Consider the following 56,226-nt stretch of genomic DNA (forward strand, 5'->3'; position numbering starts at 1 on the left):
CACTTGAGTTATTTCGATACGTCCCGTGAGATCTATCCGTTTGTCGCCCCTCACTGCGTCCAACATGCTCACCCCTCTTCACCCAAGAGGATTGAACATGAGCGACTCCATCCGCCAACGCGTACTAGCCCTTGGCCTGACGCTGCCAACTCCCAGCCAACCCGCAGCCAACTACATCAACCACGTCACCAGCCAGAACCAGCTGTTTATTTCCGGGCAAATTCCAATGCTCGACGGTAAACCTGCCTACATCGGCCGGCTGGGCGAATCCCTCAGCGATGAAGAAGGTGCCCAAGCGGCAGAGCTGGCGGCGTTGGGTTTGCTCAGTCAGTTAAGCGCTGCCGTCGGCGATGACCTGTCGCGTGTGGTGCGCATTCTCCGCTTGGGCGTGTTCATCGCCAGCAGCGGCGATTTCACGCGCCAAAGCGTAGTTGCCAATGGCGCATCCAATCTGCTGGTGAATGCCTTGGGCGACAAAGGCCGGCATGTGCGCACCGCCGTCGGCGTGTCGAGCCTGCCCGCCGGCGTCGCCGTGGAGGTGGACGCAATTTTCGAGCTGCAGCCGTGAGCCCGCTGCAAGTCCAGGACCTGCGCGACGCCACACCCGGCTGCCATTCGGGCATCGTGCACTTCAACCATGCCGGTGCCTCGCTGCCGAGCCAAGCCACCCTCGACGCGATCATCGACCAGTTGCAACGCGAAGCCCGCGATGGCCCGATGGAGGCCGGCGAGCATGGCGCGATTCTGGTGGAAAAAGCCCGGCGCGCAGCTGGGCAATTGCTCAATGCGCCCGCCGCCTCGATGGCCTTTGCCAGCAGCGGCTCAACCGCCTGGAGCATGGCGTTCCAGGCTTTGGGGCCGTGGCAGCCGGGCGACCGCATCCTGGTGGGCCGCCATGAATGGGGTGGCAACCTGGCGAGTATGCAGTTGGCCGTGCAAGCGGGTGCACATGTGAAGGTCATTCCCTGCGATGCGACCGGCGCAGTCTGCCCGCTGGCGCTGGAAGCGATGATTGATGCTAACGTCAAGCTGATCGACCTGACCTGGCTGCCGGCCAATGGCGGCCTGATCAACCCGGCCCAGGCCATCGGCGAAGTGGCCAGGCGCTACGCAATCCCCTACTTCATCGACGCCGGCCAGGCGGTCGGCCAGTTGCCGGTGGATGTGCAGGCGCTGCACTGCGATGTGCTCAAGTCCGCCGGGCGTAAACACCTGCGCGGGCCGCGTGGCACGGCGCTGTTGTATGTGCGGCCGGACTTTCTGCAACGCCTGAACCCCGCCCAGCGCGACGTGTTCTCGGCGCCCTGGACCGCTCAAGGGTTCGACCTGCGTAACGATGCCCGCCGCTTTGAAACCAGCGAAGTGTCCTGCGCCTTATTGGCGGGGTTGGGCAATGCGTTGCAGCAAATCAACCGACTGGGCGTGGAGCGGACATGGGAAAGGGTCCTGCAGCTCAGTGGACGAATCCGCGACGCGCTGCGGCAGATTCCGGGCGTTTCCCTGCACGATCTGGGCACGGCTCACTCCGGCCTGATCGCCTTCAACCTCGCCGGCTGGGAGGCGTTTGAACTCAAACGTCGGCTGGGACTGAAGCGCATCAACATCGGCGCCAACGGCGTGGCCTACACGCCGCTGGATATGCAGGCGCGGGGGCTTACAAGCATCGCGCGGGTGTCCGTCAGCCCGCTCAACACCGAACACGACATCGAGTTGCTGATCGCCGCGCTGCGCGAGTTGCGCGATTAAACCTCGACGTCCACCCACAAACCCTGGCGCGGCGCGTCTTCGATCAGCGGCGCCACCGGTACCGTGTTGTCGGCGTTGAGCTCATCGCCAGGGACCGCCAGATGCGCCTCGGGGTCTGCATCCGCTTCGCGCCGGCGTTTCTGTTGCTCCTGCTGACGGCGTTGTTCTTCGCGCAACAGCAGGGTCGACTGCTGGGCATCGCCCTTTTTCAGGTCGATGGTGCTTTCGTTCGAGCCGGCCTGCACGGGCACCACGGGCGGGATGTCCGGCTTCTGGCGCACCGGATCAAGTTGCGACGTGACCGGCACAACGCTCAAGGGCAGTATGGGTGGCAGCATGGTTTTTAGTCTCCTGTTGCGCAGACTGTCGGCTGCGGGAGGGACGACTTGAGTGCCAAGCCCCCAACTTGTGAACCAATCGTCATCTATCCGACGAACCTATCGCCCTTTTTCTTGCCGCTTGTAGCTTAAAGCATGAAGCTGCACCTATTCCTTTTGGTCTGGAAGCCGTGTTCCGTTAGAATAGTCGGCTTTTTCACGGCGGGAGTCAGGCAGCATGGCGCAGCAGTATCAACCGGGGCAACGCTGGATTAGTGACAGCGAAGCAGAGCTGGGGTTAGGCACCGTTCTGGCACAGGACGGGCGCTTGTTGACCGTGCTCTATCCGGCCACTGGCGACACTCGTCAGTATGCGCTACGGAATGCGCCCCTCACTCGTGTGAGGTTTTCGCCGGGTGACAGCATCACCCATTTCGAAGGCTGGAAAATGACCGTACAGGAAGTCGACGACGTCGATGGCCTGCTGGTCTACCACGGCCTTAACGGGCAGAACGAGCAAGTCACCCTGCCGGAAACCCAACTGTCGAACTTTATCCAGTTCCGCCTGGCCAGCGACCGTCTGTTCGCCGGGCAGATCGACCCGCTGGCCTGGTTTTCGCTGCGCTACCACACGCTGGAACACACCAGCCGTCAGTTGCAGTCCTCGCTGTGGGGCCTGGGCGGCGTGCGTGCGCAACCTATTGCTCACCAACTGCACATTGCCCGTGAAGTCGCTGACCGTATCGCGCCACGGGTATTGCTGGCCGACGAAGTGGGCCTGGGCAAGACCATCGAAGCGGGCCTGGTGATCCATCGCCAGCTGCTGTCGGGCCGCGCCAACCGCGTACTGATCCTGGTGCCGGAAAACCTCCAGCACCAGTGGCTGGTGGAAATGCGCCGTCGCTTCAACCTGCAGGTTGCGCTGTTCGACGAAGAACGTTTTATCGAAAGCGATGCCGCCAACCCGTTCGAAGACACCCAGCTGGCGCTGGTGGCTCTGGAATGGCTGGTGGACGACGAAAAGGCCCAGGACGCGCTGTTCGCCGCCGGCTGGGACCTGCTGGTGGTCGACGAAGCCCACCACCTGGTCTGGCATGAAGAAAAAGCCAGCCCGGAATACGCGCTGGTCGAGCAACTGGCCGAAGTGATCCCAGGCGTGCTGCTGCTGACCGCCACCCCGGAACAACTGGGCCAGGACAGCCACTTCGCGCGCCTGCGCCTGTTGGACCCGAACCGCTTCCACGACCTGCACGCCTTCCGCGCCGAAAGCGAGAACTATCGCCCGGTGGCCGAAGCGGTGCAGGAGCTGCTGGACAAGGGCCGCCTGTCGCCAAAAGCGCACAAGACCATCCAGGGTTTCCTCGGTGACGAAGGCGAAGCACTGCTCACCGCCGTCAACGATGGCGACACCGAAGCCAGCGCGCGCCTGGTGCGTGAGCTGCTCGACCGCCACGGCACCGGCCGCGTGCTGTTCCGTAATACCCGCGCCGCCGTGCAGGGTTTCCCGGAGCGCAAGCTGCACGCTTACCCGCTGCCGAACCCGGACGAATACCTCGAACTGCCGCTGGGCGAACACGCCGAGCTGTACCCGGAAGTCAGCTTCCAGTCGCAGCCGGATGTTGAAGAAGAAAACCGCTGGTGGCGTTTCGACCCGCGCGTAGAGTGGCTGATCGACCAGCTGAAAATGCTCAAGCGCACCAAAGTGCTGGTGATCTGCGCCCACGCCGAAACCGCCATGGACCTGGAAGACGCCCTGCGCGTGCGCTCCGGCATCCCGGCCACGGTGTTCCACGAGGGCATGAACATCCTCGAGCGTGACCGCGCCGCTGCCTACTTTGCAGACGAAGAGTTCGGCGCCCAGGTGCTGATCTGCTCGGAAATCGGCAGTGAAGGTCGCAACTTCCAGTTCTCCCACCACTTGGTGCTGTTCGACCTGCCGTCCCACCCGGACCTGCTGGAACAGCGGATAGGCCGTCTGGACCGGATCGGCCAGAAGCATGTGATCGAGCTGCACGTGCCGTACCTGGAAACCAGCCCGCAAGAACGGCTGTTCCAGTGGTACCACGAAGCGCTGAACGCGTTCCTCAACACCTGCCCGACCGGCAACGCCCTGCAGCATCAGTTCGGCCCGCGCCTGCTGCCGCTGCTGGAAAACGCCGACGACGGCGAGTGGCAAGCCCTGATCGACGAAGCCCGTGCCGAGCGCGAGCGTCTGGAACAGGAACTGCACACCGGTCGCGACCGCTTGCTGGAGCTCAACTCCGGCGGCGCGGGTGAAGGCGATGCGCTGGTGGAAGACATTCTTGAGCAAGACGACCAGTTCGCCCTGCCGATCTACATGGAAACCCTGTTCGACGCCTTCGGCATCGACAGCGAAGACCATTCGGAAAACGCCCTGATCTTGAAGCCCAGCGAAAAAATGCTCGACGCCAGCTTCCCCCTCGGCGACGACGAAGGTGTGACCATCACCTACGACCGTAACCAGGCGCTGTCGCGTGAAGACATGCAGTTCATCACCTGGGAACACCCGATGGTGCAAGGCGGCATGGACCTGGTGCTGTCCGGCTCGATGGGCAACACCGCCGTGGCGCTGATCAAGAACAAGGCGCTCAAGCCGGGCACCGTGTTGCTCGAACTGCTCTACGTCAGCGAAGTGGTGGCACCGCGCGCGCTGCAACTGGGTCGTTACTTGCCGCCGGCGGCGCTGCGCTGCCTGCTGGACACCAACGGCAATGACCTGTCTGGTCGTGTGTCGTTTGAAACCCTCAATGACCAGCTGGAAAGCGTGCCACGCGCCAGCGCCAACAAGTTCGTGCAGGCCCAGCGCGATCAACTCACGCCACGCATCAATGCCGGCGAAGAGAAGATCACCCCGCGCCACGCCGAGCGTGTGGCCGAGGCTAAACGCCGTCTGGCAGCCGACACCGACGAAGAACTGGCGCGCCTGACCGCGTTGCAAGCCGTCAACCCGACCGTGCGCGACAGCGAGCTGGTGGCGCTGCGCAACCAGCGCGAGCAAGGCCTGGCCATGCTCGACAAGGCGGCGCTGCGGTTGGAGGCCATTCGGGTGTTGGTAGCGGGTTGATAACCGCCCTGCCCTGCTAAAGAAGAAGGCCCGCGCAATGCGGGCCTTTGATCGTTCCCACGCTCTGCGTGGGAACGCCGCCCTGGACGCTCTGCGTCCGCTCCTAGAAGCATGACGCAGAGCGTCACAGGATGCATTCCCACGCGGAGCGTGGGAACGATCAAGCTACAGCGGCAGCAGCCGGCACCTCCACCGCCCCCAGCCCATCCTTCATCTTCTTGGCATCGCGTACAAAACTGCGTGAGGCCTGGAACAGAAACAACATGGTCAAGAACAGCGCCACCGGAATCAGGTACATGGCGTCGTGCAACCCCACCGCTTTATACGCCTCGGTCATCTGCGAGGCGCCATCGGCATACATTGCCGAATGGGCAAAATGATCAGACAGGCCGCCCACCACCACCGGCCCCATGCCACCGCCCAGCAAGTACAAGCCGGCAAAAAACAGCGCCATCGCCGTGGCGCGCAGGCGCGGCTCAACCACGTCCTGGATCGCCGTGTACACGCAGGTGTAGAAGTTATAGGCAAACAACCAGCCCACACTGAACAGCGCCACAAACACGCCAATCTCAATGCGCCCCGCGTGCAAGGCCCAGGCAGTGGTAATGGTCGAGATAATCAGGCTGCATGCAGCAAACAGCAGCCGGCCGTTGGCGACCCGCTGATGGATCTTGTCGGCAATCCAACCGCCCAGGGTCAGGCCCACCAGCCCGGTGATGCCGACAATTACGCCGGTGGCCACTGCGGCGTCCTGCAACGGCATCAGGAAATAGCGCTGCAACATCGGCACCAGGAACGAGTTGCACGCATAGGTGGCGAAGTTAAAGCACAACCCGGCCAGCACCAGCCACAGGAAGGTCGGTACCGCCAGAACGCGACGAATCGGGCGGTCGACGCGTTCCTGGGAGACTTGCACGGTTTCCGCCGCGCCGCGCTTGGGTTCCTTGATATAGAACATGAAGATCGCGAGGATCAGCCCCGGCACAGCAGCGATAAAGAACGGTGCGCGCCAGCTGTCGAACGCCTTGACCATCGCGCCAATGGTGAAGAACGCCAGCAGCAGGCCCAACGGCAAGCCCAGCATGAAAATGCCCATGGCCCGGGCGCGGCGGTGGGCGGGAAACAGGTCGCCGATCAGCGAATTGGCCGCCGGCGCATAGCTGGCTTCACCGATGCCGATGCCCATGCGCACCAGCAAAAAGGTCCAGAAGCTACCGACCATGCCGTTGACCGCCGTCAGCCCGCTCCAGGCAAACAAGCCCCAGCCCATCAGTTTGCTGCGTGAACCGGTATCGGCCAGGCGCCCGAGCGGCAGGCCGGCGATGGCGTAAACGATGGTGAAGGCGGTGCCGATGATACCGAGCTGGAAGTCGCTCAAATGCCATTCCATGCGGATGGGCTCGATGATGATGGCGGGAATGGTGCGGTCGAAGAAATTGAACAGGTTGGCGAGAAACAGCAGGAACAGAATGCGCCAGGCATTCGCCGCTTGGGTCGAGTTCTGCATGGGTCCGTCTCTTTTATTGTTATGAGAGCTGCGATGCCCGATGCATCCTGCCCGGTACCTGCAACATAATCAGGCCGGGGACGCTTGTCTGTAATGATTCGTAAAGCTGATAGGGCATGATTTCGCCCGTAACCGCGGGACTTTCCCTACGAAAATATAAGTTCGCGCCCCCCTTCCCAACCGCCATGGCACGGATAGAATGGCGAGCCTTCCGTAACACCCCAATCCTACTTTTCTTATCGATGACGCCCATGTCCGAAGCCAGTCCGTGTCTGAGTTGCGGTGCCTGCTGTTCACACTTTCGTGTGTCTTTCTTCTGGGGTGAATGCGCCTCATCGGGTGGCACAGTGCCCGATGACCTGGTGGTGCAGATCAACCCCACGCGCGTGGCGATGATCGGTACCGACCAGAAACCCGCCCGGTGTTGCAGCCTTGAGGGGGAAGTCGGCAAGGGCACCCGTTGCACCATCTATGAACAACGTTCGAGCCCCTGCCGCGAGTTCGATGCGTCATGGAGCCAGGGCGAACACAACGTCGATTGCGACACCGCCCGCGCCGCCTTTGGCCTGCCCCCGTTAGAGGCGCCTTTTGAACTGGACCTGCCGATCAGCGCTTAGCATCAAACGCTATGGCGGGCATGCCAAAATGGTTGAGAGCAAAGTGCCATTATCCCTGGCAAATCCCGCGAGGCTTCTATACTCGACTTCATAGGTCATCGCCGTAGGCTGTGACGTGACGCTATGACGGGGCTTGCTATGGAATGGCTGGGTCTGCATTTTTTTACCGACCTGCCAGAGAACGGGCATTTATTACTCAATTGCAGTCATAACCCGTTCCTGGTGCTACTGGCATATCTGGTTGCTTGCGCGGCCGGTTTCGGCACGCTGGACATGGCTGAACGTGTCGGCCATGTCGACGACCCTACCGCCCGCCGTCATTGGCGCTGGCTGGGAGCGGGTTGCCTGGCGGGTGGCATCTGGTCGACGCACTTCATCAGCATGCTGGCCTTCCAGGCACCTATCGCCATTCATTATGAATTGCTCATGACGTTCGCCTCGCTGGTGATCGCCTTGATCGCTTCGCTGTTCGCCATGCAAACCCTGAGTCACACCCGCCTGCGATTCCATCAATATTTGCTGGCGTCGATTTGGATGGGCCTGGGTATCGCGCTAATGCATTACGTCGGCATGTCGGCCATGCGCTCCCAGGCCGATGTGTACTTCGCAACCGACTTGTTCATGGCCTCCGTGGCCATTGCCATCGGCGCCAGCCTGGCCGCGCTGTTGCTGTCGAGCTACCTGCGCACCGGCGCCGGCGTGTTCCATCAACTGCTCAAATACGCCGCCAGCCTAGTGCTGGGCGCCGGCATCCTGAGCATGCACTTTACCGGCATGGCGGCCATGCAAATGCTGGTGCCGGCCGGCGCTGACCTGTCGTTGCCACTGGATAACAACCCGATTCAACTGGGCCTGTCAGTGGCCGTGATCACCCTGTTGGTGATCGGCAGCAGCGTCAGCGCCGCCCTCGCCGACAAAAAACTGCAACACAAGGAGCGTGACCTGCGCCGGGTCAACGCCCTGCTCAGTGAGCTGGACCAAGCCCGCGCTTCGCTGCAACAAGTGGCGCACTTCGATGCGTTGACCAGCCTGCTCAACCGTCGCGGCTTCAACCAGATCTTTGCCGAGAAGGTCGCGAAAAAAACCGCCGGTAACGGCATGATGGCGGTGATCTTCCTCGATATCGACCACTTCAAGCGCATCAATGACAGCCTCGGCCACGATGCTGGCGACCAACTGCTCACCGTACTGGCCGGGCATATCAAGGGCTCGGTACGCAGCCATGACGATGTGGTCGCGCGGTTTGGCGGCGACGAGTTCTGCATCCTGATCAACATTCACCATCGCGACGAAGCGCGGCACCTGGCCCAGCGCATCATGCTGAAGATGAAAGAACCGATCGAACTGGCCGGCCGGCGCATGGTGATGACCACCAGCATTGGCATCAGCCTGTTCCCCGATGACGGGCTGACCTGCGAAGAGTTGCTTAAAACCGCGGACCTGGCGCTTTACCAGTCCAAGGACGCCGGGCGCAACAGCCTGAACTTCTTCAGTTCCAACCTTAAAACCCGCGCCTTTCTTGAACTGCAACTGGAAGAGGAGCTGCGCGCCGCGCTGCGCGGCCGCAATGAATTGGTGCTGTTCTACCAACCGATCTTCGACATGAAACTGGGCAAGGTCACCCGCCTGGAAGCACTGGTGCGCTGGCAACATCCGCAACATGGGTTGCTGGCCCCGGACCGGTTTATCGGCATTGCCGAAAACAACGGATTAATTGCCGAGCTCGACCACTGGGTATTGCGTCAGGCCTGTCACGATTTGAGCCTGCTGTCTGACCGCGGTTACCCCGAGCTGACCATGACCGTGAATTGCTCGGCCTTGAACCTGGCCCGTGACGAGCTGGCCGATGAGATCGAAGCCGCCCTGCGTTTTGCCGGGATCGCCGCCAGCCGCCTGGAACTGGAAGTCACCGAAAACGCGCTGATGGGCAATATCAGCAGCACCCTGGCGCTGTTGCGCCAGATCCGCGCCCTGGGCGTTTCGCTGGCCATTGATGATTTCGGCACCGGGTATTCCTCCCTAGCCTACCTCAAGCGCCTGCCGCTCAATACCTTGAAAATCGACCGGTCATTTATCCAGGACATCCCCAAGTCCACCGCCGATGTCGAGATCGTCCAGGCAATCATCGGCATGGCCCACACCCTGCACTTGCAGGTGGTCACCGAAGGCGTGGAAACCCAGGCGCAATTTGAACTGCTGCTCAAGCACGGCTGTGACTTTATCCAGGGCTACCTGCTCAGCCCGGCGGTGCCCTTGAGCGATGTGGTAGGTGTGATCCAGGGCATCCAGATGCATAACCCGCTTTACCCGTTCAGCGTCGAGGGCAATAAGGACGCCCTCGCGCCGAAAGACCCCGGTGCAGGCCGCATCGGCCCGCCGTCCATTGTCAGGCCCATTCGCTGACGTCGTTTTTTTGGGAAAGTTAGGGTTAAACCCGAGCGTCCCGGACTCAGACGCACTGTAAAGTCGCGAGCTTTCATTGAGTAATGGCTCCTGGATTTTTGAGCTGTCCGTTTGATCGTTCCCACGCTCTGCGTGGGAATGATCTGCGGCTTTGCCACACCCGGAAACAATTCCCTCGATGTTTAGCCCGCTTTAAAACTGTTCCCGTGACGCTTACGTCACCGTCACCTGTGACCTTTCTCTACGGCAAGATGCCATCACGGCGCCAGCGGTTACTCCGCTACACACTTGAGCGGCGAAAAAACACGCACCTTTATAGTGCATTACTTTCTTGCGCTGCCCTTTCCTGGATCAGAATCCACGGCGAAACCACCACCGCCCACAGGCTCGGGTCACGCTCAACCAAGTCCAGCGCCCGCGTCGCAGACACCTCGCCAAGGCTGCCCGCAGCCAGCCAACCAGCGACTTTGTCGCGGTTATCCTCGGCCATTGCTTCGGCCGCTTCGATCAAATCCAGGCCGGCGTCGACCCACAATAGGGCACCCTTGGCAAAGAACGGTTCAAGCTCCTTCCAGGAAATTTCGGCGGTTTCACCGAGCAGCTTGGCATAGAGGGTGCTAGGTTCTTGCGTCATGGGAATTCACCTGAATAAAAAATCGGCGCAATCATAGCGTCAGGCGTCAGGCAGAAAAACCCAGTTGCAAATGAGGCACCGAACGAAAGTGTCAGGAAAGCCAAGGATTGCCTGAAACTCTGGCATCAGCCCGCCGCGATTCTGTCTTTTTCTTTCATTAAAGCGACACACCCAGGGTTTGCCCCCAGCAGCCAGCTTTTCAAGCGATCAACCGGCGCTCTACACTGTACCGGTACAGTTGCCAGGGCAATGCCGGGGGGATATCCGCGATATCTGATCCGGTTCTGCAGCTCACAAGGCCGCTAGAACTATAAAAAATACAACAGTAAGAGTGGAGCACTATGAATAAGGCTACTAAGCAGATTTCCAAACTGTTTGCCGCTATGGTCCTGGCTGGGGTTGCCGGCCATTCGTTCGCAGCCGACACCATCAAGATCGGTATCGCCGGGCCTAAGACCGGTCCAGTGACGCAATACGGCGACATGCAATTCATGGGTGCCAAGCAGGCAATCGCCGACATCAACGCCAAAGGCGGTGTCGACGGCAAAATGCTTGAAGCAAAAGAATACGACGATGCGTGCGATCCAAAACAAGCCGTTGCCGTAGCGAACAAAGTGGTCAACGACGGCGTCAAGTTCGTAGTCGGTCACCTCTGCTCCAGCTCCACTCAGCCAGCGTCCGACATCTACGAAGACGAAGGCGTGATCATGATCACCCCGGCTGCCACCAGCCCGGAAATCACTTCCCGTGGCTACAAGCTGGTGTTCCGCACCATCGGTCTGGACAGTGCTCAAGGCCCAGCGGCCGGCAACTACATCGCCGACCACGTGAAGCCTAAAGTCGTTGCTGTTATCCACGACAAACAGCAATACGGTGAAGGCATCGCCACCGCCGTTAAACAGACCCTCGAGAAAAAAGGCGTGAAAGTCGCCCTGTTCGAAGGCATCAACGCTGGCGACAAAGACTTCGGCTCGCTGATCCAGAAGCTCAAGCAAGCCAACGTCGACTTCGTCTACTACGGCGGCTACCACCCAGAGCTGGGTCTGATCCTGCGCCAGGCCAAGGAAAAAGGCGTGAACGCCAAGTTCATGGGCCCAGAGGGCGTCGGCAACGACTCCATCTCGCAAATCGCCCAGGGCGCTTCCGAAGGCCTGCTGGTAACCCTGCCGAAATCCTTCGACACCGACCCGGCCAACAAGGCCATCGTTGAAGAGTTCACCAAAAACAAGCAGGACCCAACCGGCCCGTTCGTGTTCCCGGCCTACTCGGCTGTTGAAGTGATCGCCGGCGGTATCGCTGCCGCGAAAAGCGAAGACACCGCCAAAGTGGCGGCTGCCATCCACGCCGGCACCTTCAAGACTCCAACCGGCGACCTGAGCTTCGACGCCAAGGGCGACCTGAAGGACTTCAAGTTCGTGGTCTACGAATGGCACTTCGGTAAACCAAAAACCGAAGTTTCCCCTCAGTAAGCCAGGCGTTACTGGTCCAACAAGCCCACTGTGAGAGCAGTGGGCTTTGTTTTACGAGGTTTATGGGCCTGTCACCCGCGATCCGGGCGCGGGCTCACCTGAAAATCTTAAAACCGTCACCAGCGGTTCGCTGGCAAACGCTTTGTGCAAATGTGCTCACAGAACACAGTGCAGGGCCGGAACATGACTCCACCAGTGAAATGCGTATCGGGTTTTTAGGAGCGCTGTAATGCCTGAGATCTATCATTTTTTCCAAACGCTGGTTAACGGCATGACCGTTGGCAGCACCTATGCCTTGATAGCCATTGGCTACACAATGGTTTACGGCATCATTGGAATGATCAACTTTGCCCATGGCGAGGTGTACATGATTGGTTCCTACGTGGCCTTCATCGCCCTTGCCGGGCTGGCCATGATGGGTATCCACTCCCTGCCGCTGTTGATGACCGCCGCGTTCCTGGCGTCGATCGTCGTGACCAGTGCCTATGGCTACAGTATCGAACGCGTCGCCTACCGCCCCTTGCGTGGCAGCAACCGTTTGATCCCGCTGATTTCCGCCATCGGCATGTCGATTTTCCTGCAGAACACCGTATTGCTGTCCCAGGACTCCAAGGACAAGTCCATTCCCAACCTGATCCCGGGGAGCTTCTCCTTCGGCCCAGGTGGCGCACAAGAAGTGCTGATTTCGTACATGCAGGTGCTGGTTTTCGTCGTTACCCTGGTGGCGATGCTCGGCCTGACCCTGTTCATTTCCCGCTCCCGTCTGGGGCGCGCCTGCCGGGCCTGCGCCGAAGATATCAAGATGGCCAACCTGTTGGGCATCAATACCAACAACATCATCGCCCTGACCTTCGTGATCGGTGCCGCACTCGCAGCCATTGCGGCGGTGCTGCTGAGCATGCAGTACGGCGTGATCAACCCCAACGCCGGTTTCCTGGTAGGCCTCAAGGCCTTTACAGCAGCGGTCTTGGGCGGCATCGGCAGTATTCCGGGCGCGATGCTCGGCGGGCTGGTGCTGGGTGTGGCTGAAGCCTTTGGCGCCGATGTGTTCGGCGACCAGTACAAGGACGTCGTGGCGTTCGGCCTGTTGGTTCTGGTGCTGTTGTTCCGTCCGACCGGCATCCTGGGCCGTCCGGAGGTTGAGAAAGTATGAGCAGATATCTTAAATCGGCGTTTTTCAGCGCCTTGCTGGTATGGGCCGTGGCCTTTCCGGTACTCGGCCTCAAGCTGAGCATTGTCGGCATCAACCTGGAAGTGCATGGCACCGGTCCCGTGACCTTGACCATCATCGCCCTGTGTTCGGTGCTGATGTTCCTGCGCGTGTTGTTCACCCAGCAGGTCGGAGCGTTTTTCAAGGGCAACCGTGGCCCGTTGGTGTCGCCCAAGGTCAGCCAGTTCCTGACGCTGCCGCGTACTCAGCGCTACATCATCATCGGTCTGATCGTGGCTGCGTTGATCTGGCCGTTCTTCGGCTCGCGCGGCGCCGTCGACATCGCCACCCTGATCCTGATCTACGTGTTGCTGGGCCTTGGCCTGAACATCGTGGTGGGCCTTGCCGGTCTGCTCGACCTCGGTTATGTGGGTTTTTATGCCGTGGGTGCCTACACCTACGCGCTGCTCTCACACTACCTGGGCTGGGGCTTCTGGATCTGCTTGCCACTGGCGGGCATGGCCGCCGCTACATTCGGCTTCCTGCTGGGCTTCCCGGTGCTGCGCCTGCGCGGTGACTATCTGGCGATCGTGACCTTGGGTTTCGGTGAAATCATCCGTCTGTTCCTGCGTAACCTTACCGATATCACCGGTGGCCCCAACGGCATCAGCAGCATTCCCAAGCCAACGTTCTTCGGGCTGACGTTCGACCGCACCGCTGCAGAGGGCATGCAGACCTTCCACGAATACTTCGGGATCGACTACAACCCGGTGAGCAAAGTGGTGTTCCTGTACCTGGTGGCGTTGTTGCTGGCATTGGCGGCTCTGTTCGTAATCAACCGCCTGCTGCGCATGCCGATCGGCCGCGCGTGGGAAGCATTGCGCGAAGATGAAATCGCCTGCCGTGCGCTGGGCATGAACCCGACCGTCATCAAACTCTCGGCCTTCACCCTCGGGGCAACCTTCGCCGGTTTCGCCGGCAGCTTCTTCGCCGCGCGCCAAGGCCTTGTGACCCCGGAGTCGTTCACCTTTATCGAGTCGGCGATCATTCTCGCCATCGTGGTATTGGGTGGCATGGGCTCGCAACTGGGCGTGATTCTCGCAGCGATCGTGATGATCCTGCTGCCGGAAATGATGCGTGAGTTCAGCGAATACCGCATGTTGATGTTCGGCGCCATGATGGTGCTGATGATGATCTGGCGTCCTCAAGGTCTGCTGCCGATGCAACGCCCACACATGGAGCTGCGCAAATGAGCCGCGAGATCCTGAAAGTCGACAATTTGAGCATGCGCTTCGGCGGTTTGCTCGCGGTCAACGGCGTGGCCCTGACCGTCAAAGAGAAACAGGTTGTGGCGTTGATCGGCCCGAACGGCGCCGGCAAGACCACGGTGTTCAACTGCCTCACCGGCTTCTACAAGCCGAGCGGTGGCAGCATCCTGCTGGATGGCCAACCCATCCAGGGCCTGGCCGGTCACGAGATCGCCCGCAAGGGCGTGGTGCGTACCTTCCAGAACGTGCGCTTGTTCAAGGACATGACGGCGGTCGAAAACCTGCTGATCGCCCAGCACCGTCACCTGAACACCAACTTCTTTGCCGGTCTGTTCAAGACCCCGGCGTTCCGCAAAAGCGAACGCGAGGCGATGGAATACGCCGAGTACTGGCTGGACAAGGTCAACCTCACCGAGTTTGCCAACCGCCCGGCCGGCACCCTGGCCTATGGTCAGCAACGCCGACTGGAAATCGCGCGTTGCATGATGACCCGTCCGCGGATCCTCATGCTCGACGAACCGGCCGCCGGCCTGAACCCCAAGGAAACCGAAGACCTCAAGGCACTCATCACAGTGCTGCGCGAGGAAAACAACGCCACGGTGCTGTTGATCGAACACGACATGAAACTGGTCATGAGCATTTCCGACCACATCGTGGTGATCAATCAGGGCACACCATTGGCCGACGGTACGCCGGAGCAGATCCGCGACAACCCGGAAGTGATCAAAGCCTATTTGGGGGAAGCGTAAAATGCTGCAATTCGAAAACGTTTCCACTTTCTACGGCAAGATCCAGGCGCTGCACAGCGTCAACGTGGAAGTGCGCCAAGGTGAAATCGTCACGCTGATCGGCGCCAACGGTGCCGGCAAGTCGACGTTGCTGATGACCCTGTGCGGTTCCCCCCAGGCCCACAGCGGCAGCATCCGCTACATGGGTGAAGAACTGGTGGGCCAGGCCTCTTCAGAGATCATGCGCAAGAGCATTGCCGTGGTGCCCGAAGGCCGCCGTGTGTTCTCGCGCCTGACGGTAGAAGAGAACCTGGCCATGGGCGGGTTCTTCACCGACAAGGGCGACTACCAGGAGCAGATGGACAAGGTGCTGCACCTGTTCCCACGGCTCAAGGAACGCTTCAGCCAGCGCGGCGGCACCATGTCCGGCGGCGAGCAGCAAATGCTCGCCATCGGCCGGGCGCTGATGAGCAAGCCCAAGCTGTTGCTGCTCGACGAGCCTTCGCTGGGCCTGGCACCGATCATCATCCAGCAGATCTTCGATATCATCGAACAACTGCGCAAGGACGGTGTGACGGTGTTCCTGGTGGAGCAGAACGCCAACCAGGCGCTGAAAATCGCCGACCGCGCCTACGTGCTGGAAAACGGCCGGGTGGTGATGCAGGGCACCGGGGAGCAGTTGCTGACGGATCCTAAGGTGCGTGAAGCCTATCTCGGTGGCTGAGCCATTGAGGTAAACAAAAACGGCCCTCGGGCCGTTTTTTTTATCGCCGCTTAATGCGTCGCACCCCATTGCCCCTTGCTCGCGCGCTGGCCTGCCAGCATCAATGCCCCGCCCAATAGCAACAGGCCCGCCGCCAGGAAGATATACGCGCCGTACACGTCCAGCGGCGCGTCTAAATAGCTGATGACGCGCTCTGCCCTATTCAATGTCTGAGAACACACCAGCGTACCGGTCAACGAGGCGATGGCCAGTACCGGCGTGACCGTTGCGGACACACGCCCCATGTAGCCTTCAGGCACGGCTTCCTGGAGCATCGGCCCTTGCACAATCGCAAACACCGAGAAGAACAACCCACAGCTGAACATCAGCGCCCACGCCAGGTAAAACGGCGGATGCAGCGAATACGCCAGGTAACTGAACCCCATGCACAGCAGCGCAAAGGTAAAGGCCTGACGCGTACTCAGTGACTTCAACAGCGGCCGGACCAGCACGGCAGCAATCAACCCGCCGACAGGGAACGCTGCGAGAATCAGCCCGTATTCATAAGGGCTCAAGCCCAAGGTTTTGAAGGCGTACAAGGACAATGCGACGTTATTGACCCCCAGGGAAAACCCGTACAACGCGACACCGATCAGCAACGTCCTGATCGAGGCGTGCCCCCAGGAAAACCGCAGCCCTGCGAGCACTCCATGCCAAAAGCGCAGCCGTTGTGGCTCGGCCAGCAAGGTCCGGCGCAGGCCCTGGGTAGACGCGATGCACAGGGCCGAACAGGCAAAGGCCAGCACATTGATCAGCAGTGCCAGGGCGGGGCCCACCCAGACAAATAAGGCCGGCCCAAGGGACGCCGACAACACTGAAATGCCCGTCAGGGAAAACATTGCCTTGGCCGATGCTTCAACGCGTCGTGCCGAAGGGATGACCACTTGCATGATCGCCTGGCGTGACGGGTTGAAAAACTGTGCGGCCGTGCTGTTAACCAACAACAACAGCAGCACACCGACGAGCACTTGCATCGGGTCCAGGCCGGCCAGCGAATAGATCACAAAAAAGATCAGGAAGTTGAGCACCCGAATCCCGTCCGCCGCAATCATCACGTACAGCGGCGTCATCCTGTCCACCCAAGCCCCGGCCAGTGGCGCTACCAGTACACGCGGTATAGCCGAAGCCGCCACTGCCAGGCCTACGGCCGTCGGCAAGAACACACTGTCGTGAAACAAGTCAGTCACCAGCCACACAATGACGGTGCTCTCGAAAACGAACTCGCCAAACGATGAGAGGGCTTGCCCCAGCCACAGGAATGAGAAATTTCTGCTGATGAAAAAATCTGCAAAGCGGTTCTTCACAGCCACATTACCTTATTGGTCGTAACTACATTCAAAGGACTCAAGCAACCCCTGGGCACAGGACTTGATGGATTCGGACATACCGAATCTGGCAGCGATTTCGAGGGCCGTCACCGCATTCCTGTTACCTTTGACCGCTTCTCCGATAGCGGTCAGATCCCGCCAGTGCTCCCAGGATGGATCAAAGGGAATAAGCGGCGGATGTCTGTCCCGCCAGTAGAACCCCCAGGTCCGCCACCCTTCGTAGAACGTTTGCCAATCCTGCATCAACAGCGGCTTGGCAAAGTTACTGAGTGCCAACGGTTCAGCCAGCGGCTGGAATCGCGCTTCGATACTGCAACGCCAACCTTCGCCGGTATTGGTCGCACCGCCATGCGGGGTAAACGTATTGAACAGCAACACATCACCCGGACCTAATGCGAAGACGTTTTTTGCGCCCAGCACGTCGGGGCAGACTTGCCATCCTGAGGGGTTGAGTGCCAGTTCGAGCGGCAACAGGGTTTCACCTGGTTTTTTGGTGTAAACCGGCAGCGATCCCGACCGCTCATCGACATTAAAAAGGGGCGCCCACAAGGTGATCTGCTGGCCACTGCCCTGCAATTCCGGAAAGTCCTGGTGAACGCCCGGTGAGGAGTGCATGGAGGAATCCAAGGGTGCCAAACCGCGCACCCATTTGATCGGATGAACGAACACCTCATCGGTGTCGAGGAGCAGCTTCATCACCTCAATCACCTCGGGCGCTTGAAAGAGTGCCTCGGTCAACTCGCTGCGCATCACGTCGACAAACTTCAGAAAGTCCGGGTCGGGCTGCTCTGGCGCCTTGAAGCGCGGCTGGCCAATCTCGGTAAAACCATCGGTTATTCGATGCTTGCGCAATTGCTCGATGACTTTTTCAGCGAGCAGTGCCATTGTCCGGCTATCGAGCAACTCGCGAACAACGACATAACCCTCTCGCGCGTAGGCGTCCTTCAGCGGCGAAAGTCTGTTCATTTTTGCAACTCCTTGCGACGCACTCAGCCTGGAAACACCAGTCGGATGGCATAAAGAACATCCCGTTCTTCCGTCAGGCGCAGCATATTCGACGCTGTTTCTTCGTGTACAGCCGGCGTCATTCTGGCCGCCAGCCCTTGATGCTGCCCCTCCAACAACAAGGCATGCCCTACACGCCCCACATCCAGCAACGCTTTGGCGTAGGCAATATCGGGATCGCCGAATGCTGCAACAGCAAATTGCCAATTGATCCCAAGCAACACCGTGATGCCTTTGCCCCCGGCCCATCCTTGGCCCTGAATGATCCTGGCGACCACCTCACTGTCACTGGCGCGGTCCGTACGCTTTAGCGCTCTGGGCGTATGGTCGAGTAGCCAAGCTGCATCCGCCCAGCCCTGTACGCCCTGGGTAACGATCCCGGCAAACAGATGTGTTTCCTGAGCCAATGCCTGATAGAGGCACCTGAGCAGCGACTCCAGCACCGAAGAAGGAACGTCGCGCTCGGCAACAGACGTAAAGCTGCGTCTTGAAATAGCGCGCTTGACGTCATAGCCGGTCACCAGTTTATCCAGCAGATAACGATGGCTTTGCAGGGCCTGCGGCCGGGCGGCCTCATCAGCCTGCAATTGCTTGAGGAACACATAAGGGCGCTCCCAGTTATGGGTCTCCCACGTATCGGGTATCGACACTTCACTGCCGTGTTGGCTGACATATCTCATTAGTTCCACCCTTCCAGCAAACCGATGGAAAACGCAGGTAGGCCGTCGTCCAAAGACTCGTCGGTGAAGTTTTTTGCGTATTCGAAGTCCACGACAAAGCGTGACGTGTAATGCCAGTTGCAATAACTGGCCAACGCCGACAATTGCGCCTCTGCGTGACCGGCATCGACGAGCAAGGCGCGAAAACTTCGGGGGTCACGGTAGCGGAACATTGAGCGTCTTACAGCTGCACACAGTACCAGCCTCACCACCCAGTCGGCATCCGAACTTAAAATGCGCTCGGCCTCGATTGAATCGGGCAACTGCGGAGTGATTAATTTAAGTGAACCATGGGTCGGGGAGAAATAATAAACACCCGGCTCAACTATCGAAGAACGATGTATCTCGACAAAACATTCAGTGGGGTGCCGGGCGCCGCCGGAAGGAATGGACTTCTTGAGCAATTCAACCTGATGATAATCACGCTCGCCGTCGTAATACGCCGGTTGGTGCAAACGCACGCCAAAGGTGCCGGACATAATCATACTGAACTGATAGAAAACAGAGTTTCTTAACTCATCGATGTCCAGATTAATGGCGTCAATGAGTGCAACCTCATTGCCTGACTCAATATTCAACTCTACAGCCGGATACGCATGTTGCTTGACGTAGGCTGCCATGATCCGAGCATCTGCCTCCAACGCCGAAAGGCCTTGGGACATGTCCAGGAAAGGGTGGTTCTGGGTCGCGTGATGATAGCCGGACTTGGGCTGCGCCGGCGCGGGCAGGCAAACGTGGGCCAGCAACGTATCAATGCCAGCCTCACTGAGGGTGTTATCACGTGCAATGGCTTGCTTTACCAGATCGGCATTGACCGCCTGGCCGCAGTGCTCGGCAATGACCTTGCCCAAGCCCTTGGAAATCTTGACGCCGTTATGGCCTGACGAGTAGTCAACCCAACATTCTTCTTTACCGTCGTCAAACACTAATGCTGCGGGGTTTATATGATACATGACCTGCTCCTTGAAAGACCTGGAGAGCGAACTCTCCAGGCCCGCTGCTTCTTACTTAGCCACTTTCACTGGCTTAGGCTGGGAAGGCAGTTTTACGTGCATCAGGTTGCAGGTGGCACTTTGCAGGAGAGCGACTTTTACTGCTTTCATCGTTAAATTCCTTCTTTTAGTTTAACTGGACATTATCCAGTAGAGGGGTTCCTGAATTGCGCATTTCATTTGTTGCCGGCCAAAACAAATTAAATAGCCCACCAATAAAAGTCAAACCGAAAAAACTTTAAATTTATAACTCGCTGTTCCGCCTACACAAAATTATTGTAAACCCCCAATAACGGGGACAAGGCGATTTGCACAGAAGAAAAACCGGATTAAACACATCACATAAACGCACAGCCTCCGCCCCGCCTATTCAAAACGCGCCCACAATGAAAACACCCCGACGAAAACCGGTACTTATATTTAAAAAATAGGATGTATTAAATTACGCCATCTGTACTAAAACCAGACCAGATAAAAGTGAACACTTATTCCGCGAACAGCGTTGACCGAACTTCGTCCCTACGCTGTACGTTTAGCCGCGTGAATGGCCAGGCAAGGGAATATCTCAAGACCCGAGCCCGAGCATTCAGGTGCGCGTGCTCAAGGCGACTGGCGAACTGAAATTTTTTTATCAGCCGCTGTAACGCATGGGAGTGCCCCAACTCTAGAGGGGTAAGCAAGCAAAAACGCTTCCTTACCCACCCTCACTGCTGGAGTTACACCATGACCACTAAATCCCGTTCGCTGTCCGCCGCTACCCTCGTTCTGGCCCTGGGTTCGGCCCTGAGCCTGTCCGCCCTGACCAGCACCGCGCACGCCGCCGATGACATGCAGAAATGCTTTGGTGTCGCCGAAGCCGGCAAGAACGATTGCGCTGCAGGCGCCGGCACTTCCTGCGCGGGCACCTCGAAAGTCAAAGACCAGGCCAACGCCTGGAAACTGGTCCCGGCCGGCACTTGCGCCAAGACCCCAAGCTCCACCTCACCGACCGGTTTCGGCCAGGAAGCAGCCTTCACCGCCAAGTCCTGAAACCCTGCAAACCCTGAGTACTGATGATGACGCTTTTACCCCAGCACACGGTCTCACCGGCTCAGGTGCCCGGCCTCCCTTATCGGGCCGGGCTGGGGCTGAAGAACGAGCACTTTATTGAAGTGCTCGAGACCTCGCCCGATATCGGTTTTTTTGAAGTGCACGCCGAAAACTACATGGTCGCCGGCGGCCCGTTTCATCACTACCTGGGCTTGATACGCGAGCAGTACCCACTGTCATTGCATGGCGTGGGTCTGTCCATCGGCGGCGAAGGCCCGCTCAACCGTGAGCACCTGGCACGATTGGCCACGCTGATCGAACGCTATCAACCCCACTCTTTTTCCGAACACCTGGCCTGGTCCAGCCACGGCCCGATGTTCCTCAATGACTTGCTGCCGCTGGCCTACGACGCCGCAACCCTGCACCGGGTATGCGAACACATCGACCAGGTACAAAACACCCTCAAGCGGCCAATGCTGCTGGAAAACCCTTCGACGTACCTGCAGTTCCAGCGCTCGACCCTGGACGAGACGGACTTCATCAGCGAGATCATCCGGCGCACCGGTTGCGGGCTGTTGCTGGACGTCAACAACGTCTATGTGTCATGCATTAATCATCAGCGCGACCCACTGGCCTACCTCCATGCGCTGCCGTTGAAGGCCGTGGGTGAGATTCATCTGGCCGGTTTTGCCGAAGACACCGACAGCCTGGGTGACCGCCTGCTGATCGATGACCATGGCGCGCCCATCGATAACGCGGTGTGGCAGCTCTACGAACAGGTACTCAAACACACCGGCCCCGTCGCCACGCTGATCGAGCGGGATAACCAGGTACCCGCCTTGAGCGTGTTGCACGCCGAAGCCCAACACGCCGACTGGCATCTGTCACAGGCGAAGGTATTGAAGCTATGAGCGATCAAGCTGCATTTGCCGACGCCTTGCTCGACGCCGGGCAGGCTTGCCCCGAGGGTGTGTTCAGCAGCAACGGCGCCGACCCGGCCAGCCGTTTTGCGGTGTATCGAAACAATGTCCACAGCTCGCTGATCAACGCGCTCGCCGCCGCTTACCCGGTGACATTGCAATTGGTCGGTGATGAGTTTTTCCGCGCAATGGCCGGCCTTTACGTGCAAGCCAGCCCGCCCGACAGCCCGTTGATCAGCGAGTACGGCAGCACCTTTGCCGCGTTCATCCAGGCGTTCGAACCGGCGGCGAGCGTGCCTTACCTGGCGGACGTCGCCCGCCTGGAACGCCTGCGGGTGCGTGCTTATCACGCCGCCGACAGCCGGCCACTGAATCAGCAGGCCATCCTTGAACAACTGCAAGGGCCGACCGACCTGGGGCAACTACGCCTGCGCCTGCATCCGTCCCTGGCCACCATGCATTCACCCTACGCCGTGGTTGCGGTATGGGCCGCGCACCAGACCGAAGGCGCTATCGCCACCTTGAACCCCTGGTACGCCCAAAGTGCACTGGTGTTGCGCCAGGGCCTGGCGGTCAAGGTCTTCGCCATCGACAAAGGTTCGGTGGCGTTTATCAACAGCCTTAACCAGGGATCAGGCCTGGAAATGGCGGTGGAGCACGCGCTTGAAGCATCGGCCGAATTCGACCTCAACCACTGCCTGACGCTACTGATCAGTCACAACGCCATCACTCATTTGCACACAGAACAAAAGGAATCGCTATGAACACTCACCCTACTTGCCTGGTAAAACGGGCCATCGCTCTGTTCGAAAAAATTCCCTACAGCCTGATCGCCTTTCTCGCACGGTTTTCCATTGCGGCGGTGTTCTGGAAGTCCGGCCAGACCAAGGTTGAAGGTTTTGCCATTGATATCATCAACGGCACCTTTCAATTGGGCGAACCCAAGCTTGCCGCCTCGACCCTGCCGCTGTTTCGCAGCGAGTACCACGTGCCGTTACTGTCGCCGGAAGTGGCCGCGCACATGGCGGCATTTGCCGAGCACTTTTTCCCGGTCCTGATCCTGGTGGGTTTTGCCACGCGCTTCTCGGCCCTGGCGTTGATTGGCATGACCTTGACCATTCAACTGTTCGTCTACCCGCAAGCGTATCCAACCCACGGCACCTGGATCGCGTTGCTGCTGCTGTTGGTGGCCAAAGGCCCAGGCCGCCTGTCGATCGACCACCTGATCGCGCGCCGCTACCGCTGAAGACGATCCAGGGCTTCGCCGCTGCGTCTGAACCAGTCCACCAAGTAGTCGGCCAACACTTGTGTTCGGCGCGGCAGGCCACCTTGATAAGGATGCACCAGGTACATCGGCATGCTGCGCGTTTGATAATCACGCAGCAGCCAGCGCAAACGCCCGTCAGCCAGTTCCGCCGGCAACACGTAAGACGGCAGACGGGCGATGCCGGCGCCCACCAGGGCGGCTTTTTTCAACAGGTTGTAATGGTTGGACGCGAAGGTACCGCTGACCCGAACCCGCAACAGTTCATGTTGCTGGTGATACAGCCATTCTTCACGCCCGCTGTAGTGGCTGTTGAGCAGGCAGGTGTGCGCGGCCAGATCCGCAGGCGTCAGCGGTTCGCCATGCTGCTCCAGGTAGGCCGGGCTGGCGCAGGTCATCTCATGCCAGGCCAGCAGTGGCTTGGCCACCAGCCGCTCGTTGTCCATCGCCCCCATGCGCACGCCCAAATCAAAGCCATCGCGCGCCAGGTCGCGGTAGCTGTTGTTCAGTTCCAGCTCGATCTGCACCTGCGGGTATTGCTGGGTGAATTCCAGCAACAAGCCATCAAAGAAGGTTTCTCCCAACGACACCGGCACCGTCATACGCACTGGCCCGGCCAGATCGTCCTTGAGCCGCGCCAACGCCTGACGGGCGCGTTCCACCTGGGCCACCAGCGCCTGGGCCTGGGGCAGCAACGCCGCACCGGCGGCGGTCAGGCTGAGTTTGCGCGTGGTACGGTGCAATAACACCACCGAAAACTGCGCTTCCAATTGGCTGATGCGCTTGGACAATTGGCCCTTGCTACAGCCCAATTGCTCTGCCGCCAGGGTAAAACTGCCCGCCTCGATCAGCACGGCAAAGGCCGCCAAGTCATCCATTTCGCTCATGGATTGTTTCCAATTGAAAACCAAATGTTGCCTATTAGCGCGTTTATCCACTTAAAAAGCCATCCTAGACTGAACCCTCACTTAATCCCCGGAGGAACAGCACGATGAAAATCCTATTGATCGGTGCCAGCGGCACGGTCGGCTCAGCGGTCAAGGCGGAACTGGCGCAGCGTCACGAGGTGATCAGCATCGGCCGCAGCGGCGGCGACTTCCAGGTGGATATCAGCGACAGCGCGTCGATCCGCACACTGTTCGAACAGACCGGCAAGTTCGACGCGTTGGTCTGCGCGGCAGGCAGCGTGAATTTCGTGGCATTGGGTGAGATGAGCGAAGCCGACTTTGAACTGGGCCTGCGTGACAAGCTGATGGGGCAGGTCAACCTGCTGCTGATCGGCCGCGACTACGCCAACGACGGTGCTTCGTTCACCTTTACCAGCGGCATTCTCAACCGCGACCCGATCCGCACCGGCGCCTCTGCCGCCTTGGTCAACGGCGCATTGGATGCCTTCGTCAAGGCGGCGGCAATCGAACTGCCACGCGGCTTGCGCATTAACTCGGTGAGCCCGACCGTCCTGCTCGAAGCCATGGGCAGCTATGCGCCGTATTTCCGTGGCTACAAACCGGCTTCGGGTGCCGATGTAGCACTGGCCTACGCGAAAAGTGTCGAGGGCTTGCAGACCGGTCAGACCTTTATCGTTGGCTGAAATCTGATTTCTGTCAGAATCGCCTGAACCTGGCGAACGGGCTTGTGGTGCGGCGCCACCCTGAGTAACGTGGCGGCACTTGTTTGGAGACCCGATAATGCGCGCCGCCCGTACCCTTGCTCTGTTTGCCCTGCTGCCCCTGTTCACCGCTTGCCAGATGTTCGAGAACGAGCCGGCCAAACCGTCTACCGTCGGGCTGACCCGTATGCAGGGTGAACTGACGGCAGTGGGCGGCAAACTGTTGTTCCAGCCGTGTGGCGACAAACGCAATTACGTGGTCAACGACACCGGCGGCACCAGCGTGCTGCAGGAAGCCGCGTCCCTGGCCGGCCAGCAAGGCGTGCTGTTTGCCGATTTGCGCGGCAAGTTTTCCGGCGTGGCCAGCGGCACCCAGGGTTCGGTCGACCTGCAACAACTGTATCGCGTAGAGCGCTCGACCTCGGCCTGCGACGACCCGGACTTCAAACGCATGATTCTGCGGGCCAACGGCCATAAACCGGCTTGGGCGATGAACGTCACCGGCAAAGGCATGGTGCTGGAGCGCGAAGGCCAGCCGCCACTGGCGGTGCCGTTTGTCGAAGAGCAACTGGGTGACGGCCGTTTCAACCTGATGACCGAAGCCAATAACCAGCACATCGAACTGTGGGTAGCCCCACAGCGCTGCATCGATGCTGTGAGCGGTAGCTTGCAGCACATGACCGCCGAGTTGCGGGTCAATGGCCAGGTCCAGCGTGGTTGTGCGTCATTCGGCGGCTCGCGGGACGACTGATTCGGCCTCGGGCTGTTTTAACATGACGGGAATCAGCCTTTGGGGCTTATAATCGCCGGTTTGCAAAACCGCCGGCATCGAAGCCCGCCGCCCACCGGATCCTGTCATGTTACGAATCACCGAACTCAAGCTGCCCATCGACCATCCCGAAGAAGACCTGCGGCCTGCCATCGTGCAGCGCCTGGGCATCGCCAGTGATGACCTGCTCGACTTCACCCTGTTCAAACGCAGCTATGACGCGCGCAAGAAATCGTCGGAGCTGTGCTTCATCTACACCATCGATCTGAACGTAAAGGGCGAAGCCGCCCTGCTGCTCAAGTTCGCCGATGACCGCAACATCAACCCGGCACCGGACGTCAGCTACAAGGTGGTGGGCCAGGCGCCGCAAGGCCTGGTTGAACGGCCGATCGTGGTGGGTTTTGGCCCCTGCGGCATTTTCGCCGGGCTGTTGCTTGCGCAGATGGGCTTCAAGCCGATCATCCTCGAGCGCGGCAAGGAAGTGCGTCAACGCACCAAAGACACCTGGGGCCTGTGGCGCAAAAACGTGCTCAACCCCGAGTCCAACGTGCAATTTGGTGAAGGCGGTGCCGGGACCTTTTCCGACGGCAAACTCTACAGCCAGATCAAGGACCCGAAGTTCCACGGCCGCAAAGTGCTGCACGAGTTCGTCAAGGCCGGCGCGCCGGAAGAAATCCTCTACGTCAGCAAGCCGCACATCGGCACCTTCCGCCTGACCGGCGTGGTGGAAAACATGCGCGAGCAGATCATCGCCCTCGGCGGTGAGGTGCGTTTTGAGCAGCGCGTCACGGATGTGCTGATCGAAGACGGCCAGTTGAACGGCGTGGTCGTCGACGGCGGCGAGCAGATCCTCTCCAGGCACGTGATCCTGGCCCTGGGCCACAGTGCCCGCGACACCTTCCGCATGCTGCACGGCCGCGGTGTGTACATGGAAGCCAAGCCATTCTCGGTGGGGTTCCGTATCGAACACCCGCAGTCGCTGATCGACGCGGCGCGCCTGGGCAAATACGCCGGGCACCCGAAACTGGGCGCCGCCGACTACAAACTGGTGCACCACGCCAAGAATGGCCGTTCGGTCTACAGCTTCTGCATGTGCCCGGGCGGCACCGTGGTGGCGGCGACTTCCGAGCCGAACCGCGTGGTTACCAACGGCATGAGCCAATACTCGCGCAACGAGCGCAACGCCAACTCAGGCATCGTGGTCGGCATCACGCCTGAGGTGGATTACCCGGGTGGCCCGCTGGCCGGTATCGAACTGCAGGAGCGGCTGGAGTCCCACGCCTACATCCTCGGCGGCAGCAACTACGAGGCGCCGGCGCAGTTGGTGGGCGACTTTATCGCCGGCAAGCCGTCCACCGCCATCGGCAGTGTGGAACCGTCCTACAAACCGGGGGTGGCCCTGGGCGACCTGGCCCTGGCTCTGCCGGATTTCGCCATCGAGGCGATCCGTGAAGCGCTGCCGGCGTTCGAAAAGCAGATCAAAGGCTACTCGCTGCACGATGCGGTACTGACCGGTATCGAGACCCGTACTTCATCGCCGCTGCGCATTACCCGTAACGAATCGATGCAAAGCCTGAACGTGAAAGGCCTGTTCCCGGCCGGTGAAGGTGCCGGTTACGCCGGTGGCATCCTGTCGGCGGGCGTTGACGGAATTCGGATTGCCGAGGCGCTGGCGCGGGATATGCTGGGTATCGAGGCTTAAGCACCTCTATTACAGCCGACCCGGATCAAATGTGGGAGCTGGCTTGCCTGCTCCCACATCAGTTTATGAGGTGTGTCAGATATTGGCGCGCAGGACGCTGGCCGGCAACGGCTCGCCCTTCTCTACACTGGCCGCCACGGCTGCAATCAAGCCGCCCAGCTCATACCCCTGCTGCGCCAACCACGCCTGATCGTAATAAGTACTCGCATACCGCTCGCCCCCATCACACAAGATCGCCACGATCGACCCCGACTCCCCCGCCGCTTTCATCTGCAGCGCCGCGACCAAAGCCCCCACCAGGTTCGTCCCGCTGGAGCCCCCCACCCGCCGTCCCAAACGCTCGGCCAGGTAATGCATGGCCGCCAATGACAGTGCATCCGGCACCTTGACCATCGCATCGATCACCTTGGGCAAAAACGACGCCTCGACCCGTGGCCGCCCAATCCCTTCGATGCGCGAGCCGCAGTCCAGTCGCAAGCTGGCGTCGCCCGTCTGGTAATAGTCAAAAAACACCGAACGCTCGGCATCGGCACACAGCACACGGGTGCAATGCTGGCGATAACGCACATAGCGGCCCAGGGTCGCCGTGGTGCCGCCGGTGCCCGGGCTGGAAATCAACCAGCTCGGCTCCGGGTAATGCTCAAAGCGCATCTGCTGGAAGATCGACTCGGCGATGTTGTTGTTCGCCCGCCAGTCCGTCGCACGCTCGGCGTAGGTGAACTGGTCCAGGAAGTGACCGCCACTTTCCTTCGCCAAGCGTTCGGACTCGGCGTATATCTGCGTCGGATCCTTTACCAGATGGCTCTTGCCACCATAGAAGGCAATCTGCTCGATCTTCGCCTGGGAGGTGCTGGCCGGCATCACTGAAATAAACGGCAGGCCAAGCAAGCGCGCAAAGTACGCCTCCGAGACCGCCGTAGACCCGCTGGACGCCTCGATCACCGGCGCGCCGGGCTTGAGCCAACCATTGCACAGCGCATACAGAAACAGCGAACGCGCCAACCGATGCTTGAGGCTGCCGGTGGGGTGGCTGGACTCATCCTTGAAATACAACTCGATACCCGGCAGCCCCGGCAACGGCAGAGGGATCAGGTGCGTGTCGGCGCTGCGCTGGAAGTCCGCTTCGATGATGCGGATGGCTTCGCGAGCCCAGGTACGGTGGTCGTTCATAAGGTGGGTCTCTAAGGGTTTCAGTCCCGATTTTAGGGGCTTTCCTACAGCGCACACAGATACAGTGACGACGCAAATAGACACACAATTGCTAGGCTTCGAAGCAAGCCCCATCCTGACCGTCGCTTATAACAAATAAGAATATAACTTTTGTTTTAACAACTAACAGTACGGGTTAGGGTACCCACCTATTGAACCTTATTGGAGAGCATCCCTTGCCTCTGCGTAGCACTTTCACTCGTTTCTTCCAGCTGGAAGCCGCCAGCGGTTTGTTATTGATCGCCGCTGCCGCTTTGGCGCTGATCATCAATAACTCACCGTTGTCGCATCTTTACGGCGCCTTCCTTGATACGCCGGTCGTGGCGCAGGTTGGCGCGCTGCAAATCGCCAAGCCGGCTCTGCTGTGGATCAACGATGGCCTGATGGCGCTGTTCTTCCTCTTGATCGGCCTGGAGGTCAAGCGCGAGTTGCTCGACGGCCACCTGTCCAAGCCATCGCAAGTGGTATTGCCGGGGGCGGCCGCGATTGGCGGCATGGTGGTGCCCGCGCTGATCTACTGGGCACTGAACAAGGACACCCCCGCCGCACTCGCCGGCTGGGCAATCCCGATGGCCACCGATATCGCTTTTGCACTCGGCGTCCTGGCCCTGCTGGGCAAGCGGGTGCCGGTGTCACTCAAGTTATTCCTGATGACCCTGGCGATTATTGATGACCTGGGCGCCATCATCGTCATTGCGGTGTTCTACTCCGCCGAGTTGTCGAATGCGGCCCTGGCGGGCGCGGCCACGTGCCTGGTCGCCTTGATCGCGATGAACCGCCTGGGCGTGGTCAAACTCGGCCCGTACATGATCATCGGCTTGATCCTGTGGGTCTGCGTGCTCAAGAGTGGCGTGCACGCCACCCTGGCCGGGGTGACCTTGGCGTTCTGCATTCCACTGCGCACCAAAAATGCCGAACCCTCGCCACTGCTGACCCTGGAGCACGCCCTGCACCCGTGGGTGGCCTACGCCATCCTGCCGTTGTTCGCCTTCGCCAACGCTGGCGTGTCGCTGACCGGGGTCACCCTGGACAGCTTCACTCACCACGTGCCCATGGGCATCGCCGCCGGCCTGCTGATCGGCAAGACCATCGGCGTATTCGGCCTGACCTGGCTGGCGATCAAGACCGGTATCGCCGCCCTGCCCAGCGGCGCCAACTGGGGCCAGGTGCTGGGGGTGGCGATCCTGTGCGGTATCGGTTTCACCATGAGCCTGTTTGTCGGCTCCCTGGCGTTTGTGCCGGGCGCCAGTGAGTTCGCGGGTGAGGATCGGATGGGGATCCTGACCGGGTCGATCCTGGCAGCCTGTATTGGTTATGCGGTCACAGCCCTGGCCAGCCGCAAGAAAGCCTGAGCGCTCTGAAAGCCCCACAAAAAACCCCAACCGGTTACCCGGTTGGGGTTTTTCTTTTGGCGAAGATGACACTTTTGCGCAACGCCTAAAGACTTTGCCCTGGCCGCCGACTAAGGATTGTGGCGATCCGCCTGCCCCGCCAGGGGCATCCGCCCGACACAGCTCTTCAACGCGTTCCCTGCCCGAGCGATAACCCATGTTCCTGAGAAATATAAGAATTGCAGCCAGAGCTTTCATCGGCTTCGCTGCCATTGCGTCGCTGAGTGTGTTTCTCGGCCTGTTCGCGCTCAAGCAGATCGGCGAAGTGCAGTCCCAGGCTGCCGACATCCAAAACAACTGGATGCAGCGCGTGAGGATCCTGGCCCTGGCCAATGCCTCGCTGGATCGTTTTCGCTTGGGGGAAATGGCGCACATCCTGTCCGCAAGCGACGCCGACATGCAGACCTACGAGGACAAATCCGCCGGGCGCCTGAAAAGCGTCAAGGAGCAACTGGCTCAATATGCCGCGCTGTTGCGCACGCCGGAGGAGAAATCGCGTCTGGAGGTGTTCAACCAAAGCCTGGAAGGGTACGCCAAGAACCACACCGAGATGCTCAAACGCTCGCGTTCGGGCGACAAGGCGGGCGCCCGTGACTTTCTCAACAGCATTCGAGAAAGCTATGAGCAGATGACCAAGAACTTCGATCAGTTGATCGACCTCGCCAATAAGGGCGCAGAACTTGCCGGCCAGACTTCCGTGGCCGCGTACCAGCATGCCGTGGGCGGTATCGCCATCGTCATCGTGCTGGTGAGTGGCGGCACGGTGCTGGTGGCCTGGCTGCTGACCCGCAGCATTACCGGCCCCATCATTGAAGCGGTCCGGGTGGCTGAAACCATCGCCAAGGGCGATCTCACCCAGCCCATCAACCCGACCGGCAACGACGAAGCCACACGCCTGTTGCGGGCACAAGAGACCATGCGCAACAACCTGGTGCAAACACTGCGGCAAATAACCGGCTCATCAAGCCAACTGGCGGCGGCGGCCGAGGAGCTGAACGCGGTCACCGCCGAGGGCAGCCGCGACCTGCAGCAGCAACATGGCGAAATCGAGCAGGCCGCCACCGCCGTGACCGAGATGACCACGGCCATTGAAGAGGTCGCCCGGAATGCCGCCACCACCTCCGACCTCTCCCAGGAATCGCGCAGCATCGCCTTGAAAGGCCAGCAACGCATGCTTGAGGCGCTTACCTCCATCCAGGCCCTGACCCGTGGCGTGCAAGTCAGCTCCGACCAGGTAGGCGGCTTGGCCGAGCAGGCCAAAGGGATCGGCAAGGTGCTCGACGTTATCCGCACCATTGCCGAGCAAACCAATTTGCTGGCACTGAACGCGGCCATCGAAGCGGCTCGCGCCGGTGATGCCGGCCGTGGTTTTGCCGTAGTCGCCGACGAAGTACGCGCCCTCGCCCATCGCACCGCGCAGTCGACCCAGGAAATCGAGCAGATGATTGGCAGCATCCAGACCAACACCGCCAGCACCGTCAATACCATGCTCGACAGCAGCACCATGACTCAGCAAACCATTGGCCTGGCCGAACTGGCGCAGCAAGCGCTGGCGGATATTCTTGCCGCCAATGACGAGATCAACAACCGCAACCTGGTGATTACCACGGCGGCGGCAGAGCAAGCTGACGTTGCCCGGGCGGTGGACCGCAACTTGCTGAACATTCAACAGCTGTCGATTCAGTCCGCTGAAGGCTCGACTCAGACCACCGCCGCTTCGCAATCGCTTGCCAGCCTGGCGCATGAGTTGAATACGATGGTGAAGCACTTTCAGGTGTGAAGTGATTGCGTGAAAACCAAAAGGCCGCCTCGGTTTAAGCCGAGGCGGCCCCACTTCTCAGACCTTACAGGTCATCGAAGCTGTCCCGCAGAAATACCCATACGTGATAAACACGCACGGCATTCACTACGAGGTTCCACGTACGTCGTGCAAACTTGGACATACTCGGCCCTCCCTTAAGTTGGGCCTTACCTCCAGCTCACTTACCGGAACACGTGGGCCTTTGGATACAGGTCATTGTTTCCTGTGAGGCGGCCGGGTAATAGTCCAGCCGCGCTAATCCGGCACGGGTTGCAAGCCCGTGGCAGCCGGTCCAAATTCGCCCGCCTACCCAGCCTGCTCACAACACAACGAACGCAAAACGAGGGCGATACTAACTCAGTGGTCGGGGCGAAGGTGTTTCCAGCGGAACCTGAACGCTCGGCCAAATGACCTATATTCTGTTGCCATATTTTGCAAATAAACGGTCACAGAAACTCCATAACTTTTGATCGTCATTTTTCGCATTGCCTTGCTTCATCCTTGAAGCGACATTAGTATCTCCGTCAGGTCATTGTTTCCTGTGAGAATGCAACTCCGGCCGCAAACCGGGTTTGCTCTAAAAAACCGCCCTGCAAGGGCGGTTTTTTATTGCCTGCGATTTTCAGGAAGCCGCAGGCAATAAAAAACCCCAACCGGTCACCCGGTTGGGGTTTTGCGTTTCTACAGCCAACGCTTAGCGCGTTACACGGCTGGTGCCATTGACCGTCATGATGCGCACGCGGTCGCCAATACGGAAGATTTCATTTTCCTCCACGGCCTGAACGTAGGCGCGCATGCTGCCATCGTCTTCGCGAACGGTGATTTCCACGCCCTGGGTGCGAGTCAGGCCTTCTTCGGTGGCCGAGCCCAGCAAGCCGCCAGCTACCGCGCCGATCACCGCGGTGACGATACTGCCACGGCCGCCGCCGATGGCGCTGCCACCGACACCGCCGATAACCGCACCGGCAGCACCGCCGATTGGGGTCTTGGTGCCTTCGATTTTCACCGGACGCAGGGATTCAATGGTGCCCATGCGCACGGTCTGTACACGACGCGCTTCGTCACGGGAGTACGAGTCGCCGGTCAGACTCGAGGCGCAGCCACCCAACAGCAACGACAGGGTGGTAAAGCAGGCAACTAGTAAAACAGACTTACGCATAGCATCAACTCCAAAGGACAGGTATTCATTAGACGCCGCTGCTTGGCGCCTGTCACGGCAAGCACGCCAGAAAATTGCTTTCATTCAGCCTGAGTACAGACTGCCAGCACCAGAAAACTCGACGAACGGTAGCTCCCGCCCTGATCCGAAAATCACCTGGAAGCGCTCTTCATTGTAGTCACACAAGCAAAAACGCCGAAGCCTCTGTGTAGAGACTTCGGCGTGATGACCAACATTTAGCTGGAATGACGAAAGGTGAAGCTCAGGGCGCCAAGCGCTCGCGCGTCCACTCGCCCGCTTGCAGGCGATAGTTCAGGCGGTCATGCAGGCGACTGGCGCGGCCTTGCCAGAATTCGATGCGCTCGGGCAACAAACGATAGCCACCCCAGTGCTCCGGGCAGTCGGGCTGGGTATCGCTGAAGCGCTGTTCGGTGGCCTTGAGCAAATCCTGCAACTCCTGGCGGTCCCGAATAACCTGGCTTTGCGGCGAAGCCCAGGCCCCAAGACGGCTACCCAGCGGCCGGACCTGATAATAAGCATCCGACTCCTCAGGCGTGACCTTGACCACCCGCCCTTCGATGCGCACCTGGCGCTCCAGGGTCGGCCAGAAGAAGGTCATGGCCGCGAAAGGCCGTGCCGCAAGGTGTTCACCCTTGGCACTCTGATAGTTGGTGAAGAAGGTAAAACCCTGTGCATCCAGGCCCTTGAGCAGCAGGATGCGACAGTGCGGGCGACCATCCTGGTCGACCGTCGCCAAGGTCATGGCATTGGCCTCCACCGGCGGCTGCTCGGTTTTCACCGCATCGCCAAACCACTGGTGGAACAACGCAAACGGTTCGTCCGGGGCCTGGGCCTCGCTCAAACCGTCCCGTGTGTAGTCACGGCGCATATCGGCCAGTGCCTGGGTCATGCGGTTTTATCCTTTTTGTTTCAACGGATCAGTTTTTCGCCTGGTCGTTTGCTGCGGGCGCGTCGGCCTTGGGTGCCGCTTTCTTCGCGGCCGGCTTGGCAGCGGCTTTTTTCGCAGCGGGCTTGGCGGCGGCTTTCTTGGCCGGAGCCTTTTTCGCCGGGGCGGCTTTTTTCGCGGCCGGGGCCGGTACTGGGGCCGGCGCAGTTTGCACCGCGACCATGTCGGCGACCGGTGGTTTGCCCGAGTTGTACTTGCTCAGCAGCGCCAACATAGTTGTACGCTGAGTGAACATGATTTCCATGCGACGGTTCAGCGCACGCCCCTGATTACTGTCATTGGCGGCACGCGGCATAAGGTCGCCCATGCCGCGCAGCATCAAGCGATCCTGCTTCAAGCCGCTGAGGCTGAAGATAGACGCGATGGATTGCGCACGCTCTTTGGTCAACGCCTGGCTGGCCGGGGCGGTACCTGTGGCATCGACGTGACCCAGGACCAGAACCGCGGTCTTGGGGTCAGCTTCAACAGCCTTGGCAACACGTGTGAACGGGCCGAGTGTGACCGGCAGCAGCATTGCAGGGCGTTTCGGGTTGTAAGAGCCGTCAACCGGGGCAATCACCACCAATACGTTGTCACGACGTTCCAGTTGCAGATTGCTGTCCTTGATGGCGGCGCGCAGGCGCGGCTCATAGTCGTCCAGCCAGGCTTGGGTGATTTTCGGATCGGGCATCTGCACGTTGGTCACATCGACCTTGGCCAGTGGCTTTGGCTTGCTTTCGAACGGCCACCACCATTTGGTTTCGGTGTCGGTCTTGGCGACGGCCGGCGCTGCATCCGGCGCGGAAGCCGGGGTTGCGGCCTTGAGGTCGGCTTTCAGGTCGGCCTTGGCATCCGCCGCCTTTTCGTCGGCGCGCTTGGATGCGAATGGCCACCAGTTGAAGCCGGTGTCAGCCTTGGCTACCGGTGCAGACGCTGGAGCAGGAGCTGGAGCAGTAGCGGCTACAGGCTCGACAGGCTTGGCGCCGGCGGCAGGTTTGGCATCCGGCTTGGTGTCGGTTTGGGTCACTGCGTCCTTGGTAGCAGCCTTGTCAGATCCAAATGACCACCAGTGCCCACCTTCGGCATCACTTTGTGGAGTTTGTGCGCAGCCAGTAATAGTGAGGCACAGCGCCAGTGCCAAGGACTTGTTCGATAACATGAGGTATCCACAAAATGAGAAAAAAACGGGGGGCCTGGTTGACCCGTTAAACAGACGCTTAGAGAACAGTAAAGTTACACAATTTCGTTCAGCGCCTTCTTATACTTGCCTTTGTAACAAAAAAACGTGAAACAGCAAGCTCTTTACAGACAACCGGCCAATATTCCGACCAACTTCTGCGCACGCGGGTCCATAAGTACATAAGGGCCCAGTGTATTAGTCACGAAACCAAATGCTACATCGCGCTCAGGGTCGGCAAACCCCACCGAACCACCGGCGCCAGGGTGACCAAACGCACGCGGGCCAAGGCCAAAGGTCGCATTGGGCAGTTGCGGTTGATCCAACATGCACCCCAAACCGAATCGGGTTTGAGTCAATAATGTTTTGTCTGGCCCGATACTGTGTTCGCGGGTCAATTGTTCGAGCATGTCGCTCTCAAGCAAACTACCGTCCAACAATCCGCTATAAAAACCCGCCAGGCTGCGCGCATTACCGTGACCATTTGCCGCCGGCTGCTGCATCCGCCGCCATTCGGGCTTATTAGTGCTGGTCAGAATAGACGGTGGGTTGGCAAATGCGCGGGTGGTCATGGCATTTGGTTCGCGCATCATTACTTGAAGTAACCGCTGCGCCGCTTCATCGCCCATATTGCCTTTGCTGCGCGCTATATGTGCCACCCGATAAAACTCTTCGTCCGCCAAACCGACATGGAAGTCCAGGCCCAATGGCCGCGCAACCCGCGCCACAATCGATTCGCCCGGCCCGCGCCCATCGGCGCGGCGCAGCAACTCACCGACCAGCCAACCGTAGGTGATGGCCTCGTAGCCGTGCCCTTCGCCCGGTGTCCACCACGGGGCTTCGGCCGCCAGGGTGTCGACCATCAATGGCCAGTCATACAGGGCTTCGGTCGGCAACATCTGGCGAATCGCCGGCAGCCCGGCCTGGTGGCAAAGCAACTGGCGCAGCGTGATGGTTTCTTTACCCGCCGCTGCAAACTCGGGCCAGTAGTCGGCAACCGGCGCATCCAGTTTCAGCTTGCCTTCGGCAACCAGCTGCAGGGCCGTGACGGCGGTGAAGGTCTTGGTGCAGGAAAACAGGTTGACGATGGTGTCGCTGTGCCAGGCCTCGGCACCGTCCTTATCGGCGGTACCGGCCCACAGGTCGACGACGGTTTCGCCGCCGATCTGGATACACAGCCCGGCACCACGCTCCTGCGGGTCATCGAACAACGCGGCAAACGCTTCACGTACCGCTTCGAACTGGAGCTCGTAATGACCCTGAATCTGCACCTAAGCCGCCTTGGAAAACACCGTAAGAAGTGGCCGACATTGTTCCAGTCATTACAGGTTTTGTGAACCCGTCAATGATCATTCAATGACCATTTCCAGAGTGCCCACCCGCATGTCCGGCGCCCTGCCCTGCGCCCTTGCCTTCATGCCCGGACTTGCCGCCTTCATTCTCTCGAACCGTGCTGGCCGCCTTGGCTTTTTCGGCCTCCTTGCCCAGTTGGTCGACCGCCGCCAGGTTGCTTTTACGCACACTGTCGACAAAGCCCTGGAACGGCACATCGGTGATGCCCACCAGCCCGAAGTGACCGTTCTCGCCATCCAGCAAGCGCCCGGTAACCGGCTGGTCCAGGTACTGGAACCAATGCACGCCGACAATCGACGGCTCGGCCATGGCCTGCTTGAGGAAGTTGCTGTACGCCACGCCACGGTCTTCTTCACGGGCCAACTGCGTCACGCCGCCCCAGAACGGGCCACGGTCGGCAGAGCCGAAGTTGAACTCGGTGATCAGTACCGGCTTGTCCAGCGCGCGCAGAGCGGCAAAGTCATAACCATCCTGTGGCTTCAAGGTGTACATGTTGAAACTCAGCACGTCGCAATACTGGGCGCAGGACGCCACGGCCTCCGGCGTGCTGACGGCATACCGACCGCCCAGCAGCAGTTGGTTGGGCGCGTGCCATTTCAACGAATCGGAGATGGTCTTGAAGTAGGCATCGGCGAAGGTCTTCTGGAAATATTTGAAGTCGGCTTCGATTTCCGGGTGCTCAGGGCTCGGCATCGGCGGCTCAAAGCCTGGGTCCTCCATCAACTCCCAACCCGCCAGGTGGATGCCCCAGGCTTTCGACAGGCCTTCTTCGTTACGGTACTTGTCGCGCAATTGCTTGAGGAACGCGCGCTTGGCCGGTACATCGGTGGTCATGCGCAAGGTGCCGTAAGCCAAGGCGTAACGGGATTTTGGATCATCGCCGGGGCCGGCCCAGGCCAGCTCGTTGTCGGCAAAGTAGCCGATCAGCCACGGATCATCACGGTGGTCGCGAGCGGCAATGGCCACGGCGCGTTCGGTGGCCATGGCAAAGCGTGGGTCGAACGGGTCGGGCATGCCGCCCCACCAGTCGGTGCCGGTGCTGATGCTGGCGTAGTCACCAACAATCGACAGCGGCAAGGTGTACGGCACGCGGTCGGCGCGGGCCAGGGCCTCATCGCTCCAGTTGCCCACGGTGTTGAAGCCCCAGGCTTGCAGGCGATCAAGGGTGTGGCTGACCCAGCGTTTCTGGTCGAAACCTTCGCCGCCGTAGGTACGTTGCAAGTTGGCGCCGTAAAAATCGTACCAACGCCCTACGCTGAAGCCCCGGCCCTGATCGGCACCGTTGCCGCCCCGGTTATCGCCACTGCCGTAATACTTGTCGAACGGTTCACCGGCCTTGGGCAACGCGGCGAACATCCACTCACGACCGGCCACGTAGGTCTGGTTGTTGTCCGGCGCCACGGTGTTAACACCCAGCGAATAGAACGGATGGCCTTGCGGCGTCACCAGGTACCAGCGACCGTCACGCTTCTCGGTGCGGAAAAAACCACTGGCGTCGAACGCCGGGCCTTTGTTCCAGCCGCCGTATGGGTCCAGAGCGGATTTGTCGCGCTCGGCCAGCCAGCCCTTGAGCTGCTGCTGCTCCTTGGCCGCGGCGGCTTTGAGTTGCTCGTCACTGCTGATTTTTTCCGGCCAGCGCGCACGGGTGGATTGGCCATATGCGTCCACCAGTTCGCTGTAGGCTGCCTTCAGTACCGGCTCGCTGTCCTGCACGCCAAAACGCTCAAGCAAAATGCTTTGGGCGGCGTTGGGCTTGAGCATCGACAGGGTGACCGAGGCCACCTGGCTGCGGTCGATCTCACCGGCACTGGCGGCCAGCAATACACGCTGACCGTCCACGGTGATCGGCATCGGCGGGCCGGCCTTCATGCCCTGGCTCAGCGGCGAGTTGGCCTGCAACGGAATCAACAGGGTCTGGGCCGGGCCGGCCGGCAGGTCGATGCGGCTGACCAGGGTCTTGCCGTCAGTGCTCTGTACTTTGACATACAAGGTCAACGCCCAATCCATGGCGCTTTGGATACGCAGGCTCATGGCGCCGGACTGCGACCAGTCCCACACGCCAGTCTGCGGGCTGAGCACCAGGCTCGGCTCGGCCGCCGGGTTGAAGGTGATGCGGCGCAGCACCTCGCCTTCGGGGGTTTGTTCGGCGTTGTATTGCGGCAGGCTGGCGTCCTGAGTCGCCACCTTGACCACATCGGCAGGCCGGACGAAGTTGAACAGCGTTTGTTGCCCGGCAGGCGCGGCCATCAAGGGCGCAGCAAACAACAAGGCAAAAAGAGCGGGCAGCGTGCGAATCATACGAACAAGGTTCTCCCAATCGGCCGATGACTGGCCTGATGACATAAAGCGTTGGCAGTGAGATAGACCACGAAGTGGGCGACTTCGCCCACAGCGGCTTAAGAAATTTCGCGCCTGAAGGGCGGCAAGGCATTAAGGATAGCTTTGCCATAGCGCTGCGTGACCAAACGGCGGTCGAGCAAGGTGATGGTGCCGCGGTCTTCCTCGGTACGCAGCAAGCGACCGCAGGCCTGGACCAGCTTCAAGGACGCATCCGGCACCGAGATTTCCATGAACGGGTTACCGCCCCGCGCCTCGATCCACTCGGCCAAGGCTGCCTCGACCGGGTCATCCGGTACCGAGAACGGAATCTTGGCAATCACCACGTGCTCGCAATAGGCGCCGGGCAAGTCCACGCCTTCGGCAAAACTGGCGAGGCCGAACAGCACACTGGAATCGCCGCCATCAACCCGCGCCTTGTGTTTGTTGAGGGTTTCCTGCTTGGACAGATTGCCCTGGATAAACACTTGTTTGCGCCAGTCGCGGTCGAGGCCGTCGAACACGTCCTGCATCTGTTTACGCGACGAAAACAGCACCAGCGTGCCGCGTGAACCTTCGACCAGCGCCGGCAAGTCGCGAATAATCGCCGCCGTGTGCGCGGCCGCATCCCGGGGGTCGGCCTTGAGGTCCGGCACGCGCAGCACGCCGGCATCGGCGTGATGGAACGGGCTCGGCACCACGGCCGTCACCGCTTTTTTCGGCAGCCCGGCGCGCATGCGGAAGCGGTCGAAAGTGCCCAAAGCCGTCAGCGTGGCCGAGGTCACCAGGCAGCCATAGGCCACGTTCCACAGGTTGCGGCGCAGCATTTCGGCAGCGAGGATGGGGCTGGCGTTGACCTCGATATCAAACAGCGCACCGCTTTCCGACAGGGTCAGCCACCGCGCCATCGGCGGGTTGTCTTCCGGGTCTTCGACGGTGAAGGCGGTCCACAACTCCCAGTTGCCCTGGGAGCGCGACAACAGGCTGCCGAACAGTGGGTACCATTCCTCGGCCTGGTTGCTGGCGATGCCGATATTGACCTCGCCGTCCATGCCTTCCTTGAGCAAGTCGGTGAGGCGTGTGAACAGGTCGGTGAGGCGTGAAAAGCCCTTCTTCAGCTCAATGCCCATTTCGCGCATATGCTCGGGGATCAACCCGCCGACAAAGCGGTGGCGTGGCCGCTCACGGCCCTCCACGTCTTCACCGGGCTTGAAGTCGGCGACTTGCTCGCAGGCGCTGAACATGAATTGCTGCTGAGTCTTGATCTCCCGCGCCAGCTCCGGCACTTGCTCGATCAATTTGCCCAAATCGCCGGGCAGCGGGTGCTGGGCCAGCAGTTTGGTGAGGTTCTTGGCGGTGGTTTCCAGCCAGTCGGCCGTGGAACGCAGCCGCGTGTAGTGGGCGAAGTGGCCGATGGCCTTGTCCGGCAGGTGGTGGCCTTCGTCGAATACGTAGAGGGTATCGCGTGGGTCGGGCAATACCGCGCCGCCGCCCAGGGCCAGGTCGGCCAGTACCATGTCGTGGTTGGTGACGATCACGTCGACCTTGCCCATGCCTTCGCGGGCCTTGTAAAAGGCGCACTGGCCGAAGTTGGGGCAATGGCGATTGGTGCACTGGCTGTGGTCGGTGGTCAGGCGTGCCCAGTCCGCATCTTCCAGGGCAGTGGGCCAGCTGTCGCGGTCGCCGTCCCACTTATTGCCGGCCAGCTTCTCGATCATGCTGGTAAACAGCTTCTGGCTGACTTCATCCACTTCGATCTTGAAGCCTTCTTCTTCGAACAAGGAGGCAGTGGCGGTTTGTGCGTGGCCTTCCTGCAACAATACGTCGAGCTTGGACAGGCACATGTAGCGCCCACGCCCCTTGGCCAGGGCGAAGGTGAAGTTCAGGCCGCTGTTGCGCATCAGGTCGGGCAGGTCTTTGTAGACAATCTGTTCCTGCAGGGCGACGGTGGCGGTGGCGATCACCAGGCGCTTGCCGGCGGCCTTGGCGGTCGGGATCGCGGCCAGGCTGTAGGCCACGGTCTTGCCGGTGCCGGTGCCGGCCTCGACGGCCACAATCGCAGGGTCGCCACTGCGCCGCCCTTCGTCGTCGGTGTCGATATCTCCGAGGACCTTGGCCACTTCGGCGATCATCAGGCGTTGGCCGTAGCGCGGTTTCAAGCGCTTGGCTTCGAGAAAACGCGAATAGGCGCCCTGGATCGTGGTTTTGAGTTCAGTGCTGATCATGGATAGTCGGGCGCAAAAAACGCTGGATAAATTTTCAGTGGTTCGGATCGGCCGCTATCATACCCCGCTAATTAATCCCGCGCAGAACGGAGTACCACAATGACCGCGTTTAGCCTCGCTTACACCCTGCATGTACTGGCCGCCCTGGTTTGGGTCGGCGGTATGTTTTTCGCCTGGATGATCCTGCGCCCCGCCGCCATGGCGGCACTTGAGGGCCCCGCCCGGCTCAAGCTGTGGGCAAATGTGTTTCAACGTTTTTTTGTGTGGGTCTGGGTCGCGGTGCTGATTTTGCCGATCAGCGGCATCGGCCTGTTGCAACTGCGGTTCAGTGGTTTTGAGACCGCGCCGCGCTATGTACAGGTGATGATGGGTTTGTACCTGGTGATGACGGCGCTGTTTATCCGCATCCAGGCACTGAAGTTCCCGGAACTGCGCGCAGCGGTGGCGGCTGAGGATTGGCCGACGGGTGCGGCCGCGCTGGGGCAGATCCGCAAACTGGTGGGGATCAATTTGATTGTGGGGTTGGTGGTGGTGGCGATTGCTTCGGCGCGGCCGATGTTCTGACCCCCGCGCCTGTGACGAGCGGGCTTACTGTGGCGAGCGGGCTTGCCCCGCGTTGGGCTGCGCAGCAGCCCCAATAATGTCACTGCGTTTTTTCCGACAAATTGTGGCGTCTGGTTTTGGGGCTGCTGCGCAGCCCAACGCAGGGCAAGCCTGCTCGCCACAAAAGCCAGGATTAGAGCCGCTGAATAGTCACAGCACCCGCAGGCCCAGCCGGCCCCGGCTGGCCTTCCAACCCTGGCCGGCCTTTATCGCCGCCATCGGCGCGGTACACCAGGCAACCCTTGGACTGCCCGCCTTTGCCCGGCTTGCCCGCCGTACCGGCCAAGCCACCCGGCCCGCCGTCGACCCAGACCTTGATCTGCTCAGCCGGGAAGCTCTGCGGCAGCTCGACCCGCACAGTCGCCCCCGACGCGCCCGGCAGGCCGTCGCCGCCATTATCGCCATTGGCACCACGCCCGGCGGAACCCCAGGTGCAACCCGGGTCGACGCCGTTGGCGCCATCCAGGCCGGCATAACCTTGGGCACCGGCGCCGCCACGGGCGTCCACCGAGAGTTCATCGGCGGTCAGCGCGTTAATGCGCAGCACCAGGTCACGCCCGGCCTTGGCCGGCCTTTCGTGGGTACCGGGAGCCCCGCGCGACGTGATCTGGCTGCCATGCTCCAGCTGCGCATTACGCACCTGCAATTGCAGCGCGGTATTGCCGGGGGCGATGGTGATGCGCGCCTCACGGCCCAGGTGCAGCTCATCCACGGTCACTTGGCTGATGGTCGCCGGCACCAGCAATGTGCCGTAGTCCGCCACATCCAGGCGCTCCAGTTGCAACACGCTGGTGCTGCTGGGCAGACGCATCAGCGAGTTGGTTTCGACACTGACGCTCTGCGCCAGAGCAATGGGGCTGACCAACAGGGCCAACAGAAAAACCTTATGCATGATTGGCCTCCTTGTTCGTTTCATTAACCGTTGCAGGCGCCGACAGGCCCCGCACATGGAACATCCCCACCAGCAGAATCTGCAAGCGGTCACGCCAAGGGTGGGCACGGTGTTTCAAGCTGCTGTTGAACAACAGCAATTCAAGCAGGTGGGTAAGCAACAACAGACTGCCGGCCAGGCTGACCAACAGGTGAAACGGATTGGTCAGCGGCCGGAACAGGTTGACCAGCACCACCACCCAGAACAGCAACGTCAGAAACTTCCCCAGCCCCCAAAACACCTTCATCCCGCATGCCCCTGCCTATTATTCTTTGGGCGCACAGTACCGACTTCTGCAGGCGATATGCCAGTGAAGGATGAAAAAACTTGCCAGGGCTCGCCGGCAATGCCCCTGCGGCGCCCGCAGGGGCAATGGCTGTCAGCGGTTGATCTGGATTTCCACGCGACGGTTCAACGCACGCCCTTCAGCGTTTTTGTTGTCGGCCACCGGGTGGCTTTCGCCGGCACCGGTCACCGAAACAAAGTTGCTGCGAGGCACACCGGAGCTGACCAGGTAATCCGTCACCGAGTGGGCGCGTTTTTCCGAGAGCTTCTGGTTGTAGGCATCCTTACCGACGCTATCGGTATGGCCACTGACCCGCAGCTGCGCGCCTGGGGCTTCTTTTTTCAGGCGAGTAGCAATGATGTCGAGCTTGGTTTTGTCCGCGGCCGTCAACTTGGCCGAATCGAACTGGAAGTGCACATCCCGAATCACGATGGTTTCTTCCTTGACCACCACCACTTCCTCAACCACTGCGGCCGGCGGTGCGGGTGGGCAACCATTGGCATCGACCTGCACGCCTTTTGGCGTGCCAGGGCACTTGTCGCGGCTGTCCGGCACACCGTCACCATCTTCGTCGCCATCACCATGCACCCAGCAATAGGCGCCGGCCATGCCGCCGATCAGCAAAGCGCCTGCGCCTGCGTAGGCTGAACTTTCAGTCGCGCCAATGGCAGCGCCCGTCACACCACCGACTGCAGCACAGGTGGGCCAATCGGTTTTTTGCAACCCTGCGCAACCTGTCAATACTCCGGTTAGCAGAACCAAGGGTAGAGCTGTCCGCATGATGCTCATGTGATTTCTCCTGAGGGTATCGGCGGGGGCCGACAGGTGGAGTAAAGACCGCTCTTTTCATCTGCGCCAGTACGCCACACCCCCGGTTTCATTGAGGATCGCCGCACTTGCAGGACTTTTCACCGCCGCCCGCTCTAGGCCCGCACGCTCAGCCGCGCTAGTCTCTAGGGTTCTGATGTGAGGATCTGTGATGACCGCTGGTATTTCTTCCCGTACACCCCAGCAAGCCCTGGCGGCTTTGCTCGATTTGCACCGGCCCAAACGCCTGTTGCTGTTGGGCGCCAGCCAGTTCCCGGCGCTGGAGGCGTTTCAAGCCGAGCATCCTGACACCGTGGTCGCCGTCGCCCCGCCCGGGCCGTTGCCGCCGGAACTGGCGGCGCAGCGTTTTGACCTGGCGCTGGTGGTCGACTGCCTGGAGCACCTGTCAAAACCGCAAGGCCTGACCTTGCTCGGCGGTATTCGCAACCTTAATAGCAGCCGCATTGCGGTGCTGGCGGACCTGAACGCCTGCGACTGGAAGGACACCGACTTCTTCTCCCTCGCGCTGCAAGCCGGCGAGCGTTTCCAGCGTGATGAGCAGGTGCTGACGCTGTTTACCTATGATCTGCTTGACTATAAACAGGTGCCCGACTGGCTCAACGCCCGTTTCTGGGCCAACCCGGAAAATTTTGGAAAGTATTGGTGGTAACCCGATGAGTACATCCATTTGCCCCTGCGGCAGCGGCAACCTGCTGGATGCCTGCTGCGGCCACTATCACGCCGGCCACCCCGCGCCCTGCGCCACCGCGCTGATGCGCTCGCGCTACAGCGCCTATGTGCTGGGCCTGGTGGACTACCTGGTGGCCACCACCTTGCCGGCGCAGCAAGCCGGCCTGGACCGCAACGCGATCAGCGCCTGGAGCGCGCAGAGCACCTGGCTGGGCCTGGAGGTGGAAAGTTCGGAAGTGTTCGGCGGCCAGCCGGAACATGCATTCGTGACCTTTACCGCACGCTGGCATGACAGCACCGGCGAACACAGCCACCGTGAGCAGTCTTCTTTCGTACAGAATGACGGGCGCTGGTACTTCATCGACCCGACGGTTGAGGTGAAGGCCGGGCGCAATGATGTATGTTTGTGCGGCAGCGGCCAAAAATTCAAGAAGTGCTGTTCCAGCTACCTCTAATTACCTCACAGGGAAAACGCCATGCTTCGGATGTACAGCTTGATGCTGGCGTTAACCCTGAGTCTCAGCGGTTGCGCGTCGTGGTTCGAAGACGATACGCCTACGCCCCACGTCGCCCTGGTGAAAGTCGAGGTGGTGCGGGCCAAGCTGCTGGAGCAGAAATTCAAACTGTGGTTTCGCGTGGATAACCGCGACGACGCCGACCTCACGGTGCGCGGCCTGATCTATAAGGTCAGGCTGGGCGGTTTTGTGCTCACCGAAGGCGAGTCCAATGAATGGCTGACCATACCGCCGCACGGCCATGGTTTTTTTCGGGTGAAGGTGCGCACCAACCTCTGGCCGCAGATACGCGATGTGGTGCAAATGCTCAAAAACCCGACCAAACCCGTGCCCTATCGCCTGGAAGGCGAGCTGAAAACCGGATTATTCATCGGTAATGACGTGCAGGTCGCCCACAATGGCGAGATAATCCCCGGCGATTTTATTCCGGAGCGACATCGATGACTCAGCAACCCCATGTCCATGGTCCTGACTGCAACCACGATCACGACCACCATGATCACGGCCATGATCACGACCACGGCCATGTCCACGGCCCGAACTGCGGCCACGCTCACCAGGAGCCGGTGCGCAACGCGTTGAAGGACGTGGGTCGCAACGATCCTTGCCCGTGCGGCAGTGAGAAGAAATTCAAGAAGTGCCACGGGGCCTGATGCCCTGAATGCAGTCAGTGTGGGAGCTGGCTTGCCTGCTCCCACATTGGATCGTATTGCAGCTCAGGATTTGCGTTGGAACTGCAACACCACCTGCAGCCCGCCGCCTTCCCGATTACTCAAACTCAATCGCCCCTCATGCGCCCGCGCAATGGTGTGCGCAATGCTCAGGCCCAACCCATACCCGCCCGTGTCGGCGTTGCGTGAGCCTTCGACCCGGTAAAACGGTTCCATCACCTGCTCCAGTTGTTCCTGGGGAATCCCCGGGCCACGGTCACTGATGACGATTTTCAAACTGTCCGCCTGATCCTCAACCCGCACCACCACGTCTCGGCCATAACGCACCGCGTTTTCCAGCAGGTTCTGCACACAGCGCTTGAGGCTGCGCGCGTACCCCGGCAACGGTTGCCTGGCGCGCCCCACAACGGTCACGCTTTCGCCCACGTCTTCCAGGTCGGCCTGCAAGCTTTGCAGCAAGGCGTTGATGTCGATGTTCTGCCGCGTCTCGTTGATTTCGCCGCTGCTGACAAAATCCAGAGTGCTGGAGACCATGTGTTCCATTTCTTCCAGGTCGCTGCGAAAACGCTCCTTGGTGCGCGTGTCTTCGAGCATCTCGGTGCGCAGGCGCAGGCGTGTGATCGGCGAGCGCAGGTCGTGGGAAATCGCCGCCAGAAAGCGCGTGCGCTCGGCAATATTGGCAATCAGCCGTTGCTGCATCGCATTAAACGCCTGGGCCGCGCGGCGCACTTCGGTGGGGCCGTCCAGCGCTAACGGCGGGCGCTGGATATCCCGGCCCAGGGCTTCGGCGGCCCTGGCCAAGGCGTTAAGCGGGCGAATGGCCAGGCGCACCGCCACCAGCGCGATGATCACCAGCACCAGCACGCGCAGCAAATAGATGCGCATCACGTAGTCGAACAGCAAGTCCAGCGGCGACGTGCTGGTCCAGCCCTGCTCTTCGCTGGCGTCCACCTGCAACCAGCGCCCATCGGGCAGGCGCAGGTCGATCAGGAACTGCCCGACTACCGGCCTGGAGCTGAGCAAAGTCGAGAGCCCGGCGCTTTGCCCTTCGCCATCGACCAGAGACAGGCGCAACAACATCAGGGTCTGGGCATACCCGGTTTTCTCCGACAGCACTTTCTTGATCAGCCGCTCGGTGGGCCGGTCACTGTCGGTCAGTGTGCTGGGCGTGTTGCTGGCCTGATCGCTCAAGGTCAATTGAAAGTGCGGCGTATTGAGCAGTTTGATCAACTGGTCGGCCTGCTGCGGATCGCTGTGTACCAGGCGCACCACGTCTGCCAGGCGCGTGGCGATCAGCCGTGCAGGAATTTCCAGCACCTGGCCATGCCGACGGTCATACCAGATGCTGCTGGTCAGTGCCTGGGCCGCGAGCATGCCGCTGACCAGAATCAGCACCAGCCGCCCGAACAGCGAACGCGGCAGCAGTCTCACGACTCCAGCACCACATCATCGGCAGTCAGCATGTAGCCCTCGTTGCGCACGGTTTTGATCAGCCCTGCCGGCAGCTGCGAGCGCAGGCGGCTGACGCACACGTCGATGGAACGGTCGAACGGCGTGCTGTCCTTGTCGAAGACATGGTTAAGCAAAAAGTCGCGACTCAACGGCCGGTTCGGGTGCTGCAACAACAGGCGCAGCACGCGGTAGTCGGAGTTGCCCAGGCTCACCACTACGCCCTCGGGCGTGAGCAATTGCCGCGCCCGTGTGTCGAGCTGCCAGCCGGCAAACCGGATGCTCGGCGCCTCGTCCAGCCGCGCACGATCCGGAAAGCTCTGCACCCGGCGCAACACCACTTTGATCCGCACCAGCAGCTCACGCGGGTCGAACGGTTTGGGCAGGTAGTCGTCGGCGCCGATTTCCAGGCCGACGATGCGGTCGATCAACGAGCCTTTGGCGGTGAGCATCACCACCGGCGTATTGGAACTCACGCGCAGTTCGCGGCACAGGCTCAGGCCGTCTTCGCCGGGCAGCATCACGTCGAGCACGATCAGGTCGATCACATTCAGCGCCAGGCGGCGGCGCATTTCCTTGCCGTCGGCGGCGGTGGACACCTGAAAACCCGCGTCGCTCAAGTAGTCGCAGAGCAACTGACGGATTTGCGGGTCATCATCAACGATCAGCAGGTGGTCAAGCTTGGCCATGGGCAGTCAATCCGAAAACGCAAAACGCAGGAGATAGCCGAACGTTCATCCAGCGATACACGCAAATGTAATGGAATGTTGTGGGGAACCATAATCACGCATCAGCGATACAAAGCCAGGGCATGGCAGGCGGAATCGCTCTTTAGACTACCGAACCTGAATGAGAGTAATTGTAATTTAGACTCGGATCATCACCTATGTCACTGCCCACGCCCCAACGTCACACGCTGCACACCACCCTGGCACCGATGTTCGGTTTCCTCGCGGCCGGCAGTGTTGCGCCGACCGCCTGGGCCGATGCGCCGGCCGCCGCGCCGAATGATTCGGTGGTGAGCCTGCCGCAGATCACGGTCGACGGCCAGGAAGCCAGCTCCACCTTCAAAGTCGACCGTGTGACCTCGGCCAAAATCAGCCAGCCGCTGCTCGACGCCCCGCAAAGCGTGACTATCGTGCCGCAGCAGGTGCTCAAGGAGCAGAACGCGCAGACCCTGCAGGAAGTGTTGCGCAACGTGCCGGGCATCACCTTCATGTCCGGCGAAGGCAACCTGGGCTGGGGCGATCTGTTTTCGATTCGCGGGTTTTCCTCCGAGCAAAGCCTGACCGTCGACGGCGTGCGCGATGCGGGCATGTCCACGCGCACCGACACTTTCAACCTGCAACAGGCTGAAGTGTTCAAGGGCACCGGCTCGATTGAGTCGGGCGTTTCCGCCGTGGGCGGCAGCGTCAACCTGGTGAGCAAAGAAGCGCACCTGGGTGATGCCAACAAGGTGTCCGCCGGGATCGGCACCGACAGCTACCGTCGCCTCACCGCCGACCTCAATAAACAGCTGAACGACACCACCGCCGTGCGCATCAACCTGATGAAGCACTACAACCAAGTGGCCGACCGCGACGACGTGGACTACGACCGCTGGGGCATCGCCAGCTCGTTCGGCTTCGGCCTGGGCACCGACACGCGTTTCTTCGTCGACACCTTCTACCAGAAAGACACCAACACCCCGGACGGCGGCGTGCCGATCCAGCGCGGCACCGACGGCCACCGCATGCCCGGCGTCAAACGCTCCAACTGGTACGGCGACTCCAGCCTTTATACGCAGGAGAACGAAACCACCTCGCTGACCGCCCGCTTCGAGCATGACTTTGACTGGAACGACGCCCACCTGCGCAACCAGACGCGCTGGGAACGCAGCGACAACTTCGCCGTGCTGTCGCCGGCACGCTTCTTCGCCGCCGACGCCAGCGGTAAAAAAACCTGCACCGGCGCCCGCTGTGCGACCTTGGGCTACACCGGCACAGGCCCAATCAGCCAAGTGCCCGGCAGCACGGTGAATGCCTACACCGACTACGTAAACAACAGCAACACCGGCTACGGCATCCTGCGGGGCAGCGACTTCGGCTTGTCCAAGCGCTACACCATCCTGGATAACCAGACCGACTTAAGCTTCACGTTCAACACCGGCAGCCTGCAGCACGCCGTGGTCAGCGGCCTGGAGTTCTATCACGAGACGTATGGCGGCCTGAAACGCAACGCCGAAGTGCCGGCCGGCGACCTGTTCTTCAACATGAACGAGCCCAGCCACAGCTTCGCCAGCACCTACGTGACCAAGGGCGAAGGCGACCCGCGCTCGGTGATCGACAACGCCGGTCTCTACGCGGGCGACACCGTCACCCTTAACGAACAATGGCAAGTGCTTGGCTCGCTGCGCTACGACAACTGGCGCGCGCAAACCCGCCAGCGCGGCCAGGCCGACATCAGCAGCACCGACGGTGCGGCGAGCGGTCGCGTCGGCGCGGTGTACAAGCCATTGCCGAACGGCAGCGTCTACGTGTCCTACAGCGAGGCGGCGCAACCGTCGGCGCTGGGCGCGTCCACCAACAACCAGATCTACGGCGCGTCCACCACCCGCAACTACAGCCCGGCCAAGTCGAAAACCTACGAGATCGGCACCAAGTGGGACATTGCCCACGACAGGCTCAATGTCACGGCGGCGATCTTCCGCACCGAACTGGACAACGCCTGGGAATACCAGGACGGCGAATCCGCGCCGGTGCGCGCCCTGCCCGCCAAGCGTGTGGACGGCATCGAACTCGGCCTGCAAGGCAACATCACCCCGCGCTGGACCGCCTACACCGGCTTCTCGGCGCTCAAAAGCACGCAGACCAAAGGCATCAACAAGGGCGCGGAAGCCAAAAACGTCCCCGACCTGACCGCCAACCTGTGGACCACCTACGCCGTCACCGACGCCCTGAGCCTCAGCTACGGCGAGCAATACGTGGGCCGTCGACGCTACAGCGACAACACGTATGTCGGCGGTTTGAACAACAACAGCAGCTACGCCAACGGCCCGTCCGGCGTGTATGCGATCTACACCCGCGACCACGAAAAAGCCCCCGGTTACTGGCTGAGCAACCTGGCGGCGCAATACAAGGTGAACAAGGACACCACGGTCAACCTCAACCTCAACAACGTGTTCAACAAGTTCTATTACAGCCAGGTCGGCGCGTCCCTCGACGGCTTCCAGCTCTACGGCATCCCAGGCGCCGGTCGCACGCTCACCGCCAGTGTCGATTATGAATTCTGATTGCCCCTCACCCGGAGTCCTTTCCATGTTCAAACCTCGTAACGTGCTCAAGCTCGGCGTGCTGTGCGCCGCGCTGGTCCTCGGCCACGCCGAAACGGCCGCTGCCCATGAAGTCATCGACGTGTTGGGCCGCAAGGTCGACGTCAAAGACGACGTCAAACGTGTGGTACTCGGCGAAGGCCGTTTGATTTCGGCGTTTGCCTTGCTCGACAAGGACGCACCGTTCCAGCGCATCGTCGGCTGGCAGAACGATTTGAAGCTGCTGGACCAGCACACTTACAACGCCTATGTGGCGAAGTTTCCTTCGGTCAAAGACATCCCGTTGATCGGGCAAGCGTCCGAGCAGAGTGTCAGTGCCGAGGAAATTCTCTCGCTGAAACCGGATCTGGCGGTGTTCAGCATTTCGGGCCACGGCCCGACCGAACACAGCGCGGTGGCAGACGTGCTGGCCAAGGCCGGCATCCCGGTGTTGTTCGTCGACTTTCGCATCAACCCGGTGCAGGGCACTCACACCAGCATGAACGCGCTGGGCCAGGCCTTGGGCCGCGAAGCCCAGGCCAAGGCGTTCCTGGGGTTCTATGACCAGCACATCAAGGCCATCACCGACGCCGTTGCCACCTTGCCGGCCAGCCCGCGCCCGAGTGTGTTCCTCGAACTGCTGGCCGGTGCCTGGCAGGCGCCGGGGCACACCACCGGCAAAAGCGGCATGGGTGAAGTGATCAAGCTGGTCGGCGGGCGCAATATCGCCGCCAACGTGGTGCCGGGTGCGCTGGGGGACATCAGCGTTGAATACGCACTTAAAGCCGACCCGGATGTGTACGTGGCCACCGGCAATCACACACCGGGGCTGATTCTCGGCGCTGGCGTGAGCACCGATGAAGCCCGCGAGGCGTTCGATCGTGTGCTGGCGCGGCCGGAGTTCGCCAACCTGCGTGCCATCCGCGCGGGCAATGCCCACGGCCTGTGGCATGACTTCTACAACTCGCCATACAACTTGCTGGCGATTGAAGCATTGGCCAAATGGGTGCACCCGGAGCTGTTCGCCAAGCTCGACCCGCAAGCGACTATGGAACAGATCAACCAACAGTTTTTGGGGATGCCGCTGCAGGGTGCTTACTGGATTGACGCCAAGGCCAAGTAACCCCAATCACCCTGCAGGAATGCAGTCAGTGTGGGAGCTGGCTTGCCTGCGATAGCGGTGTGTCAGTCAATAAAAGGGTGACTGATATTCCGCTATCGCAGGCAAGCCAGCTCCCACATGTGGATTTTCGTTGTTTTCAACATTGTGTGAGCCCCCATGACCACTCAAACCCTCGACCTTGCCAGCGCCACTCACGGCTATCGCCGTTTGCTGGCCCGGCGTGCCTGGCTGTTGGCGCTGCTCGGAATCGCGCTGGTCTGCGCCATTCTGGTGGACCTGGCCAGCGGCCCGTCGGGCATGGGCCTGCTGGCGTTGCTCGATGGCATCCTGCATCCGTCGCACCTGAGCGCCACCGACCAGGTGATCATCTGGAACGTGCGCCTGCCCTACGCGCTGATGGCGGTGCTGGTGGGTTGCGCGCTGTCGCTGGCCGGGGCCGAGATGCAGGCGATCCTCAATAACCCGCTGGCCAGCCCGTTTACGCTGGGCGTGTCGTCGGCGGCGGCCTTGGGCGCTTCGTTGGTCATCGTGTTTCCGGTGACCACACTGTGGGTGTCGGCCAACACCGCGATTTCGATTTCGGCGTTTATCTTTGCCGCCGCCTCGGTGTTTTTGCTGCAAGCCATGTCACGCCTGCGCGGTGCGGGCGTGGAAAGCCTGGTGCTGTTCGGCATCGCGCTGGTGTTCAGTTGCAACGCCGTGGTGGCCTTGCTGCAACTGGTGGCCACCGAAGACGTGTTGCAACAGTTGGTGTTCTGGACCCTGGGCAGCGTGACCCGCGCCAACTGGGACAAACTCGGCATCCTCGCCTTTGTCGTCGCCGTGGTACTGCCGTTTTCCTTCGCCGCCGCGCCGCGCCTGACCCTGCTGCGCATGGGCGAAGACCGCACACAAAGCTTTGGCGTGGACGTGAAGCGCCTGCGGTTTTTCTCGTTGCTGCGTATCAGCCTGCTGTCAGCCACTGCCGTGGCGTTCGTAGGCACCATCGGTTTTATCGGCCTGGTGGGTCCGCATATTGCGCGGATTCTGGTGGGTGAAGACCAGCGTTTTCTGCTGCCCGCCAGTGCATTGACCGGCGCGTTGCTGCTGGCGCTGTCGTCGATTGCCAGCAAACTGATCATGCCCGGCGTGATTGTGCCGGTGGGCATCGTCACCGCATTGGTGGGCGTACCGATTTTTGTGGTGTTGGTGTTCAAGCGCGGGAGGCAGTTATGAGTGCGGGGTTATCGGTACACAACGCCACTATCCGCTACGGGCGCCGACAGATTGTGCATCAGCTGAGCTTGCCGACCCTGCCCCACGGCAGCCTTACCGCCTTGATCGGCCCTAATGGCGCGGGTAAATCCACGCTGCTGCGGGCCATTGCCGGGCTGGAAAAGATGCAAGGCGTGGTCAGGCTGGGAGACCTTGACCTGTCAGCCATGTCGGTGGCCGAGCGTGCGCGACGCGTGACGTACATGCCGCAAAACCTGCCGCCGGGCCTGAGCCTCAGCGTGATGGAAAGCGTGATCGCCGCGCTCCGCGTGGCCAATGTGGACGGCATTCCATTGTCCAGCGAGGCCTGTTTGCGCGAAGCCTTCGAAGCGTTGCAGCGTATCGGCATCGCGCATTTGGCTGATCAACTGTTAAGCACCTTGTCTGGCGGCCAGCGCCAATTGGTCAGCCTCGCGCAGCTGATTGCGCGGCGCCCGCAAGTGATGTTGCTCGACGAACCCACCAGCGCGCTCGACCTCAATTACCAATTAAAAGTCATGGACTGCGTGCGCGCGCTGGTGCGCGAACACAACTTGATCGCCGTGGTGGTGCTGCACGACATCAACCTGGCTGCACGCTTCGCCGACCATATCGCCGTGCTGCGCCAGGGCCGGTTATACGCCAGCGGCGTGGCGGAGGAGGTGCTCGACCCGGCATTGTTTGCGCAGGTCTATGGCGTACAGGTGCGCATTGAGCGCTGCTCGCAGCAGTCATTACAGGTGTTGGTCGATGGGGCGGTGTGACGGGCTTCTAAGGTTAGACGAAAATGTTTGATTGAATTATTGCCCTGCGATCATCACCTAAAGAGACAGGCATTCGCTCATTTGGAGAGCTTCATGATCGACCTGTACTACTGGACCACCCCCAACGGTCACAAAGTATCGCTGTTCCTGGAAGAAGCCGGCCTGCCCTACACGGTGCACCCGATCAACATCGGCCAGGGCGAGCAGTTCAAGCCGGACTTCCTGAAGATCGCTCCCAACAACCGCATCCCGGCCATCGTCGATCACAGCCCGACCGACGGCGGCGCGCCGATTTCACTGTTCGAATCCGGCGCAATCTTGCTGTACCTCGCGGAAAAAACCGGCCAGTTCATCCCCAAAGACCTGCGCGGCCGCCAAGAGGCGCTGCAATGGCTGTTCTGGCAAATGGGCGGGCTGGGGCCGATGGCGGGTCAGAATCATCATTTCAGCCAGTTCGCACCGGAGAAAATTCCCTACGCCATTAAACGTTATGTGGATGAAACCGCCCGTCTGTATGGCGTGCTGGACCGCCGTTTGGCCGACCGAGCGTTCGTGGCGGGTGAGGACTACAGCATCGCCGACATGGCGATCTACCCGTGGATTGTTTCCCACAAGTGGCAGAGCCAGCGTCTGGAGGATTTCCCGCACGTGCAGCGCTGGTTCAACCGCATCAAGGAACGGCCGGCGACGGTTCGGGCCTACGAGCTGGTGCAGAAAGTGAACCCGCCAAAGTCCTGATTAGCCGAGGATCGTTCCCACGCTCCGCGTGGGAATGCCGCCCCGGACGCTCTGCGTCCCCCCCCAAAAAGCGTGACGCCGAGCGTCACAAAATGCATTCCCACGCAGAGCGTGGGAACGATCCTGCTTGCGTCGTTTCGCCGCGCTCACTAACGTAGCGCCTTTAATGACGCTACCCCCGCAGGAGCTTTGCCATGGCCTCGCCAGCCCTCTCACATTTTATCCCCCGGTTCGGCGTTGCCGCGGCAGTGGCCAGTGCTTTAAGCCTGGCCGGTTGCCAGCTCCAGAGCACCCAGGACACCCTGCCGCCAGTGGCCGGTGTGCAACCGATCAAAGGCCTGGCACAGAATGTGTCGGTGCGCCGCAATGCCCAGGGCATGCCGCTGATCGAAAGCAACACCTTCCATGACGCGCTGTTCAGCCTCGGTTATGTACACGCCAGCGACCGCATTACGCAGATGGTCACTTTGCGTCTGCTGGCACAAGGCCGCCTGGCGGAGATGTCCGGGCCGCAGGTGCTGGATGTCGACCGTTTCATGCGCGCGGTCAACCTGAAAAAAAGCGCCAGCGAGCTGTACAACGCTTCGTCGCCGCGCCTCAAGCGCTTCTTTGAAGTGTATGCCCGTGGCGTCAACGCCTACCTGTTCCGCTACCGCGACAAGCTGCCGCCGGATCTGGCCCAGACCGGCTACAAGCCCGAGTACTGGAAGCCGGAAGATTCGGCACTGTTGTTCTGCCTGCTGAATTTCAGCGAGTCGAGCAACCTGCAGGAAGAACTCTCGTCGCTGGTACTGGCGCAGAAAGTCGGGGCCGACAAGCTCGCCTGGCTGACGCCGAGTGCGCCGGATGAGCCGATCCCGATGGACGAAGCCGACAAACTCAAGGGCGTGAACCTCGGCCAGGTCACCGGCCTTGCCGGGCTTGAAAGCGTCGGCCAGCAGTTGAACAGCCTGAACGCACTGGCCGTCACCACTTCCAACAACTGGGCCATTGGCCCGCAACGCAGCCGCAGCGGCAAAAGCCTGCTGGCCAGCGACCTGGCGGCCCAGCCACAAGCGCCATCGCCGTGGAACTACGTGCAGATCCGTGCCCCGAAATACCAGGCGGTCGGCGTCTCGATTGCCGGTTTGCCGACCCTGCTGTCCGGCTTCAACGGCAAAGTGGCGTGGAGCATGAGCGCGGTCAAAGGCGACACCCAGGACTTGTTCCTGGAGAAGGTCAAACGCCAAGGCAGCGCGTTGTACTACGAGAACAACGGCAAATGGCTACCGGCCGTCGTGCGCAACGAAACCTACTTCGCCAAGGGCCAGCGGCCGATTCGCGAAGTGGTGTACGAAACCCGCCACGGCGCCCTGCTCAACAGCGGCCAGGCACTCACCACCGGGTTCGGCCTGGCCCTGCAAACCGCCGACCTCAAGGACGACAAGAGCCTGGACGCATTCTTCGACCTGTCCCGTGCCCAAAGCGCCGGCAAGGCCTCGGACGCGACCCGGGAAATCCGCGCCATCGCCCTCAACATGATGTTTGCCGACGCAAGCAGCATTGGCTGGCAAGTCACCGGCCGCTTCCCCAACCGCCGCGAAGGCCAGGGCCTGCTGCCCTCGCCGGGCTGGGACGCGCGCTTTGACTGGGACGGCTACGCCGACGCGATGCTGCACCCTTACGATCAAGACCCGGCCCAAGGCTGGATCGGCACGGCCAACCAGCGCACCGCGCCACGCGGTTATGGCATGCAGTTGTCCAACTCCTGGGACGCCCCGGAGCGCAGCGAGCGCCTGGCGCAACTGGCCAACGCCGGCAAGCATGACAGCCGCAGCATGATCGCCATGCAGTACGACCAAACCACTACGTTTGCCGCCAAGCTCAAGACCATGTTCCAGGCGCCGGGCATGGCCCAGCCGCTGAGACAGGCAATCGATGCGCTGCCGGCAGCCGACGCCGTGAAGGCCCGCGAAGCGCTCAATCGCTTGATGGCCTTTGACGGTCGCCTGGCACCGACCTCCGCCGATGCGGCGATCTATGAGCTGTTCCTGCAGGAAAGCACCAGGCAGATCTTCCTCGACGAACTCGGCCCGGAAAACAGCGCCAGCTGGAAGGCCTTTGTCAGCAACGCCAACCTGTCCTATTCCGCCAACGCCGACCACCTGTTGGGCCGTGAAGACAGCCCCTTCTGGGACGACGTGCGCACCGCGCAAAAAGAAGACAAGCCGGCGATCCTCGCCCGCAGCCTTGCCGCCGCCATCACCGCCGGCGACAGCCAATTGGGTGGCGATCACAAGGCCTGGCAGTGGGGCAAACTGCATACCACCACCTGGAAAAACACCAATGGCCAGGTGATCCGCGGCCCGTTTGCCAGTGGCGGCGACCACAACACCCTGAACCCGGCGCCGTACAGCTGGGGGCAGGATTTTGTGACCACCCAGGTGCCGGCGCTGCGCATGATCGTCGACTTCAGCCAAATCGAACCAATGATGGGTCAAGGTGGCATCGGCCAATCCGGCAACCCGGCCAGCCCGAACTATGCGA

The 56,226-nt window shown here is 60.7% G+C and carries 51 protein-coding genes (2 of these 51 running past the window's edge); 31 read left to right on the forward strand and 20 right to left on the reverse strand.

The features are described 5' to 3' along the window. The 3 genes from AOA59_RS02745 to AOA59_RS02755 form a co-directional block, all read left to right on the forward strand. Nucleotides 1–7, forward strand: the 3' portion of a protein-coding gene (locus AOA59_RS02745; protein ID WP_099485824.1) for a LysR substrate-binding domain-containing protein. Its footprint begins 866 nt before the window's first position; the window shows 7 of its 873 coding nt (coding positions 867–873); its start codon lies beyond the left edge, outside the window; its stop codon occupies nucleotides 5–7. Between the two features lie 90 nt (nucleotides 8–97). Beyond that, nucleotides 98–568 carry a RidA family protein gene (locus tag AOA59_RS02750; RefSeq protein WP_099485826.1) on the forward strand — a complete coding sequence of 157 codons (471 nt, stop codon included), beginning with the start codon at nucleotides 98–100 and terminating at the stop codon, nucleotides 566–568. Then, nucleotides 565–1,746, forward strand: a complete 1,182-nt coding sequence (locus AOA59_RS02755) for an aminotransferase class V-fold PLP-dependent enzyme (protein WP_099485828.1) — start codon at nucleotides 565–567, stop codon at nucleotides 1,744–1,746. The genes AOA59_RS02750 and AOA59_RS02755 overlap by 4 nt, the downstream gene beginning before the upstream one ends. On the opposite strand, the gene AOA59_RS02760 is transcribed toward AOA59_RS02755, so the two are convergent. Beyond that, complete coding sequence (locus AOA59_RS02760) at nucleotides 1,743–2,084, reverse strand: aspartate-semialdehyde dehydrogenase (protein WP_099485829.1); 342 nt, start codon at nucleotides 2,082–2,084, stop codon at nucleotides 1,743–1,745. The two genes, AOA59_RS02755 and AOA59_RS02760, sit on opposite strands and share 4 nt — an antisense overlap. A 217-nt stretch (nucleotides 2,085–2,301) precedes the next feature. On the opposite strand from AOA59_RS02760, the gene rapA reads away from it, so the two are divergent. Next, nucleotides 2,302–5,148 (forward strand): RNA polymerase-associated protein RapA, encoded by a 2,847-nt coding sequence (gene rapA, locus AOA59_RS02765; protein WP_065929030.1) that lies wholly within the window; start codon nucleotides 2,302–2,304, stop codon nucleotides 5,146–5,148. Nucleotides 5,149–5,308: 160 nt separating this feature from the next. Here the strand turns inward: rapA and AOA59_RS02770 are convergent, their stop codons facing one another. Further along, the gene (locus tag AOA59_RS02770; RefSeq protein WP_017137218.1) at nucleotides 5,309–6,655 is read right to left on the reverse strand and encodes an MFS transporter; all 1,347 of its coding nucleotides are present in this window, start codon (nucleotides 6,653–6,655) and stop codon (nucleotides 5,309–5,311) included. 251 nt (nucleotides 6,656–6,906) lie between these two features. Between AOA59_RS02770 and AOA59_RS02780 the strand changes: the two genes are divergently transcribed. Further along, a complete protein-coding gene (locus tag AOA59_RS02780) occupies nucleotides 6,907–7,272 on the forward strand; it encodes a YkgJ family cysteine cluster protein (RefSeq protein ID WP_056857472.1) in 366 nt (121 codons plus the stop codon). A 138-nt stretch (nucleotides 7,273–7,410) separates the two neighbouring features. Then, nucleotides 7,411–9,675 (forward strand): bifunctional diguanylate cyclase/phosphodiesterase, encoded by a 2,265-nt coding sequence (locus AOA59_RS02785; RefSeq protein WP_099485831.1) that lies wholly within the window; start codon nucleotides 7,411–7,413, stop codon nucleotides 9,673–9,675. 313 nt (nucleotides 9,676–9,988) lie between these two features. Here the strand turns inward: AOA59_RS02785 and AOA59_RS02790 are convergent, their stop codons facing one another. Beyond that, complete coding sequence (locus AOA59_RS02790) at nucleotides 9,989–10,309, reverse strand: DUF2288 domain-containing protein (RefSeq protein WP_099485833.1); 321 nt, start codon at nucleotides 10,307–10,309, stop codon at nucleotides 9,989–9,991. A 341-nt stretch (nucleotides 10,310–10,650) separates the two neighbouring features. On the opposite strand from AOA59_RS02790, the gene AOA59_RS02795 reads away from it, so the two are divergent. The 5 genes from AOA59_RS02795 to AOA59_RS02815 all read left to right on the forward strand — a co-directional run bounded on the left by AOA59_RS02795 (nucleotide 10,651) and on the right by AOA59_RS02815 (nucleotide 15,648). Then, entirely contained in the window at nucleotides 10,651–11,778 is a 1,128-nt protein-coding gene (locus tag AOA59_RS02795) for a branched-chain amino acid ABC transporter substrate-binding protein (RefSeq protein WP_017137213.1), read from the forward strand. 229 nt (nucleotides 11,779–12,007) lie between these two features. Beyond that, nucleotides 12,008–12,931, forward strand: coding sequence for a high-affinity branched-chain amino acid ABC transporter permease LivH (gene livH, locus AOA59_RS02800; protein WP_056857476.1), 924 nt, complete (start codon nucleotides 12,008–12,010; stop codon nucleotides 12,929–12,931). Then, on the forward strand, nucleotides 12,928–14,181 hold the full coding sequence (locus AOA59_RS02805) for a high-affinity branched-chain amino acid ABC transporter permease LivM (RefSeq protein ID WP_056857477.1): 1,254 nt from the start codon (nucleotides 12,928–12,930) through the stop codon (nucleotides 14,179–14,181). The genes livH and AOA59_RS02805 overlap by 4 nt, the downstream gene beginning before the upstream one ends. Continuing rightward, entirely contained in the window at nucleotides 14,178–14,945 is a 768-nt protein-coding gene (gene livG / locus AOA59_RS02810; protein WP_069786268.1) for a high-affinity branched-chain amino acid ABC transporter ATP-binding protein LivG, read from the forward strand. Before AOA59_RS02805 ends, livG begins: the two co-directional genes overlap by 4 nt. A 1-nt stretch (nucleotide 14,946) precedes the next feature. Further along, on the forward strand, nucleotides 14,947–15,648 hold the full coding sequence (locus tag AOA59_RS02815) for an ABC transporter ATP-binding protein (RefSeq protein WP_017137209.1): 702 nt from the start codon (nucleotides 14,947–14,949) through the stop codon (nucleotides 15,646–15,648). Nucleotides 15,649–15,698: 50 nt separating this feature from the next. On the opposite strand, the gene AOA59_RS02820 is transcribed toward AOA59_RS02815, so the two are convergent. Genes AOA59_RS02820 through AOA59_RS02835 form a run of 4 tightly spaced genes read right to left on the reverse strand, consistent with a single transcriptional unit; the run spans nucleotide 15,699 to nucleotide 19,692 of the window. Beyond that, the gene (locus AOA59_RS02820; protein WP_371919054.1) at nucleotides 15,699–16,997 is read right to left on the reverse strand and encodes an MFS transporter; all 1,299 of its coding nucleotides are present in this window, start codon (nucleotides 16,995–16,997) and stop codon (nucleotides 15,699–15,701) included. 6 nt (nucleotides 16,998–17,003) lie between these two features. After that, nucleotides 17,004–17,981: a hypothetical protein gene (locus tag AOA59_RS02825; RefSeq protein ID WP_099485837.1), complete on the reverse strand. Its 978-nt coding sequence runs from the start codon at nucleotides 17,979–17,981 to the stop codon at nucleotides 17,004–17,006. A gap of 23 nt (nucleotides 17,982–18,004) precedes the next feature. After that, entirely contained in the window at nucleotides 18,005–18,700 is a 696-nt protein-coding gene (locus tag AOA59_RS02830; protein ID WP_099485839.1) for a hypothetical protein, read from the reverse strand. Continuing rightward, entirely contained in the window at nucleotides 18,700–19,692 is a 993-nt protein-coding gene (locus tag AOA59_RS02835) for a SagB/ThcOx family dehydrogenase (RefSeq protein WP_099485840.1), read from the reverse strand. The genes AOA59_RS02830 and AOA59_RS02835 overlap by 1 nt, the downstream gene beginning before the upstream one ends. A gap of 762 nt (nucleotides 19,693–20,454) precedes the next feature. Here AOA59_RS02835 and AOA59_RS02840 point away from each other — a divergent pair. From AOA59_RS02840 to AOA59_RS02855, 4 genes are read left to right on the forward strand one after another with little or no spacing between them, the layout of a single operon-like run. Further along, nucleotides 20,455–20,760, forward strand: a complete 306-nt coding sequence (locus AOA59_RS02840) for a DUF2282 domain-containing protein (RefSeq protein WP_058421711.1) — start codon at nucleotides 20,455–20,457, stop codon at nucleotides 20,758–20,760. A gap of 23 nt (nucleotides 20,761–20,783) precedes the next feature. Then, complete coding sequence (locus AOA59_RS02845; RefSeq protein ID WP_099485842.1) at nucleotides 20,784–21,671, forward strand: DUF692 domain-containing protein; 888 nt, start codon at nucleotides 20,784–20,786, stop codon at nucleotides 21,669–21,671. After that, entirely contained in the window at nucleotides 21,668–22,444 is a 777-nt protein-coding gene (locus AOA59_RS02850; RefSeq protein ID WP_099485844.1) for a DNA-binding domain-containing protein, read from the forward strand. Before AOA59_RS02845 ends, AOA59_RS02850 begins: the two co-directional genes overlap by 4 nt. Further along, nucleotides 22,441–22,926 carry a DoxX family protein gene (locus AOA59_RS02855; RefSeq protein ID WP_065929020.1) on the forward strand — a complete coding sequence of 162 codons (486 nt, stop codon included), beginning with the start codon at nucleotides 22,441–22,443 and terminating at the stop codon, nucleotides 22,924–22,926. The genes AOA59_RS02850 and AOA59_RS02855 overlap by 4 nt, the downstream gene beginning before the upstream one ends. Here the strand turns inward: AOA59_RS02855 and AOA59_RS02860 are convergent. Continuing rightward, nucleotides 22,917–23,831, reverse strand: a complete 915-nt coding sequence (locus AOA59_RS02860; RefSeq protein ID WP_056857487.1) for a LysR family transcriptional regulator — start codon at nucleotides 23,829–23,831, stop codon at nucleotides 22,917–22,919. The genes AOA59_RS02855 and AOA59_RS02860 overlap by 10 nt on opposite strands. 104 nt (nucleotides 23,832–23,935) lie before the next feature. Here AOA59_RS02860 and AOA59_RS02865 point away from each other — a divergent pair, with 104 nt between their 5' ends. The 3 genes from AOA59_RS02865 (at nucleotide 23,936) to AOA59_RS02875 (ending at nucleotide 27,024) form a co-directional block, all read left to right on the forward strand. Further along, nucleotides 23,936–24,535 carry a short chain dehydrogenase gene (locus AOA59_RS02865; RefSeq protein ID WP_099485846.1) on the forward strand — a complete coding sequence of 200 codons (600 nt, stop codon included), beginning with the start codon at nucleotides 23,936–23,938 and terminating at the stop codon, nucleotides 24,533–24,535. A gap of 97 nt (nucleotides 24,536–24,632) precedes the next feature. Then, a complete protein-coding gene (locus AOA59_RS02870; protein ID WP_069786264.1) occupies nucleotides 24,633–25,304 on the forward strand; it encodes a COG3650 family protein in 672 nt (223 codons plus the stop codon). 106 nt (nucleotides 25,305–25,410) lie between these two features. Next, complete coding sequence (locus tag AOA59_RS02875) at nucleotides 25,411–27,024, forward strand: NAD(P)/FAD-dependent oxidoreductase (protein ID WP_099485847.1); 1,614 nt, start codon at nucleotides 25,411–25,413, stop codon at nucleotides 27,022–27,024. Nucleotides 27,025–27,099: 75 nt separating this feature from the next. On the opposite strand, the gene AOA59_RS02880 is transcribed toward AOA59_RS02875, so the two are convergent. Beyond that, entirely contained in the window at nucleotides 27,100–28,194 is a 1,095-nt protein-coding gene (locus AOA59_RS02880) for a PLP-dependent cysteine synthase family protein (protein WP_099485849.1), read from the reverse strand. A 215-nt stretch (nucleotides 28,195–28,409) separates the two neighbouring features. On the opposite strand from AOA59_RS02880, the gene nhaA reads away from it, so the two are divergent. Further along, nucleotides 28,410–29,585 (forward strand): Na+/H+ antiporter NhaA, encoded by a 1,176-nt coding sequence (nhaA, locus tag AOA59_RS02885; protein ID WP_099485850.1) that lies wholly within the window; start codon nucleotides 28,410–28,412, stop codon nucleotides 29,583–29,585. Nucleotides 29,586–29,781: 196 nt separating this feature from the next. Then, nucleotides 29,782–31,404, forward strand: coding sequence for a methyl-accepting chemotaxis protein (locus AOA59_RS02890; RefSeq protein WP_099485852.1), 1,623 nt, complete (start codon nucleotides 29,782–29,784; stop codon nucleotides 31,402–31,404). A gap of 715 nt (nucleotides 31,405–32,119) precedes the next feature. On the opposite strand, the gene AOA59_RS02895 is transcribed toward AOA59_RS02890, so the two are convergent. The 6 genes from AOA59_RS02895 to dinG all read right to left on the reverse strand — a co-directional run bounded on the left by AOA59_RS02895 (nucleotide 32,120) and on the right by dinG (nucleotide 40,601). Beyond that, nucleotides 32,120–32,584 (reverse strand): glycine zipper 2TM domain-containing protein, encoded by a 465-nt coding sequence (locus tag AOA59_RS02895; protein WP_056857494.1) that lies wholly within the window; start codon nucleotides 32,582–32,584, stop codon nucleotides 32,120–32,122. Nucleotides 32,585–32,846: 262 nt separating this feature from the next. Further along, nucleotides 32,847–33,494, reverse strand: coding sequence for a pyridoxamine 5'-phosphate oxidase (gene pdxH / locus AOA59_RS02900; protein WP_069786262.1), 648 nt, complete (start codon nucleotides 33,492–33,494; stop codon nucleotides 32,847–32,849). A gap of 28 nt (nucleotides 33,495–33,522) precedes the next feature. Further along, nucleotides 33,523–34,689, reverse strand: coding sequence for an OmpA family protein (locus AOA59_RS02905; protein WP_099485854.1), 1,167 nt, complete (start codon nucleotides 34,687–34,689; stop codon nucleotides 33,523–33,525). 143 nt (nucleotides 34,690–34,832) lie between these two features. Beyond that, a complete protein-coding gene (locus tag AOA59_RS02910; RefSeq protein ID WP_017137194.1) occupies nucleotides 34,833–35,978 on the reverse strand; it encodes an EstA family serine hydrolase in 1,146 nt (381 codons plus the stop codon). A gap of 82 nt (nucleotides 35,979–36,060) precedes the next feature. Continuing rightward, nucleotides 36,061–38,358: a beta-galactosidase gene (locus tag AOA59_RS02915; RefSeq protein ID WP_099485856.1), complete on the reverse strand. Its 2,298-nt coding sequence runs from the start codon at nucleotides 38,356–38,358 to the stop codon at nucleotides 36,061–36,063. 98 nt (nucleotides 38,359–38,456) lie between these two features. After that, nucleotides 38,457–40,601, reverse strand: a complete 2,145-nt coding sequence (gene dinG, locus AOA59_RS02920) for an ATP-dependent DNA helicase DinG (RefSeq protein WP_065929008.1) — start codon at nucleotides 40,599–40,601, stop codon at nucleotides 38,457–38,459. A 99-nt stretch (nucleotides 40,602–40,700) separates the two neighbouring features. On the opposite strand from dinG, the gene AOA59_RS02925 reads away from it, so the two are divergent. After that, nucleotides 40,701–41,165: a CopD family protein gene (locus AOA59_RS02925; protein WP_099485858.1), complete on the forward strand. Its 465-nt coding sequence runs from the start codon at nucleotides 40,701–40,703 to the stop codon at nucleotides 41,163–41,165. 172 nt (nucleotides 41,166–41,337) lie between these two features. Here the strand turns inward: AOA59_RS02925 and AOA59_RS02935 are convergent, their stop codons facing one another. The 3 genes from AOA59_RS02935 to AOA59_RS02945 form a co-directional block, all read right to left on the reverse strand. Continuing rightward, nucleotides 41,338–42,096 carry a hypothetical protein gene (locus tag AOA59_RS02935; protein WP_056857500.1) on the reverse strand — a complete coding sequence of 253 codons (759 nt, stop codon included), beginning with the start codon at nucleotides 42,094–42,096 and terminating at the stop codon, nucleotides 41,338–41,340. Beyond that, entirely contained in the window at nucleotides 42,089–42,382 is a 294-nt protein-coding gene (locus tag AOA59_RS02940; RefSeq protein WP_056857501.1) for a DUF1145 domain-containing protein, read from the reverse strand. The genes AOA59_RS02935 and AOA59_RS02940 overlap by 8 nt, the downstream gene beginning before the upstream one ends. A gap of 132 nt (nucleotides 42,383–42,514) precedes the next feature. After that, nucleotides 42,515–43,210, reverse strand: coding sequence for an OmpA family protein (locus AOA59_RS02945; protein ID WP_099485860.1), 696 nt, complete (start codon nucleotides 43,208–43,210; stop codon nucleotides 42,515–42,517). 190 nt (nucleotides 43,211–43,400) lie between these two features. Between AOA59_RS02945 and AOA59_RS02950 the strand changes: the two genes are divergently transcribed. Genes AOA59_RS02950 through AOA59_RS02965 form a run of 4 tightly spaced genes read left to right on the forward strand, consistent with a single transcriptional unit; the run spans nucleotide 43,401 to nucleotide 45,086 of the window. After that, a complete protein-coding gene (locus AOA59_RS02950) occupies nucleotides 43,401–43,898 on the forward strand; it encodes a DUF6231 family protein (protein WP_099485862.1) in 498 nt (165 codons plus the stop codon). A 4-nt stretch (nucleotides 43,899–43,902) separates the two neighbouring features. Continuing rightward, nucleotides 43,903–44,373, forward strand: coding sequence for a YchJ family protein (locus AOA59_RS02955; RefSeq protein ID WP_056857503.1), 471 nt, complete (start codon nucleotides 43,903–43,905; stop codon nucleotides 44,371–44,373). 21 nt (nucleotides 44,374–44,394) lie between these two features. Further along, a complete protein-coding gene (locus tag AOA59_RS02960) occupies nucleotides 44,395–44,877 on the forward strand; it encodes an LEA type 2 family protein (protein WP_065929003.1) in 483 nt (160 codons plus the stop codon). Next, nucleotides 44,874–45,086 (forward strand): SEC-C metal-binding domain-containing protein, encoded by a 213-nt coding sequence (locus tag AOA59_RS02965; protein WP_082463548.1) that lies wholly within the window; start codon nucleotides 44,874–44,876, stop codon nucleotides 45,084–45,086. The genes AOA59_RS02960 and AOA59_RS02965 overlap by 4 nt, the downstream gene beginning before the upstream one ends. A 63-nt stretch (nucleotides 45,087–45,149) precedes the next feature. On the opposite strand, the gene AOA59_RS02970 is transcribed toward AOA59_RS02965, so the two are convergent. Next, nucleotides 45,150–46,535, reverse strand: coding sequence for an ATP-binding protein (locus AOA59_RS02970; protein WP_099485863.1), 1,386 nt, complete (start codon nucleotides 46,533–46,535; stop codon nucleotides 45,150–45,152). Next, nucleotides 46,532–47,242 (reverse strand): response regulator, encoded by a 711-nt coding sequence (locus AOA59_RS02975; RefSeq protein WP_065929001.1) that lies wholly within the window; start codon nucleotides 47,240–47,242, stop codon nucleotides 46,532–46,534. Before AOA59_RS02975 ends, AOA59_RS02970 begins: the two co-directional genes overlap by 4 nt. Nucleotides 47,243–47,439: 197 nt before the next feature. Here AOA59_RS02975 and AOA59_RS02980 point away from each other — a divergent pair, with 197 nt between their 5' ends. The 6 genes from AOA59_RS02980 to AOA59_RS03005 all read left to right on the forward strand — a co-directional run. Further along, entirely contained in the window at nucleotides 47,440–49,824 is a 2,385-nt protein-coding gene (locus AOA59_RS02980) for a TonB-dependent siderophore receptor (protein WP_099485865.1), read from the forward strand. 25 nt (nucleotides 49,825–49,849) lie between these two features. After that, entirely contained in the window at nucleotides 49,850–50,965 is a 1,116-nt protein-coding gene (locus AOA59_RS02985) for an ABC transporter substrate-binding protein (RefSeq protein WP_099485866.1), read from the forward strand. 156 nt (nucleotides 50,966–51,121) lie between these two features. Then, nucleotides 51,122–52,180, forward strand: a complete 1,059-nt coding sequence (locus AOA59_RS02990) for an iron ABC transporter permease (protein ID WP_099485868.1) — start codon at nucleotides 51,122–51,124, stop codon at nucleotides 52,178–52,180. After that, complete coding sequence (locus tag AOA59_RS02995; protein ID WP_099485870.1) at nucleotides 52,177–52,962, forward strand: ABC transporter ATP-binding protein; 786 nt, start codon at nucleotides 52,177–52,179, stop codon at nucleotides 52,960–52,962. The genes AOA59_RS02990 and AOA59_RS02995 overlap by 4 nt, the downstream gene beginning before the upstream one ends. 93 nt (nucleotides 52,963–53,055) lie before the next feature. Next, nucleotides 53,056–53,700 carry a glutathione binding-like protein gene (locus tag AOA59_RS03000; RefSeq protein WP_099485872.1) on the forward strand — a complete coding sequence of 215 codons (645 nt, stop codon included), beginning with the start codon at nucleotides 53,056–53,058 and terminating at the stop codon, nucleotides 53,698–53,700. A 194-nt stretch (nucleotides 53,701–53,894) separates the two neighbouring features. Beyond that, nucleotides 53,895–56,226, forward strand: the 5' portion of a protein-coding gene (locus AOA59_RS03005) for a penicillin acylase family protein (protein ID WP_099485874.1). 110 nt of this gene lie beyond the right edge of the window; 2,332 of the gene's 2,442 nt are visible here — the first part of the coding sequence; it begins with the start codon at nucleotides 53,895–53,897; the stop codon falls past the right edge of the window.

This window comes from Pseudomonas sp. 2822-15, from assembly GCF_002742515.1.
GTDB classification, from domain to species: Bacteria; Pseudomonadota; Gammaproteobacteria; order Pseudomonadales; family Pseudomonadaceae; genus Aquipseudomonas; species Aquipseudomonas salomonii.

What these genes read in the sequence shown, in the direction of transcription:
- AOA59_RS02750 (WP_099485826.1), top strand. Translation starts at nt 98, where the DNA reads ATGAGCGACTCCATCCGCCAACGCGTACTAGCCCTTGGCCTGACGCTG.
- AOA59_RS02760 (WP_099485829.1), bottom strand. Translation starts at nt 2,084, where the DNA reads ATGCTGCCACCCATACTGCCCTTGAGCGTTGTGCCGGTCACGTCGCAA.
- rapA (WP_065929030.1), top strand. Translation starts at nt 2,302, where the DNA reads ATGGCGCAGCAGTATCAACCGGGGCAACGCTGGATTAGTGACAGCGAA.
- AOA59_RS02770 (WP_017137218.1), bottom strand. Translation starts at nt 6,655, where the DNA reads ATGCAGAACTCGACCCAAGCGGCGAATGCCTGGCGCATTCTGTTCCTG.
- AOA59_RS02780 (WP_056857472.1), top strand. Translation starts at nt 6,907, where the DNA reads ATGTCCGAAGCCAGTCCGTGTCTGAGTTGCGGTGCCTGCTGTTCACAC.
- AOA59_RS02785 (WP_099485831.1), top strand. Translation starts at nt 7,411, where the DNA reads ATGGAATGGCTGGGTCTGCATTTTTTTACCGACCTGCCAGAGAACGGG.
- AOA59_RS02790 (WP_099485833.1), bottom strand. Translation starts at nt 10,309, where the DNA reads ATGACGCAAGAACCTAGCACCCTCTATGCCAAGCTGCTCGGTGAAACC.
- AOA59_RS02795 (WP_017137213.1), top strand. Translation starts at nt 10,651, where the DNA reads ATGAATAAGGCTACTAAGCAGATTTCCAAACTGTTTGCCGCTATGGTC.
- livH (WP_056857476.1), top strand. Translation starts at nt 12,008, where the DNA reads ATGCCTGAGATCTATCATTTTTTCCAAACGCTGGTTAACGGCATGACC.
- AOA59_RS02805 (WP_056857477.1), top strand. Translation starts at nt 12,928, where the DNA reads ATGAGCAGATATCTTAAATCGGCGTTTTTCAGCGCCTTGCTGGTATGG.
- livG (WP_069786268.1), top strand. Translation starts at nt 14,178, where the DNA reads ATGAGCCGCGAGATCCTGAAAGTCGACAATTTGAGCATGCGCTTCGGC.
- AOA59_RS02815 (WP_017137209.1), top strand. Translation starts at nt 14,947, where the DNA reads ATGCTGCAATTCGAAAACGTTTCCACTTTCTACGGCAAGATCCAGGCG.
- AOA59_RS02825 (WP_099485837.1), bottom strand. Translation starts at nt 17,981, where the DNA reads ATGAACAGACTTTCGCCGCTGAAGGACGCCTACGCGCGAGAGGGTTAT.
- AOA59_RS02830 (WP_099485839.1), bottom strand. Translation starts at nt 18,700, where the DNA reads ATGAGATATGTCAGCCAACACGGCAGTGAAGTGTCGATACCCGATACG.
- AOA59_RS02835 (WP_099485840.1), bottom strand. Translation starts at nt 19,692, where the DNA reads ATGTATCATATAAACCCCGCAGCATTAGTGTTTGACGACGGTAAAGAA.
- AOA59_RS02840 (WP_058421711.1), top strand. Translation starts at nt 20,455, where the DNA reads ATGACCACTAAATCCCGTTCGCTGTCCGCCGCTACCCTCGTTCTGGCC.
- AOA59_RS02845 (WP_099485842.1), top strand. Translation starts at nt 20,784, where the DNA reads ATGATGACGCTTTTACCCCAGCACACGGTCTCACCGGCTCAGGTGCCC.
- AOA59_RS02850 (WP_099485844.1), top strand. Translation starts at nt 21,668, where the DNA reads ATGAGCGATCAAGCTGCATTTGCCGACGCCTTGCTCGACGCCGGGCAG.
- AOA59_RS02855 (WP_065929020.1), top strand. Translation starts at nt 22,441, where the DNA reads ATGAACACTCACCCTACTTGCCTGGTAAAACGGGCCATCGCTCTGTTC.
- AOA59_RS02860 (WP_056857487.1), bottom strand. Translation starts at nt 23,831, where the DNA reads ATGAGCGAAATGGATGACTTGGCGGCCTTTGCCGTGCTGATCGAGGCG.
- AOA59_RS02865 (WP_099485846.1), top strand. Translation starts at nt 23,936, where the DNA reads ATGAAAATCCTATTGATCGGTGCCAGCGGCACGGTCGGCTCAGCGGTC.
- AOA59_RS02870 (WP_069786264.1), top strand. Translation starts at nt 24,633, where the DNA reads ATGCGCGCCGCCCGTACCCTTGCTCTGTTTGCCCTGCTGCCCCTGTTC.
- AOA59_RS02875 (WP_099485847.1), top strand. Translation starts at nt 25,411, where the DNA reads ATGTTACGAATCACCGAACTCAAGCTGCCCATCGACCATCCCGAAGAA.
- AOA59_RS02880 (WP_099485849.1), bottom strand. Translation starts at nt 28,194, where the DNA reads ATGAACGACCACCGTACCTGGGCTCGCGAAGCCATCCGCATCATCGAA.
- AOA59_RS02890 (WP_099485852.1), top strand. Translation starts at nt 29,782, where the DNA reads ATGTTCCTGAGAAATATAAGAATTGCAGCCAGAGCTTTCATCGGCTTC.
- AOA59_RS02895 (WP_056857494.1), bottom strand. Translation starts at nt 32,584, where the DNA reads ATGCGTAAGTCTGTTTTACTAGTTGCCTGCTTTACCACCCTGTCGTTG.
- pdxH (WP_069786262.1), bottom strand. Translation starts at nt 33,494, where the DNA reads ATGACCCAGGCACTGGCCGATATGCGCCGTGACTACACACGGGACGGT.
- AOA59_RS02905 (WP_099485854.1), bottom strand. Translation starts at nt 34,689, where the DNA reads ATGTTATCGAACAAGTCCTTGGCACTGGCGCTGTGCCTCACTATTACT.
- AOA59_RS02915 (WP_099485856.1), bottom strand. Translation starts at nt 38,358, where the DNA reads ATGATTCGCACGCTGCCCGCTCTTTTTGCCTTGTTGTTTGCTGCGCCC.
- dinG (WP_065929008.1), bottom strand. Translation starts at nt 40,601, where the DNA reads ATGATCAGCACTGAACTCAAAACCACGATCCAGGGCGCCTATTCGCGT.
- AOA59_RS02925 (WP_099485858.1), top strand. Translation starts at nt 40,701, where the DNA reads ATGACCGCGTTTAGCCTCGCTTACACCCTGCATGTACTGGCCGCCCTG.
- AOA59_RS02935 (WP_056857500.1), bottom strand. Translation starts at nt 42,096, where the DNA reads ATGCATAAGGTTTTTCTGTTGGCCCTGTTGGTCAGCCCCATTGCTCTG.
- AOA59_RS02940 (WP_056857501.1), bottom strand. Translation starts at nt 42,382, where the DNA reads ATGAAGGTGTTTTGGGGGCTGGGGAAGTTTCTGACGTTGCTGTTCTGG.
- AOA59_RS02945 (WP_099485860.1), bottom strand. Translation starts at nt 43,210, where the DNA reads ATGAGCATCATGCGGACAGCTCTACCCTTGGTTCTGCTAACCGGAGTA.
- AOA59_RS02950 (WP_099485862.1), top strand. Translation starts at nt 43,401, where the DNA reads ATGACCGCTGGTATTTCTTCCCGTACACCCCAGCAAGCCCTGGCGGCT.
- AOA59_RS02955 (WP_056857503.1), top strand. Translation starts at nt 43,903, where the DNA reads ATGAGTACATCCATTTGCCCCTGCGGCAGCGGCAACCTGCTGGATGCC.
- AOA59_RS02960 (WP_065929003.1), top strand. Translation starts at nt 44,395, where the DNA reads ATGCTTCGGATGTACAGCTTGATGCTGGCGTTAACCCTGAGTCTCAGC.
- AOA59_RS02965 (WP_082463548.1), top strand. Translation starts at nt 44,874, where the DNA reads ATGACTCAGCAACCCCATGTCCATGGTCCTGACTGCAACCACGATCAC.
- AOA59_RS02975 (WP_065929001.1), bottom strand. Translation starts at nt 47,242, where the DNA reads ATGGCCAAGCTTGACCACCTGCTGATCGTTGATGATGACCCGCAAATC.
- AOA59_RS02980 (WP_099485865.1), top strand. Translation starts at nt 47,440, where the DNA reads ATGTCACTGCCCACGCCCCAACGTCACACGCTGCACACCACCCTGGCA.
- AOA59_RS02985 (WP_099485866.1), top strand. Translation starts at nt 49,850, where the DNA reads ATGTTCAAACCTCGTAACGTGCTCAAGCTCGGCGTGCTGTGCGCCGCG.
- AOA59_RS02990 (WP_099485868.1), top strand. Translation starts at nt 51,122, where the DNA reads ATGACCACTCAAACCCTCGACCTTGCCAGCGCCACTCACGGCTATCGC.
- AOA59_RS02995 (WP_099485870.1), top strand. Translation starts at nt 52,177, where the DNA reads ATGAGTGCGGGGTTATCGGTACACAACGCCACTATCCGCTACGGGCGC.
- AOA59_RS03000 (WP_099485872.1), top strand. Translation starts at nt 53,056, where the DNA reads ATGATCGACCTGTACTACTGGACCACCCCCAACGGTCACAAAGTATCG.